The organism is Methylobacterium organophilum (assembly GCF_022179465.1).
In the GTDB taxonomy this organism is placed as follows: Bacteria; Pseudomonadota; Alphaproteobacteria; order Rhizobiales; family Beijerinckiaceae; genus Methylobacterium; species Methylobacterium organophilum.
This window is the reverse complement of record NZ_BPQV01000007.1, coordinates 110,589-167,711: the sequence shown is the minus strand read 5'-3', so window position 1 is coordinate 167,711 and position 57,123 is coordinate 110,589. Positions and strand designations below refer to the sequence as shown.

Here is a 57,123-nt window from a genome sequence, read left to right as displayed (position 1 = left end):
CGATCAGGTCGGCCTTCTTGCCGGCCTCGAGGGAGCCGATCTCGTGATCGAGCCCGAGCGCCTTCGCCCCGAGGATCGTGCCCATGCGCAGGGCCTGCCAGGAATCGAGGGCGGCGGCGTCGAGGCTCTTGAGCTTGCCGAGCAGCGAGGCGGTCTTCATCTCCTCGAACACGTCGAGGTTGTTGTTCTCCTTCTCGCCGTCGGTGCCGAGCCCGACCGCGACGCCGGCCTTCAGCATGGCTTCGATCGGGGCGATGCCGCTCGCGAGCTTCATGTTGCTCACCGGGTTATGCGCCACTGCGACGCCCCGCCCCGCGATCAGCGCCACCTCCGCCAGGTCGAGCCAGACCGCATGGGCGATCAGCGCCTTGGGCGCCTCGAAGAAGCCGAGCTTGTCGAGGGCGAACATCGCCCGGCAGCCATAGCGCCGCTCGAACTCGGCGACCTCGACCTCTGCCTCGCTGCAATGGGTGTGGAAGCCCGTGTTGTGCCGCTTCGCCATCTCGATGGCCCGGCGCTGGCCCGCCTCGTCGGCGTAGAACAGGTGTTCCAGCCCGACCCAGACCGAGATGCGTCCCTCCGCGCTGCCGTGGCGGGATTCGATCAGGGCCTCGTTGTCGTCGAGGCGGTCGAAGTAGTCGTAATCCGCGTGCTCGCCGACATAGGGCACGCAGACGAGGCGGTTGCCGATGCCCTCCGCCGCCTTGGCGCTGCCCTCCATGAAGCGCCACATGTCGAGGGTCGTCGTGGTGCCCGAGAGCACGCTCTCCGCGTAGCAGAGCCAGGAGGCCGCCTCGGCTTCCTGCGCGTTCAGGACCCGGTGCATCGGGTTGATGTGCAGCCGCAGCCAGTCCCAGACCGGCAGGTGCTCGGCGGTGCCGCGCAGGAAGCCGGAATGCATGTGCGCGTTCACGAGGCCCGGCATCAGCAGGCGGTCCGGCAGGCGCACGAGGGCGGCGGCGGGATGGGCCGCCACCAGCTCCTCCCGCTTGCCCACGGCGCCGATGCGGTTGCCCTGCACCAGCACGGCGCCGTCGGTGAGGACGCGGTTCTCCGCATCCATGGTGAGGACGAGGTCGGCGGCGAGGATGCGGTCGGTACTCATGACGATACTCTTCAGGCGGCGGCCGCGACGAGGTCGGCGGCGCGCTCGGCGATCATGACGACGGGGGCCTGCGTGTTGCAGGTCGGGATGAGCGGGATCACGGAGGCGTCGGCGATGCGGAGGCCCGTCGCCCCATGCAGGTTCAGGGCCGGATCGACCACGGCGGCCGGCCCGGTGCCCATCGCGCAGGTGCCGCAGGTGTGGAAGAAGGTGGAGCAGGTCCGCTCCACGAAGCGCCCGGCCTCCGCGCGCGTCAGCCGCCGCGGGGGCGAGAGCGGAACGGCGCCGAGCCGGCGGAACGGCGCCGTGTCGGCGAGCGCCAGCACCGTGTCGAGGGAAGCGATCAGGGCATCGCGGTCGGCCGCCTCGGCGAGGTAGTTCGGCTGGATCGTGACCGGCCCGTCGAGGGCGGCGCTCTCCATCCGCAGGAAGCCGACGCTGCGCGAGCCCATCAGCCCCGGCGAGACCGCGAAGACGTGGCCGGAAACGCCGTATTCGGCGGCGATCTCCGGGCCGGCATGGGGGCCCTGCACCACGAAGGCGTGGAGGTCCGGCACGGCGAGCCCGTCGCGGCTGCGCCAGTTGAGCTGCGCCCCGCCGCCATTGTCCCGCACCGGCCCGAGAGCCTTCTCGACGCGGAAATTCACGCCCATCAGCAGGGGATGGTCCTGCAGGTTCGCCCCGATGCCGGGCAGGGCCAGGCGCCGGGGCAGCCCGAGGCGGACGAGGTCCTCCGGATCGCCGATGCCGGAGCGCATGAGCAGGCGCGGCGTCTCGATGGCGCCCAGCGCCAGCACGACCTCCCGGCGCGCCCGCGTCTCGACGATGCGGCCGTCGAGGCTGTGGCGCAGGCCGGTGCAGGCCGAGCCCTCGAAGGTGAGCTCCAGGGCGGCGGAGCCGGTCAGCACCGTGAGGTTCGGATTGCCGGCGAGGGGGCGGATATAGCCGTCCACCACGCTCCAGCGCCGTCCGGCCCGCTGGTTCAGGTTGGCGAAGGCGGCCCCAGCGATGTCCGGCCCGTTGGCGTCGGCCAGGACGGGGAAGCCCAGCTCGGCCGCCCCTTCCACGAGCGCGCGGGCGACGGGATGGGGATCGCGCGCGGTCTCGATGCGCAGCGGCCCGCCGGCGCCGCGCAGGGCCGTCTCGCCGCCCTCCCAGTCCTCCGCCCGCTTGAAGAAGGGGAGGATGCTGTCGAAGTCCCAGCCCGTGGCGCCGGCGGCGGCCCAGGCGTCGTAATCGGCGCGGTGCCCGCGGTTCCACAGTATCGCGTTGATGCTGCTCGAACCGCCCAGCACCCGGCCGCGCGGGATCGGGACCACGCGGCCGCCAATCTGCGGCCCCGGCGCGTAGGCGAGCCCCCAATCCAGGGGGCCGCCGAGCAGACTCACCCAGGCGCCCGCATCCGCGACGGCGGGATGCGCCTCGTCCCGCGGGCCGGCCTCGACCAGCAGCACCTGGAGGCCGGCGGCGGCGAGCCGCCCGGCCACCACGCATCCGCCGGTGCCGGCGCCCACGACGATGATGTCGTAGGCGGCTTTCAGTCCCTCATCGGCGTCGGTGAGCATCAGTTGTGCTCGCTCGGGCCCATGATGACGATGCCTTCGGTCGCCTCGACATGGCGCACGAAGATGTACTTGTCCTCGCGCCCGTCGCTGTGCTTGCGCTTGATGCCCGCCCGCACGGTGCCGTCCACCTTGGCGACGACGATGTAGGGGCTGTCGGCGGCAAGGCCCTCGGCGCAATGCCGCTCGAAGGAGTCGAGGTCGCGGGCCGTGTAGGCGTGCTCGATGCCGGCGCCCCGGGCCATGCCGGCGAGATCGACCCGGCCCTTGGCGGTGTGGGTCGGCGGGCCGCCGATCGACTGGTAGCACTGGTTGTCCCAGACGACGACGAACAGGTTCTTCGGCTGCTCGTTGGCCAGCGTCGCCAGGATGCCGAGGTTGAAGAGCAGGCCGCCATCCGTGTCGAGGGAGACGATGCGGCGGTGGGGCAGGCCCGCGGCGAGTCCGAAGGCCTGGGGCGTCACGCAGCCGAGCTGCTGCTGGAACAGGCTCGCCGCGCGCATGTGCGGGGCGGCGTCGTACCACTCGTCCACGCTGCCCCCGAGGGAGAGGATGACAAGCTCGTCCTTCAGCCGGCGGCTGAGGAGCTTCATGCAGTCGTAGCGTGTCATCATCGCACGAGGCTCCCGCCGAGAACGATCGCGGTGTGGTAGTAGGAGGCGTAGGCCGAGGCGTAGGCGTCCTCGATGCTGCGCTCGACCTCCGCCTCTTCCCGCACCACGCGGTAGGGCACGCGCAGGGCCTGGAGCACCGGCTCCATGGTGATGCCGTGGGGGATCGCCCACCAATTGTTCTCGCCGAGTTCGCCCCGGTAGCTCATCAGCATCACCACCGGGATGCCGGCACCGAGCCCCATCCGGGCGAGGGGCTCGACCGAGGCGCGCAGGCCCGAATTCTCCATCACCAGTACGGCGCGCTTGCCCGAGAGGAAGACGCCGCCGCAGATCGCGGCGCCCTCGCCCTCGTTGGTCACGGGGATGGTGCGGATATCCGGATCGGCGTCGAGTGCCGGATAGAGCGGCTTGAACAGGGAATCCGGCAGGTAGCAGGCGACGGACACGCCCGCCTTCTTCAGTCCCCGCAGGACCGCGTCGACGGCACCCGGCGTCATGGGAACACTCTCATCGTCATGAAATCCTCAGTGGTAGTCCGGGATGCCGGGCATGGTGCGGAAGCCCGGCAGGGTGCGCACGGCGCGCATCCAGCGGCGAAGGGCCGGGTAGGCCTCGTGGTCGATGCCGTGGTCGCGGCTCAGCGCGAAGGCGGGGAACAGGGCGAGGTCGGCGATGGTCGCGCTCTCGCCGACGAACCAGCGTCTGCCGGCGATGCCGCGCAGGACCATGTGGTCCTCCATGGCATTGAAGGCGGCCCGCGACGCCTGTTCCAGGGAAGCGGCGTCGCCGGGCACGTCGAACATCGCGGTCCGGCGGGCGAGCGTCGCGGCCTGCAGGTCCCGGGCGGCGAAGACGAGCCAGGCCATGGTCTGCCCCAGCGCGCCCGGCTCCCCGGGGAGCCAGGTCCCGGCCGGATCGTGGCGGCGGGCGAGATAGACGAGGATCGCCTCCGCCTCCCGCAGCACCGTCTCCCCGTCCACGAGGATCGGCAGGGTGCCGAGCGGATTCCGCTCGATCAGCGGCGAGCGCGTCTGCTCGGCGCCGGGGAACATGTCGACGCCCACCGTCTCGTGGGCGACCCCGAGGGCGCCGAGCAGCAGTCGGACCTTGTAGCCGTTCTCGTCGAGTTCGTAGTCGTAGAGGATCGTGCTCATGACGCTGCCCGCATTTCGAGCGCGGAGCGGAGTGCTGCACAGGCATGCGCGGCCCGTGCACGGTCTGCGCTCGTAAAGGCATCGCTCGGACCGTCGAGCAGAATGTGGGCAGCGCTTTGCGCCGGCGCGAGCGGCTGCACCGCGAGCCGCACGGGAAGCCCGGCGAGGGTGCCCCGCAGAAGCCCGTCCGCCCCTTCCGTCACGGCGAAGGCGTCGGGGAGGCTCGCGGCCGGCACGTCGAGGGTCAGGCTGCGCAGGACGGTGAGCGACTCCGCCGCAGTCTCGGGCGGCGGATCGGATTCCGTCTCCCAGGCCACCCAGATCAGGCCGCTCCGCTCCACGCTCCGGTAGGTGCGCGTGCGGATCATCGGGCTGACCTCGAGATCCGGATGGGCCGGGATGTAGCGGCACTGGCCGGCGGTGTCGTATTGCCAGCCGTGATAGAGGCAGGCGATGTGGTCGCCGCGCACGAAGCCGAAGCTGAGGCGCATGCCGCGATGCGGGCAGCGGTCCTCCCAGATATGGGCCGCGCCGGCCTGATCGCGCCAGACGACGAGTTCGTTGCCGAACAGGCGCGTCCCGGTGGAGGTGCCCGGATCGAGGTCCGCGGAGAGGGCGAGGGCGTACCACCCCGGCGTCTCGTTCATGCCAGAAATCTCCTTGTATCCAAAGTGTTAGGACGCATCTGCGCGCTCGACCTCCAGGACGAGGCAATCGATCGGTCCGAGGCTGCAGGCCATCTCGAAGGCATCGACGAAGTCGCGCTGACCGGACACGGCGACCGTGATCCGCTCCGGGCCCGCCTCGACGAAGCGCGCGCCGAGATCGAGCAGATGGGCGCGGTGTTCGGCGAAGGCGCGAAAGCTCGCCGGCCGGAAGCGGCCGGTGAAAACGATGGTCGTGAAGGTTTGCACTGAGCCTCGACTCCGGCTTCCGTGCCCCGGGAGGGCGCGGCCGGGGGCGCATCGCAGGATTTGCACCAACGCGGCCGAGATGCGGGCCGGGCGGACTTCCCGTGGGGACCCGCTTCCCCGGAACAGGCACGCTTCTTGCCGCTCCGGTCCCTGCACAGGGCGCGAAACCAGCGCCCGCCACGGGGACTGCATCGATGGCAAAGATCTTGACGCCCGACCGGCGCCGCTTCCTTGGGCTCGGGGCCGCGGCCGGGGCCGGGCTTCTGCTCCCGCCCACCCTCAGGCAGGCACAGGCCGCCAGCTTCGCCCCCGTCGCCGAGAAGGATGCGGTCATCGCCTTCGGGCATGTCGGCCCCGTCAACGACGAGGGTTGGACCTGGAGCCACGACCAGGGCATGAAGGCCGTCCAGGCCGCCTTCCCGCAGGCCAAGACGCTCTTCGTCGAGTCGATCCCCTATTCCGCGGACGCGACCCGCACCTTCCGCCAGTTCGTCTCGCAGAAGGCGAACATCATCTTCGCCACCTCGCAATACGGCGACTTCCTCAAGGACGTGAGCAAGCGCGCCAAGGGCGTGGCGGTGATGGAGGCCAACGGCTCCACCGTCGACGAGAACCAGGGCTGGTACTACCTCGCGCACTGGTACCCGACCTACGTGATCGGCGTCGCCGCCGGCCTGATGAGCAAGACCGGCAAGCTCGGCTATGTCGCCTCCTTCCCCGTCGCCTCCTGCTACGCCTCCACCAACGCCTTCCTGATGGGGGCCCGCTCGGTGAAGCCTGAGGCCACGCTGCAGGTCGTCACCATCAATTCCTGGTTCGACCCCCAGGCCGCGACCCAGGCCGGCGTGGCGCTCGCCAACAACGGCTGCGACTTCCTCTTCGGCATCATGGACGAGGCCGGCTATCTGCAGGTCGCGGAGCAGCGCGGCATCAAGGCGGCCATGTGGAACACCGACATGCGCCGCTTCGGGCCGAAGGCCTATGTCAGCTCCGTCGTCTGCGACTGGAAGAAGTTCTACGTCGATCAGGTCGCCAAGCGCCTCGCCGGCACCTGGCAGCCGACGGGCACCATCCTGCCCTTGGGCGGGGGCATCGACCGCGACAAGTGGGGCGAGAGCGTGCCGGAGGCGGTGGCCAAGCAGGCCGACGCCGTGCGCGAGAAGATGCTCGCCGGCTACAACCCCTTCACCGGCGAGCTCAAGGACAACAAGGGCAAGGTCCGCGTCCCGGCCGGCAAGGCGATGACCGACATGGAGCTCTACAGCTGGGACTGGTCGATCGAAGGCGTGGCCGGTCTCGGAGCCTGATCCCGATGAATGCCCTCGCGCTCGCCCGGGCGGAAGCCCCGCTCCCCGCGATCGAGGCCGAGGACGGCAGGACCGGGTATCCGCCCGGCACGCCGCCCCTGGTCGAGCTGCAGGGCATCACCAAGACCTTCCCCGGCGTCCTCGCCAACGACTCCGTCGATCTCGACGTGATGCCGGGGGAGATCCATGCGCTGCTCGGCGAGAACGGCGCCGGCAAGTCCACGCTGATGAACGTGCTCACCGGCATCTACAAGCAGGATGCCGGGCGCATCATCATCGACGGCTACGCCCAGGACCTGCCGACCCCGCAGGCGGCGATCGCGGCGGGCATCGGCATGGTCCACCAGCATTTCAAGCTGGTGCCGGCCTTCACCGTGGCCGAGAACGTCCATCTCGGCTGGCCGGAGACGCCCTGGCGGGCCTCCGCCGCGGTGCTGGAGCAGCGCACCCGGGCGCTGGCGGAGCGCTTCAACCTCGCGGTGCGGCCGGATGCGCGGGTGGGCGACCTCTCCGCCGGCGAGCAGCAGCGGGTGGAGATCCTGCGGGTGCTGGCGCGCTCGGCCCGCATCCTGATCCTCGACGAGCCGACCGCCGTGCTGACGCCGCAGGAGGCGCAGGAGCTGTTCCGCGCCCTGCGGGCCTTCCGCGAGGGGGGCAACGGCGTGATCTTCATCAGCCACAAGCTCGACGAGGTGATCGAGATCGCCGACCGCATCAGCGTGCTGCGCGGCGGCCGCAAGGTGGCGACGCAGCCGGCCGCGGGCGCCACGGAGCGCAGCCTCGCGGCGCTGATGGTCGGGCACGAGATCACCCTGCGCAAGACGCGGGCGCGGCGGCCGGACCTGGCGGTCTCGCCCCGGCCCTTCGTTGAGCTGAAGGGCATCCACGCCCTGGACGATCGCGGCCTCCCGGCGCTCCACGACCTGTCCATCGGCCTGCATGGCGGCGAGATCCTCGGGATCGCGGGCGTCGCCGGCAACGGCCAGCGCGAGCTGAGCCAGGTCATCACCGGCATGCGCCCGATCACGGCCGGCACGGTGCTCGTCGACGGGAAGGCGGCGAAGGCGGGGGACGCGGCGGCCTTCGCCAAACTCGGCATCGGCCACATCCCGGAGGACCGCCTGCGCTCCGGCCTCGCGCCCTCCCTGAGCATCACGGACAATGCGGTCCTGCGGGAATACGGCAAACCGCCGATCGGGGGCTTCGGCCTGTTCCGGCCGCGGGCGGCGGGCCGGGTCGCCCGCGCCATGGCCAAGGCGGCCGAGGTCGCGATCCCGAGCTTCGAGATGCCGGTGCGCAACCTCTCCGGCGGCAACCAGCAGCGCCTGGTGGCCCGGCGCGAGGTGCGCATCGCCGATCGCGTCCTCGTGGCGGCCTATCCGAGCCGCGGCCTCGATGTCGGCGCCATCGACACCCTGCTTTCGCTGATCGCGGCCCTGCGCGACGAGGGCAAGGCGGTGCTGCTGTTCTCCGAGGAGCTGGAGGAACTGCTCGAACTCTCCGACCGCATCGCCGTGCTCTTCAACGGGCGGATCATGGGCACCGTGCCTGCGGCCGAGGCCGATATCGAGACGCTCGGCCTGATGATGGGCGGGCAGCGGCAGATGCAAGCGTAACGGCGGATCGACACGATGAACTGGCGCCTCCAACGCATGCCCTCGGCGACTGCCGCTGCGGCCCTGACGGGACGCATCCTCGCGATCCTGATCGCGCTCCTCTGCGTCGGCCTCGTGCTGGCGGTGGGCGGCCGGGCGCCCGTCGCCATGGGAGCCGACTTCCTGACGACGGCGACCGGCTCCATGGAGGGCCTGGAGGATGTGGGACTGTTGCTCACGCCCCTGATCCTCACCGGCATCGCCGTCGCGATCACCCAGCGGATCGGGCTGTGGAACATCGGCGGCGAGGGCCAGTTCAGCGTCGGCGCCCTGGCGGCGACCGCGGTCGGGCTTCACCTGGACGGGCCGGATTCCGCGATGCTCCCGGCCATGGCCGCCGCGGCCATGGTGGCCGGGGCGCTGTGGATCCTGCTGCCCACCCTGGCCCGGGCCTATGCCGGGGTGAACGAGCTGATCACGACCCTGCTCCTCAACTTCGTCGCGGCCCTGCTCGTGGCCTGGGTCGCGACCGGGCCCTGGCGGGACAAGACCGGCGCCGCACTCGCGGCGACGGCGCGGGTGCCCTACGAGATGCCGGCCCTGGGCGACGCTTTGCATTGGGGCCTGCCGATCGCGGTCGCCGTGGCGATCGGGGTGGCCCTGCTCCTCAGCTTCACCCGCTTCGGCTACGAGGTCCGCGTCGCCGGTGCCAATCCGGGCGCGGCGATCTATGCCGGCATCCCCGTGCGCCGCCGCATCATCGCGGTGATGCTGCTCTCCGGCGCCATCGCCGGGCTCGCCGGCATGATCGAGCTGTCGGGCACCGCCCACCGTCTCCAGGGCGGCATCTCCAACAATTACGGCTATCTCGGCATCATGGTCGCCGTGCTCGCCCGCGGCTCCTGCCTCGCGGTGCTCGCCACGGCGGCGCTGATGGCGACGCTCCTGAACGCCGGCATCATCCTGTCGGCCCAGGGCCTGAACACCAGCGCCGTGCTCGCGACCACGGGCCTGATCCTGTTCTTCACTGCGATCGGCGACGAGCTCGCCCATTACAAGCTCGTGCGCCAGCCGGCGCGGGCCGCCTGAGGGGATCGCCATGGAGATCATCACCGGCATTCTCGCCACCGCCGTGCTGGCGGGCGGCGTTCTGGCGCTCGCCGCCCTCGGCGAGGTTCTGGCCGAGCGGGTCGGCGTCGTGAATCTCGGCGTCGAGGGATTGATGGCGATGGGCGCGCTCACCGGCATCGCCACCGTCTCGGCGACGGCGAGCCCGACGCTCGGCTTCCTGGCGGCGCTCGCCGCCGGCTTCCTGTTCGGCTGCCTGTTCGCCCTGGCCACCGTCCTGATGCGGGCCAACCAGGTGCTGTGCGGCCTCGCCCTCACCCTGCTCGGCACCGGCCTCGCCGCGACCCTCGGGCGCCCCTATGCGGGCTCGCCGGCCAGGGCCGTGTTCGAGCGCGTGCCGATCCCGTATCTCAGCGACCTGCCGGTGGTCGGGCAGGCGCTGTTCTCGCAGAACCTGCTCGTCTACCTGATCTACGGTCTCCTGCCGGTGGCCATCCATTGGCTGATGTTCAAGACGCGCCACGGCCTCAACATGCGGGCGGTGGGCGAGAATCCCGCCGCCGCCGACGCCTCTGGCATCCCCGTCACCGCGATCCGGTTCTGGTACGTGGCTCTGGGCGCGGCCCTGGCCGGGGGGGCCGGCGCCTATCTCACCCTCGCCTTCGTGCCGTCCTGGTCGGAGGGCGTGGTGGCCGGCCGCGGCTGGATCGCGGTGGCGCTCGTGATCTTCGCGGGCTACCGGCCGCTCACGGCGGTGGGGGCGGCGCTGATCTTCGGCATCATCACGGCCCTGGGCTTCGTCGGCCAAGCCCGCGGCTGGCCGGTGGCGCCGGCCATCCTCTCGATGCTGCCCTATCTCGGCACTATCGCCTTCATCATCCTGCCCGTGGTCGCTTGGCAGCGGCTGAAGCCCTTCTTCGCCGAGCCCGCCGCCCTGGCCCGCCCCTATCACCGCGACGTGCGGTGAGGGGCGGGCGGCCTCTCCGCTCCCGAATTTCAGATCGAGTCTGCCGATGCCGCCCGTGCGCCACCTCCTGAAGAACTGCGCCGCCGTGGTGAGCGACGACGGCAGCGGACCCAAAGTGCTGCGCGACGTCGACATCCTGATCGAGGGCCCGGCGATCACGGCGATCGGCCAGGGGCTGGCCGATGGGCCGCTCGCCGAGGGCGTCGCGGTCACGAACGCGGAAGGGTGGTTCGTCTATCCGGGCCTCGTGAACACGCATCACCACTTCTTCCAGTGCTTCGTGCGCAACCGCGCCGAGCTCGACTGGACCAGGCTGTCGGTGCTCGAATGGCTCGACCGGATCTATCCGGTCTTCTCCCGGCTCGACGAGGATTGCTTCTACCATTCCTCGGTCACCGCCATGGCGGAGCTGATCAAGCATGGCTGCACCACGGCGCTCGACCATCAGTACTGCTTTCCGCGCCATGCCGGGAAGCGCCTGATCGACCGCCAGTTCGAGGCGGCGGAGCTGCTGGGCCTGCGCTTCCACGCGGGCCGCGGCGGCAACACCCTGCCGAAGTCGGAAGGCTCGACGATCCCCGACGCGATGCTGGAGACCACGGACGAGTTCATCGGCGACTGTGCGCGGCTGATCGACAGCTATCACGAGGCGGGGCGCTTCGGCATGCGCCGGGTCGTGGTGGCGCCCTGCCAGCCGGTGAACTGCTACCGCGAGACCTTCGTGGAATCCGTCGCCCTGGCGCGGGACCGCGGGGTGATGATGCACACGCATGTCGGCGAGGGCGAGAGCGCGGTGATCCAGGCGCGCCACGGGATGCGCACGGTCGATTACTGCGCGGAGCTCGGCTTTGCCGGGCCGGACGCCTTCTACGCCCATTGCTGGGAGCTGACCCACGACGAGCTGCGCACCCTCGCGCGCAGCGGCACCGGCGTCGCGCATTGCCCGGAGCCGGTCTACCTGGTGGGCGCCGAGGTCACCGACATCCCGGCCATGGCCGCTTTCGGCGTGAAGCTCGGCCTCGGCTGCGACGGCGCCGCCTCGAACGACAATTCCAATCTGATGCACTGCCTGCACTCGGCCTACATGCTGCAGTGCCTCGTCGCCGCGAAGCGCGCCCATCCCGTTCCGCCGGCGGCGGACTTCCTCGCCTACGCCACCGCCGGCGGCGCGCAGGTGCTCGGCCGCGACGATATCGGCCGGCTCGCGCCCGGCATGGCCGCCGATCTCTTCGCCATCGACACGCGCCGGATGGACTATGTCGGCACGCGCCACGATCCCCTGAGCCTGATCCCGCGGGTCGGGATCGGCGCGCCCGTCGACCTGACCATGATCAACGGCCGCATCGTCTGGCGGAAGGGCGAGCTGGTCGGCCTCGACGAAGGCAAGCTCTTCGCGCAGGCCGAGGCGGCGCTCGCGGCCTCGGGCGCGGCCCCGGGGAAGCCGCTGTGACGCCGCCGCGACCGCCCGTCGGCCGTGCCGTTCGAGACACCCGGGGCCCGAGGAGCACCGAGCGATGAAGACCACCGACCCCGTCGCCCTGAACGAGTGGTACGCCATCGAGACCGCGGCCGAGGTGACGGCGCGGCCCCGCGCCACGCGGCTTCTCGGCCAGGACATCGTCTCCGAGCGGCGCGAGGACGGCGCCTTCCTCGTGCGCGAGCGGGCCGCGGATGGCAGCCTCGGCCCCGCCCTGCCGGCCCGGGAGCGCTACGGCTGCCTCTGGACGACGCTGGGCCAGCCCAACCGCGACCTCCTCGTCATCGAGGAGGCCGCCGAGGCGGACCGTCGCTTCGTACCCTGCGGCTGGGTGAAGCTGCGCACCTCGGCGCCCCGCGTGGTCGAGAACTTCCTCGACATGGCCCATTTCCCCTTCGTCCACACGGACATCCTCGGGGCCGAGCCGCATACGGAGGTGCCGGCCTACGCCTCCGAGATCCGGCGGGACGTGGACGAGGTCTGGGCCACCAACTGCACCTTCTTCCAGCCCCGCATCGCGGCCACCGAGTCGAGCGGCGACTTCGTGCGGCTGACCTACCGGGTGCCCTCGCCCTTCGTGGTGATGCTCTACCGGGTCTGCCCGACCGCGCCGACGCGCCTCGACGCCATCGCCCTGTTTATCCAGCCGATGGAGGAGGAGCTATGCCGGGCGCAGGCGGTGATGTACCTCGTCGACGACGTCTCGACGCACACCGCGCTCCTGAACTTCGAGCAGGTCATCTTCCTGCAGGACCGCATCATCGTCGAGAACCAGCGACCCCTGCGCCTGCCGCTGGAGCCCCGGCACGAGATTCCGACCCGCGCCGACAAGTCCTCCGTGGTCTACCGGCGCTGGCTCAAGGAGAAGGGCCTGCGCTTCGGCACCACCGGTCAGCCGGGATGAGGACGGGGATGTACGACGAACGCTTCATGAAACGGGCGATCGCCCTGTCCGAGCGCGCCCTGACCGAGCCCGGCACCGAGCCTTTCGGCGCCGTGATCGTGCGCGACGGGGAGATCGTCGGCGAGGGGCTGAACCGCGCCCGGGCGCGGTTCGACCCGACCTCCCACGGCGAGGTCGAGGCGATCCGTGACGCCTGCTCGCGCCTGCAATGCCTCGATCTCAGGGGCTGCGAACTCTACACCTCCTGCGAGCCCTGCGCCCTCTGCGTGGCGACGATGAGCGTGGTCGGCATCTCCCGGCTCTACTACGCCGCCTCCATGGAGGATGCCGGCACCGCCTTCGCGGGGCTGACCCGGGCGCAACGCCATCCCGTCGACCCGGACGCCCTGCGGGCGGAGGCCGGCGCCCCGGTCGAGCAGCGGGCGCTGCCCGCCGAGCAGCATGGCGCGCCGCAGGCCGCCGCGATCCTCGACGCCTGGGGCGCGCGGCTGCGGGCCTCCTCCGGCCCGCAGGATGGGCAGGCATGACCGGCGGGACAACCGCTGCGCCTGCGGGGACGGTGACGTTCGATTTCCGCGTGCTCTCGCCCCGCGACCGCTACAAGCTGATGATCGGGGCGATCGTGCCGCGGCCCATCGCCCTGGTGACGACGGTCGATCCCGAGGGCCGGGTGAACGCGGCGCCGTTCTCGTTCTTCAACTGCCTGTCGCACGATCCGCCGATCCTGGCGCTGGGCGTCGAGAACCATCCCGACATGTCCTTCAAGGACACGGCCGGCAACATCCGGCTGACGGAGGTCTTCACCGTCAACATCGTCAGCCACGCCATCGCCGAGGCGATGCATGTCTGCGCCGTGGGCTTTCCCGCGGGCACCGACGAGCTCGCCGAAGCCGGGCTCACCGCCGTGCCCGGCACGGTGATCGCCGCGCCCTGGATCGCCGAGGCGCCCGCCGCCTTCGAGTGCCGGCGCCACACCACCCTGGAGATCGGCAAAGCGCGCCAGATCATCCTCGGCGAGATCGTCTACGCGCATTTCCAGGCCGAGGTGGTCGACGCGGAGCGCCTGCGGATCGACCCGTCCCGGCTCGACGCCATCGCCCGCCTCGGCGGCTCGACCTGCTCGACCATCCGCGACCGCTTCGAGATGCCGACGCCGACGCTCGAGGATTGGATGGCGCGCAAGGGCGGGACGGAGCCGGCCTAGCCGCGGGGCTCCGAGGCCGCACGCCCTGGCACGTCGCTTGCGGTCGAGCTTGCCGGAAACTCCGCGAAGGGCAGGCGCCGACGGCATGAGGATTCTGCAACCGCGCGACACGGACGAGGCGGTCGCGCTGCTCGCGCGATACGGGTCCGCCGCCCGGCCGGCGGGGGGTGCCACGGCGCTCCAGCTCGACTGGGCCGCGGGCGTGGAGCGGCCGGAGGTGCTGGTCGACCTGTCGCGGCTCGCCGGCCTGCGCGGCGTCACGACAGCCGGGGCGGAGGTGAGCATCGGGGCGGCGACGCCGCTCGCGGTGATCGAGGCCGATCCGGTGGTCGCGCGGGACCTGCCGCTCCTGCGCGAGGCGATCCGCGGCATCGCGGCTCCGGGCATCCGCACCTTCGCGACTCTCGGCGGCAACATCGCCGGCCGTGCCGGCTGCGCCCTTCCGGCTCTGCTCGCCCTCGACGCCGTGCTGGATCTGCGCAGGCCGGGCGGCCTCGAACGGCGCAGCCTCGCCGACTGGCTCGCCGCCCCACCCGCACCGGACAGCCTGATCCTCGCCGTCCGGTTGCGCGCCCAGGGCGCGCAGGATCGCTTCACCCAGCGCAAGACCGGGCTGCGCGCCGCCTTCACCCCGAGCATGATCGGAATAGCGGGGCTGCTGCGCCTCGCGGAGGGCCGCATCGTCGGCGCGCGCCTCGCGGTGGGCGGCGGCCGGGTTCCGCCGCGTCGGCTGAGCGGCGCCGAGGCGCAGCTCCTCGATCGCCCGCTCGCGGCCATCGACTGGGCGGGGCTGCACGCGGCCCTGCTCGCGGAGATCGAGGCGCCGGACGATGCCTTCCGCAGCGCCCGCTATCGCCGCTGCGTGGCCGCCAACGCCCTCGTCGCCGGGCTCGGCGGCCCGGGGGCTTTGCCTGCCCGCTCCGTCGCGGAAAGGCGGTCCCGCCGGCCCGCACCGAAGGCGCCGCCGCCGGGCGAGGTCGTCGTCTCCAAGGCGGCGGATCCGGAAGCCTGGCACATCCGCCCGGACATCCCCGACAAGGTGCACGGGCGGCTCGCCTATCTCACCGATGCCCGCCGGCCGGACATGCTGGTCGGGCGCATCCTGCGGGCGGGGCTGCCCCATGCCCGCATCCTCGCCATCGACACGCGCGAGGCCGAGGCGCTGCCGGGCGTCGTGGCCGTCGTCACCCACCGCGACGTGCCCGGCCTCAACGGCTACGGGATCATGGTGCAGGACCAGCCGGCCTTCTGCGACAGCCTCGTGCGCTACGCCGGCGATGCCGTCGCGGCCGTGGCGGCGGTGGACGCGGCGACGGCGCAGGCCGCCCTCGCCCGCATTCGCGTGACCTACGAGCCGCTGCCCGTCCTCGACACGCCGGAGGCCGCCCTCGCCCCGGACGCGCCGCAGCTCCACCCGGAGGGCAATCTGCGCCGGGAGATCCGCTTCTCCCGGGGCGATGCGGCGGCGGCGCTGGCGACCTGCGCCCATGTCGTCGAGGACACCTACGTCACCCCGCGCCAGATGCACGGCTTCATGGAGACCGAGGGCGGCTGGGCCATGGTCGAGCCCGACGGGTCCCTGACGGTGCGGGCCGGCGGCCAGCACGGCGCCCGCGACCGGCTCCAGCTCGCCCGCATCCTCGGCTGGCCGGAGGCGCGCATCCGCGTCGTCACGAGCCCGACCGGCGGTGCCTTCGGGGGCAAGGACGAGCTCACGGTCCAGCCGGCCCTCGCCCTGCTCGCCCTCAAGGCCGGCCGGCCGGTGCGGCTGCATCTCGACCGGGCGGAATCGGTCCTGGCCGGCTCGAAGCGCAACCCGACGCGCATCCGCATGCGCACCGGCTGCGACGCGGAAGGCCGCCTCGTCGCCGTCGCGGTCGATCTCGTGGCCGATGGGGGCGCTTATGCCTCCCTCAGCCCCGGCGTGGTCGAGACCGCGCTCGAACATTCCTGCGGCCCCTATGCCGTGCCCCATGTCGAGGCGCGGGGCCGCCTCGTGGCGACCAACAACGGCACCGGCGGCGCCTTCCGCGGCTTCGGCGCCAACGAGATGACCTTCGTCATCGAGAGCCAGGTCGGCCGCCTCGCCGAGAAGGTCGGGCTCGATCCCGTCGCCATGCGCCGGCTGAACCTGCGCGCGGTCGGCAGCCCCGGTTTCCTGGGCCAGCGCGTCGGCCCGAGCGAGCGGCTCGCCGAGATGCTCGACGCCGCGGCGGCGAGCCCGCTCTGGGACGCGCCGCGGGAGCAGACCGGCGAATGGATCGGCGTCGGCATGGCCCTGAACTACCAGGGCAACGGCCTCGGTTCCCTGCCGGAGGACCATGCCGAGGTGACCTTGCGGCTCGCCGAGGACGGCGCCATCGAAGCGCTCTACGGTCTCGACGAGATCGGCCAGGGGCTGCAGACGGCGATCCGCAGCGCCGTCGCCGCGAGCCTCGGCATCGCCCGGGAGGATATCCGGCCGGTCATCGGCGATACCGGCACGACGCCCGATTCCGGCTCCACCACCGCCTCCCGCGGCACCTTCGTGGTCTGGAAGGGCGCCGAGGCGACCGGTCCGGGTCTCCGGCGGGGGCTCCTCGCCGCCGCGGCGCGGTTGCTCGACCGCGCGCCGGAAGATCTCGCCCTCGGCCCCGGCGGCATCCGGGAGGCCCGCTCCAACAGCGGGACGCCGCTCCTGCCCTTCGCCGAACTCGCCGCGCGCCTGCCGGAAGCGGCGCGGCCCCGGGAATCCGCGTCCTTCGACTATCCCAAGACCGCGTACACCGCCGGCAATGCCCGCTATCTCTTCGCCTTCGGCGCCACCCTCGCCCGGGTCGCGATCGATCGGGTGACCGGCCTGGTGCGCGTGCTCGATCTGCACCAGCACACCGCCGCCGGGCCGGTGCTCGATGCGGCGGCCTATCTCGGCCAGATCGAGGGAGGCGGCGTGCAGGGCCTCGGCTTCACCCTGCACGAGGACGTGCGCCTGGAGGCCGGCTGGCCGCTGACGGCCAATCTCGACACCTACATGCTGCCGGGCATCGCCGATGCCCCGCTGGGCAGCCGCGTCCTCGCCCTTCCCGATCTCGATCCGGGCGATCCCTACGGCCCCCGCGGCGTCGGCGAGATGGGCATCGGCGCCGTTACCCCTGCTATCACGGCCGCCATCGCCGACGCGATCGGCCATTGGCCCGTCGTGACGCCGATCCCCCCCGAGACCCTGCTCGACGCCATGGCGGCCAAGGAGATCCGGGCATGACCACGCCGTGCTTTCGCCTGAACGGTCGCGAGCAGGCGCTCGCCGGGCCGCCCGATCAGCGCCTCCTCGACATCCTGCGCGAGGATCACAGGCTCACCGCCGCCAAGCCCGGCTGCGGCATCGGGCGCTGCGGCGCCTGCCTCGTCCTCGTCGACGGCGCGCCGGCCAATGCCTGCCTGGTGCCGGCCTACCGGCTCGACGGCGCCGAGGTGGTGACCGCCGAGGGGCTCGACGCCCTGCCGGAGGCCGAGATGGTGCGGGCCGCGCTCGTCGCGGAGAACGCCTTCCAGTGCGGCTATTGCGCCCCGGGCTTCACCATCGCCCTGGTGGCGCTGCTCCGGCGCGATCCGGAGGCCGACGAGGCGGCGCTCCGTGCGGCGCTCGCAGGCCATCTCTGCCGCTGCACCGGCTACGCCTCGATCCTGCGCGGTGCCCGCGCCGTGCAGGAGCGGTGGCGCACCGCACAGGCTGCCGAGGCGCCCGCGCCGGCCTGAGGATTCGGGAGCAAGAAACGGATCGCGCCTGCGCTTCGGCCGTGCTCCCGTGCGGAGAAGCGGGAGGGCTGGCCATGGCGCGGGCAGGTTCGATCGGGCTCGGCGGCGGCCTCGCCGTGATGCTGGCCGGGTCCGCGTTCGGCGAGCCGGGGACGCTGGACAGCGGCCTCTACGAGATCGCGGTGACGCTGGAGCTGCCCGCCCTGGACGACCGAACCGCCCGGAGGACCGCCCGGCTCTGCCTCGATGGGCAGGCGGGCGCGGAAAACCCCGGCTTCGCGGTGCTGAGCGACAACAACCCCCTCGCTCGCTGCCCCGTGGCGCCGGCGCGCCGCGCGGGAAACACGCTGACCTTCGACATCGCCTGCGAGGGCCGGAACGCTGCCCGGGCGACGGCGCGCTATGTCCTGGCGCCCGACAGCGTCCAAGGCCGCGTCGCCATGCAGATGGGCGGCAAGACCATGACCATGACCGAGATCCAGGTCGGCCGCCGCATCGGCGCCTGCGCGGCCGGCGGGCGCCCGGGGCTGTGAGCGCGGCCCGGCAGCCCAAGATACAGGGCATGGAACGATCCCCGGCTTCGACGCTGCGCATCCCCTTCACGCCGCCCTACGATTGGGAGGGCGTGCATGCCTATCTCGCCGCCCGCGCCATTCCCGGCGTCGAGGCGGCCGGCCCGGGCCGCTACGCCCGCACAATCGCCCTCGGCGGCCGGCCTGGGCTCCTCCAGGTCGTCCGCGGAGAGGACGCGTCCGTCCTCCTCTCCCTCGACCGGCCGGAGGCGATGCCCGAGGCAGCGGCGCGAATCGCGCGGGTCTTCGATCTCGCCGCCGATCCGGCTGCCATCGGCGCGGCCCTGTCCGCCGATCCCTTCATGGCCGGCCTCGTCGCGGCCCGGCCGGGAATCCGCGTGCCGGGGGCCTGGGACGGGTTCGAGCTCGCCGTGCGCGCCGTCCTCGGCCAGCAGGTCTCGGTGGCCGCCGCCACCCGGCTCGCCGGCAAGCTGGTCGCGGCCTTCGGCCAACCCCTCGCCCCCGAGGCACCGGCGCGGGGAGCCGGGCTGAGCCATGTGTTTCCGTCGCCCGAGGCCCTGGTCGAGGCCGATATCGCGCTCGCCCTCAACATGCCCCGCGCCCGCGGCGCCGCGATCCGGGCGCTCGCGGCCGCCGTGATCGCCGAGCCGGATCTGTTCGCCCCGGGCCAGGGCCTCGCCGCGTCCGTTGCCCGCCTCAAGGCCCTGCGCGGCATCGGCGACTGGACGGCGCAGTACATCGCCATGCGGGCGCTGCGGGCGGCGGATGCCCTTCCCACCGGCGATCTCGGCCTGCTGCGGGCGCTGGAGGATGCGGCCGGGCGCCCGAGCGCCAAGGCCCTGGAGGCGCGCTCGGCCGCCTGGAGTCCGTGGCGCGCCTATGCGGTCCTGCATCTCTGGGCGCATGATGCGGCCCGCCTCGCGGCCGATCCGGGGAAGGCCGCGACGAAGCGGATTGCGGAGCAAGCCGCGGGATGCGGGCCGGGTGGCGCGGGCGCAAAGGTGGCCCCATGAGCGGGCGCCGCGGGGCGCCCCGCCGCGAAGGAGGTTCCCCCATGCGGATCGCCGAACCGAAGACTGAGCCGACGATCGCCCTCGCGCTGCCGGCCGAGGACGCGGCACGCTGGGCGGCGCTCGCCGCCCGCGATCCGGCCGCCGATGGGCGCTTCGTCTATTCCGTCCGCACCACGGGCGTGTATTGCCGCCCGAGCTGCCCCTCGCGTCCGGCCCGGCGCGAGAACGTCGCCTTCCACGCGAGCTGCGCGGCGGCCGAGGCGGCGGGCTTCCGCCCCTGCCGGCGCTGCCGGCCGAACGAGGCTTCCCTGACCGAGCGCCAGACCGAGGCCGTGGCCCGCGCCTGCCGCCTGATCGATGCGGCGGAGACGATGCCGTCCCTCGACGTCCTCGCCAAGGCTGCGGGCCTCAGCTCCTTCCACTTCCACCGGGTGTTCCGTGCCGTCACCGGCATCACGCCGAAAGCCTATGCGCGGGCGCGCCTGGCAAGCCGGGTCGCCGAGAGCCTGCAGGTGGCCGGTTCCGTGACGCAGGCCGTCTACGAGGCCGGCTACAACGCGCCAAGCCGGTTCTATGCCGAGGCCTCCGAGCGGCTCGGCATGAGCCCCACCGCCTACCGCAAGGGCGGCCTCGGCGCGCGCATCCGCTTCGCGGTGGGCGCCTGCGCCCTCGGCGCCATTCTGGTCGCGGCCACGGAGAAGGGCCTCTGCGCGATCCTGCTCGGCGACGATCCCGACGCCCTGGTCCGCGACCTGCAGGACCGCTTCCCGAAGGCGGAGTTGACCGGCGGGGATGCGGATTTCGAGCGCTGGGTGGCGGAGGTGATCGGCTTCGTCGAGGCGCCGGGCCGGGGGCTCGACCTCCCCCTCGACATCGGCGGCACCGCCTTCCAGCAGCGGGTCTGGGCGGCCCTGCGCGCGATCCCCGTGGGCCGGACCGCGACCTATGCGGAGATCGCCCGCGCCATCGGCGAGCCCGCGGCGGTGCGGGCGGTGGCGATGGCCTGCGGCGCCAACACGCTGGCCGTGGCGATCCCCTGTCACCGGGTGGTGCGCTCGGACGGCGCCCTCTCCGGCTACCGCTGGGGCGTCGAGCGCAAGCGCGACCTCCTGGCCCGGGAAGGGGTGGCGCGATGAGCGCCGCCGCCGCGCCCGCCACGTCGTGAGGAGAGCGCCCGAAGCCAGCTTCGGTCCCGAGAGCAGCACGGCGAGATCCCCGGACGCCATCGAGGAGGCCCGTCGCGATCGCGCCCGTATTGTATTCCTCACGGTTTTTGCAATTCTTAGTTGAATCGCGGGGCGGACTCGGCGGAAGAAGCCTCGAAGGCGCCTGCCGACGCCATCGCTGCGACCCGACACGAACCCCGTCCCGGAAAGCCGCTCCTTCACCGGCTGCAGCGAAGCCGGCCCGTGCTGCCGCGCCGGATCGGACCGCCGCGCTATGTTCGAGGGGCCAGTGACCGCAGAGACATCCATCGTGGCACGCGAACCTGATCTGCTCCCCCCGTTGCGGAAGGTGAAGACCGGCATCGCCGGCTTCGACGAGATCACCTTCGGCGGCCTGCCGGCGGGGCGGCCGACCCTGATCTGCGGCGCGGCCGGATGCGGCAAGACGCTGTTCGCGACGACTTTCCTCGTCAACGGCGCCACGCAGTTCGACGAGCCGGGGGTGTTCGTGAGCTTCGAGGAGCGGGCGGAGGACCTCGCCGCCAACGTCGCCTCCCTCGGTTACGACCTCGACGGCCTGGTCGCGGAGGGCAGGCTCGCCATCGACCATGTCCGTGTCGAGCGCAGCGAGATCGAGGAGACCGGGGAATACGACCTCGACGGCCTCTTCATCCGCCTCGGCTTCGCCGTCGACTCGGTCAAGGCCAAGCGCGTGGTCCTCGACACCATCGAGACCCTGTTCTCCGGCTTCGGCAACGAGACCATCCTGCGCTCCGAGCTGCGCCGGCTGTTCGGCTGGATCAAGGATCGCGGCCTGACCGCCATCATCACGGGCGAGCGCGGCGACGGCGCGCTGACCCGCCAGGGTCTCGAGGAATACGTCTCGGATTGCGTGGTGCTCCTCGACAACCGCGTCGAGGAGCAGATCACCACGCGCCGCCTGCGGGTGGTGAAGTATCGCGGCTCCGCCCACGGCACGAACGAGTACCCGTTCCTGATCGACGCGGAGGGGATCAGCGTCCTGCCGGTCACCTCGGCGGATCTCAACTACACGCCCCCCGGCGGCATCGTCTCGACGGGCATCGCCGGCCTCGACCAGATGCTGGAGCCCGGCGGGTTCTATCGCGGGTCGAGCATCCTGATCTCGGGCGAGGCCGGCACCGGCAAGACCACGATCAGCGCCAGCATCGTTGATGCGGCCTGCCGTCGGGGCGAGCGCTGCATGTCCTTCGTCTTCGAGGAGAGCGGCGCGCAGATCTGCCGGAACGCCCGTTCGATCGGCCTCGACCTGAAGCGGCACGTCGAGGCGGGTCTCCTGCGTTTCGAGGCGGCACGGCCGGCCCTGTTCGGCCTCGAGATGCATCTCGCGCGCATGCACCGCGACATCGACCGCTTCCAGCCGAGCCTCGTCGCGATCGATCCGCTCTCGGCCCTGCGCGGGCCGCTGAACGAGATGCAGGCGACCATCCTGCGCATGGTCGATCTGCTCAAGAGCCGCGGCATCACGGCGGTGTTCACGAGCCTGCGCGACGACGGGGGCATGGACCAGACCGACGATTTGGGCGTTTCATCCCTGATGGATTCCTGGGTGAAGCTGCTCAACGTCGAGGCGAACGGCGAGCGCACGCGGACCCTCTATGTCATCAAGTCGCGCGGCATGAGCCACTCGCATCAGGTCCGCGAGTTCCTGATGTCCGGAGAAGGCGTGCAGCTGGTCGACGCCTATATCGGCCCGGCCGGCGTCCTCACCGGCACCGCCCGCGCGGCCCGGGAGGCCGAGGAGCGGGCCGCCGATCTCCGGCGCCAGCAGGAGAACGAGCGCCGGCAGCGGGACTTGGTGCGGCGCCGCCAATCCATCGAGCGCCAGATCGCCGAGCTTCATGCGGGGCTGGCGGCCGCGGAGGAAGAGGAAAGCCTCCTGCGCGCCGAGAGCGAGACCCGCGAGGTGCAACTCGAGACAGAGCGTCGCGACATGCGCGCGCGACGGAGTGCGGCCCGATGAGTGACGAGATGCCCGACGTGAACGACGCCGTGTCCGAGGCGGATCTCGATCCGGGGCACTATCACCTGCGCCTGTACGTTGCCGGACAGACCGCCAAGTCGCTCGCTGCCATGTCGAACCTGAAACGGTTCTGCGAGGAGCATCTGGCCGGCCGCTACGACATCGAGGTCATCGACCTGATGAAGACTCCCCAACTCGCCGCCGGGGATCAGATCCTCGCGATCCCTACGCTCGTGCGCCGCCTGCCCTCGCCGCTGAAGCGCATCATCGGCGATCTGTCCAACACGGAGAAGGTGCTCGTTGGCCTGGACATCCGGCCGAAGGCGGACCTGCCTTGAGCACCCCAGCCCCGTCCACCGAGACCGGGGGCCGCTACCTCCTGCGCCTGTTCATCGCCGGCACCTCGCTGCGGTCGCAGCAGGTGATCGAGGCGGTCCGCCAGGCCTGCGACGCGCGGCTGACCGGCGCCTACGACCTGGAGATCGTCGATATCTACCAGCAGCAGCAACTGGCCGAGGCGGATCGCGTCCTGGCCGCGCCGACCCTGGTGCGGATCCGCCCGGGGCCCGTGCGGCGTATCGCCGGCGACCTCTCCGACGTGCAGCGCATCCTGAAGGGGCTCGGTCTCGACGCTTCGCCGACGGACGATGCCGATGAGCGCTGAGACCCTCATCCCGCCGGACGGGCCGGATCCGGCCGCCTATCGGGCTCGTATCCGCGAGCTGGAGGGCCGCCTCGAGGAGAGCGAGGAGACTCTGGCAGCGATCCGGCGCGGCGATTTCGACGCCGTCGTGGTGGAAGGCGCCGGCGGCGAGCAGCTGGTCTACACCCTGGAGAATGCCGACCGGCCCTACCGCGTGCTGATCGAGCAGATTCAGGAGGGGGCCTTCACCCTCAACGCGGATGCCACGGTTCTCTACTGCAACCGGCGCTTCGCCGAGATCCTCGGCCTCCGTCAGGAGACCCTGATCGGCCGGTCGTTGCGCGCCTTCGTCGAGCCCGGCCACGAAGCGGCGCTCGCCAGCCTGCTCGCGGAGGCGGTGCGCGCCCCGGTTCGCGGCGAGATCGCGCTTCATAACGGCGCGGGCGCGCTGCGGCCGGTCTACCTCTCGCTCAACCGGCTGGAGCGGGACGGGGAGGGCACCCTGATCTGCGGCGTTCTCACCGATCTGAGCGAGGAGCGCAGCCGCATGTACGAGCTCGCCGAGGCCAATGCGCGCCTGCGGGCCGAGATCTCGGAGCGGGAGCGGATCGAGGACGCCCTGCGCCAATCCCAGAAGCTGGAGGCGGTGGGGCAGCTGACCGGCGGCGTGGCCCACGACTTCAACAACCTCCTGACGGTCATCAAGTCCTCGACCGACCTCCTGAAGCGGCGGGATCTGCCGGAGGAGCGCAGGAGCCGCTACGTCCAGGCGATCTCCGACACGGTCGACCGCGCGGCGAAGCTGACGGGCCAGCTCCTCGCCTTCGCCCGCCGGCAGGCGCTCAAGCCGGAGACCTTCGACGCCGGGGCGAGCGTCGCCGCGATCGGCGACATGGTCGCCACCCTCACCGGGGCGCGGATCCGCGTGGTGACCCGGCTGCCCGAACGGCCCTGCTGCATCCATGCCGATCCGAGCCAGTTCGACACCGCCATCGTCAACATCGCCGTCAACGCCCGCGACGCCATGGATGGCGAGGGCGAACTGGCGATCTCGGTGCGCTCGATGGACGGAATCCCGGCGACGCTGAGCCAGGCGGCGGTGCCGGGTACTTTCGTGGCCGTGGAAATCGGCGACACCGGCTCCGGCATCCCGCCCGCCATCCTGGAGCGGATCTTCGAGCCGTTCTTCACGACCAAGGGGATCGGCCAGGGCACGGGCCTCGGGCTGAGCCAGGTCTTCGGCTTCGCCAAGCAATCGGGCGGCGAGGTGCTGGTGCAGAGCGAGGTGGGACGCGGCACGACCTTCACGCTCTACCTGCCGCGTGCCGAGACACCGGACGTCCCGTCGAGGCCCGAGGAGGATCCGTCCCAGATTCCCGTCGACGGCCGTGGCATCTGCGTGCTGGTGGTCGAGGACAATGCGGAGGTCGGCAGCTTCGCGACGCACACGCTCCAGGAGCTCGGCTACGCGACGATCTGGGTCCGCGATGCCGAGGCCGCCCTCGACGAACTGGAGAAGATCCCCTTCCGCTTCGACGTGGTCTTCTCGGACGTGGTCATGCCCGGCCGGGACGGGGTCGATCTCGCCAACGAGATCCGCGGCCGGCTGCCGTCCCTGCCCATCGTCCTGACCAGCGGTTACAGCCACGTGCTGGCCCGGGACGGCACGCACGGCTTCGAGTTGCTGCACAAGCCCTATTCCGTCGAGCAGCTCGCCCGCGTCCTCGGCCGCGTCATCGCGGAGGGGCGGCGTGCCCGGACATGACGCGGCACTTCGAGCGCGCGACGGAACCGGGCCGCTCCGCCCGTGGGTTTGAGCCTTGTCGACCCGCTTCCATCCGCACGCGCGTGCGCGTGACCGTTCAGGCCTCCGGACTCCAACCGCTTGATACCCGCAGTGGATGATCGTGTGCTCCCCGGGCAAGATCCGGGTTTGCGTTTCCTGGCAGGCGGCGGCGAGCTGGGCGCGCTCATTCGTGCGCAGGACTGGGCCGCGACGCCCCTCGGACCCGCCCATGCCTGGCCCCAGAGCCTGAAGACCGCGGTCGGCATCATGCTCACCTCCCGCCAGCCCATCTGGATCGGCTGGGGGAGCGCGCTCACCTTCCTCTACAACGACGCCTATCAGTCGATCATCGGTGGCAAGCATCCCTGGGCGCTGGGCCGGCCCACGGCGGAGGTCTGGAGCGAGATCTGGAGCGAGATCGGCCCGCTCCTCGCCACGGCCATGGGCGGGATCGAGGGGACCTACGTCGAAGAGCAGCTCCTGGTCATGGAGCGCAACGGCTATCCGGAAGAGACCTACTACACGTTTTCCTACAGCCCGATCCCCGGCGACGACGGCGAGCCGGGCGGCATCATCTGCGCCAACAGCGAGGACACCCACCGGGTCATCGGCGACCGGCAGCTCGCGCTGCTGCGCGACCTCGCGGCCGAGACCGTGGTGGCGCGCTCCTGGCGGGAGGCCTGCGAGCGGAGCATGGGCGCGCTGGCCCGGGATCCGTACGACATTACCTTCGCGCTTCTCTACCTCCTGGAGCCCGGGCAGGAGATCGCCGAATGCGCGGGCACGATCGGGCTCGCGCCCGGATCGGCCCTCGCACCGGACCGGATCGGGCTCGGCGAGGACGACCCCTGGCCCATCGGCGCGGTCATGCGCGAAGGCGAAATCCGTCTGCTCGGGCGACGCGACGCGGACGGGCTCACGGATGCGGGCGGGGTCTGGGAGCGCCCGACGCGTCAGGCCGCCCTGCTGCCCCTGCCGGCGAGCAGCGATACCGGCCGCGGCGGCGTCCTGATCGTCGGCCTCAATCCCTATCGCCTGTTCGACGCGGATTACCGCTCCTTCCTCGGCCTCGTCACGGGGCAGATCGCGGCGGCCATCGCCAGCGCCGACGCCTACGAGGAGGAGCGCCGCCGCGCCGAGGCCCTGGCGGAGCTCGACCGCGCCAAGACGGCGTTCTTCTCCAATGTCAGCCACGAGTTCCGGACCCCGCTGACTCTGATGCTGGGGCCGCTCGAAGAGGTCCTGTCCGGGGAGCCCCTGCCGGAGACGGTCCGCACGCAGGTGGCGCTGGCCTATCGCAACGGCATCCGCCTGCTGCGCCTCGTGAACAGCCTGCTGGATTTCTCGCGGATCGAGGCGGGGCGGGTCCAGGCCGTCTACGAGCCGGTCGATCTCTGCCATTTCACCGGCGAGATCGCCTCGAGCTTCCGCTCGGCCCTCGAGCGGGCCGGCCTTTCCCTGGAGATCCGCTGCGATCCCGCCTCCCTGATCGCCTTCGTCGACCGGGAGATGTGGGAGAAGATCGTTCTCAACCTGCTCTCCAATGCCTTCAAGTTCACGATGACCGGAGGCATCACCGTGACCGTGCAGGCCGTGGCGGAGCCGCGGTGCGCCAGGGTCTTGGTCGCCGATACGGGGATCGGCATCCCCGCCACCGAGCTGCCGAAGCTGTTCGAGCGCTTCTACCGGGTCGCGGGTGCGCAGGGGCGCAGCTTCGAAGGGAGCGGGATCGGCCTCGCGCTGGTGCAGGAGCTCGTCCGGCTGCACGGGGCCGAGATCGCCGTCGAAAGCGAGGTCGGCCGGGGGACCACCTTCGCGATCACGCTGCCGCTCGGGCAGGCCCATCTCCCGGCCGCACAGGTTCGCGAAGCGGGCGACGGGACAAGGGCCGCGACCTGGGCGCAGGCCTATCTCGAAGAGGCCCTGCAATGGCTGCCGGAGGCGGCGTCCGGCCTCGAGGCCGCGGGCGAACTCGCCACGCCGGATCTCGGGGCGATGGCGGTCGACGGCACCGCGCGGACGGATGTCGGCAAACACATCCTCCTCGCCGACGACAATGCCGACATGCGGGCCTACGTGGCGCGGCTCCTCGAGAACCAGGGCTATCGCGTCACCGCCGTCGGCGACGGCGAGGCGGCGCTGGCGGCGGCCCGGCGGTCCCCGCCCGACATGCTGCTCACGGACGTGATGATGCCGAAGCTCGACGGCTTCGGCCTGCTCCGCGCCATCCGCCAGGATCCCGCCACCGCGGGCGTTCCGGTCATCATGCTCTCCGCCCGGGCGGGCGAGGAGGCCAAGGTCGAGGGCCTCGATGCCGGGGCCGACGATTATCTGGTGAAGCCCTTCGCCGCCCGCGAGCTGCTCGCCCGGATCAACGCCAACATCCGCATGGCCGATGTCCGCCGCGAGGCCAGCCGCGCCATCTGGGCCAGCGAGCAGCGCTTCCGCATCACGCAGGACCGGCTCTCGATCGCGCTGTCGACGGGGGGCGTCGGCGTGTTCGAATGGGAGATCGACGCCGACAAGGTCGCCGTGCTCGGACCCATCGCCGAGATCTACGGCGTCGACCGGCAGCGGGCCGAGGCCGCGGGCCTGCCCCTCGCCCCCTTCCTGGCGGGAATCCATGCGGAGGATCGCGACCGGGTGAAGGAGGCCATCGCCCAGGCCATCGCCGAGGGCACGCCCTATCGCGCGGAATACCGCGTCACCGGCAGCGGGCAGGAGCGCATCGTGCTCGCCCAGGGCAAGCCCTCCGAGATGCCGGGCGGGAGCAAGCGGCTGGCCGGCGTCATCATCGACGTCACGGGGCAGCGGCATGTCGAGCGGCAGCTCCAGGCCCTGAACGACCATCTGGAGCAGCGGGTCGCCGAGGAGGTGGCCGAGCGCGCCGTGGCCGAGGAAGCGCTGCGCCAGGCGCAGAAGATGGAGGCGGTGGGCCAGCTCACCGGCGGCGTGGCGCACGATTTCAACAACCTGCTCACCATCATCCGCTCCTCCGTCGAGTTCCTGCGGCGGCCGGACCTCGCCGAGGAGCGGCGCCGGCGCTACCTCGACGCGGTCTCCAACACGATCGACCGGGCGGCCAAGCTCACGGGCCAGCTCCTCGCCTTCGCCCGCCGCCAGGCCCTCAAGCCGGAGGTGTTCGATGTGGGCGACCGGCTCGACAGCATCTCCGACATGCTGGACTCGGTCACGGGAGCCCGCATCCGCGTGGTCACCGAGCTGCCGGAGGCGCCCTGCTTCGTGCGCGCCGATGCCAGCCAGTTCGAGACGGCGCTCGTGAACATGGCGGTGAACGCCCGCGACGCCATGGACGGGGAGGGCACCCTCACCCTGCGCCTCGAGGCCGGCGGCCCGATGCCGCCGATCCGCGGCCATGCGGGCGCGGCGGGCCCCTTCATCGCGGTCTCGGTGATCGACACGGGATCGGGCATCGCGCCGGGCAACCTCGCGCGCATCTTCGAGCCCTTCTTCACGACCAAGGAGGTCGGCAAGGGGACCGGCCTCGGCCTGAGCCAGGTGATCGGCTTCGCCAAGCGATCCGGCGGGGATGTCAGCGTGCAGAGCGCGGTGGGGGAGGGGACCGCCTTCACCCTCTATCTGCCCCAGGCGCCCGCGCCCGCCGCGGAAGCCGCGCCCCGCATCGAGGAGGCGGGGCCGGGCGAGGAAACCGGCCTGTGCATCCTGGTGGTGGAGGACAATCTGGAGGTCGGCCGCTTCTGCACGCAGATCCTGGAGGATCTCGGCCACACGCCGGTCTGGGCTGAGAACGCGGAAGCGGCGCTCGCGGAGTGGCAGAAGGACCTCGACCGGTTCGACGCGGTGTTCTCTGACGTGGTGATGCCCGGCATGGGGGGCATCGAGCTCGCCCGCTTCATTCGGGCGCGGCAGCCCGCCCTGCCGGTGGTGCTGACCTCGGGCTACAGCCACGTCCTGGCTCAGGACGACACCCACGGCTTCGAGCTCCTGCGCAAGCCCTACTCGGCCGAGGAGCTGGCCCGGGTGATCAGAACCACGGTCCGGAAGCGGCGCCAGCGCCGCGGCCGTCCCGCCTTCTGAGCCGGCGCCGGAGCCATGTCGTCGGCGCGGGAAAGCGTCTCTTGGGCCCCGATCGGAGGCTCCGTGCGCGCCCGATGCAGCTCAGGAAGAGGATAAACGAATAGGTGCCGCCGCTGTGCTTCCGCTAAGGGAGCGTTGCTGGCCGGGTTGCTGGACGCCGCCCGGGGACTTCACGGTCGAGGGCAGGAACAACGGATCGATGCGCCTCCTGCTCAGTCTCGTCCTGCAGGTGGCCGCCGCCGTGCTGCTCTGCCTGACGGTGGCCGCCGCCTGGGTGATGTTCGATTCCAAGCGGAGCATCGAGACCGAGGCGCGTCACTCGGCGCTGCGGGTCATCAAGCAGGTCAAGGCCTTGAGCTGGCGCGAGCTGACCTGGCGCGGCAGCGCCGGGCGCGACGCGAAATACGCCTTTCCCGACTGGCGCAGCGCCGACGTGCTGCGGGTGATCAGCCCCGGCTACTGCGTGAGCCTCGCCTGGGCCGAGGAGGCGCCCCAGCGCCTGTGCGGCCGCGGCGCCGATGCGGAGGCGGCGTCGCCCCGCTGGTTCGCCCGGCTCTATGACGGGGTGTTCGGCGCGGCGCCCCCGGTGGCGCAGGAGCTCACCCTGAACGGGCGCACCTTCGGCACGGTGACCGTCGAGGCCGATCCCGCCGCCGCGCTCCAGGCCGCGTGGCACCAGGTCAGCGTCGTCATCGGCGTCGCCGCGGCCATGGCGGCCGGGATCGGGCTGCTCGTGACGCTGGTGATCGGGAATGCCCTGCGCCCGGCCGGCGTCATCCTCAGGGGCTTGCGGCGTCTGGAACTCGGGGACCTGTCCGCGCGGCTTCCGCCCTTCTCGGCGCGGGAATTCAACCTGATCGGCCGGGCCTTCAACGATCTGAGCGAGCGCCTGGCCCGTACCACCGCCGAGCGGGCGAACCTGACGCGCCGCCTCTTCATGGTGCAGGAGGAGGAGCGGCGGGCGCTGGCCCGGGATCTCCACGACGAGTTCGGCCAATGCCTGACCGCCGCCGGCGCGCTCTCGGCGGCGATCGTCAAGGGAACGCATAAGGATCGCCCGGACATCGCCGAGGATGCCCGGGAGCTGGGGCTCCTCGCCAAGCGGATGATGGGCACGTTGCGCGGCGCGCTCTCCCGCCTGCGGCCGCCGGAATTCGACGAGCTGGGCCTCGAAGGCAGCCTGAACCAACTCGTCGCCTCCTGGAACGCGCGCACCCTGAGCCGGTCCGGCCAGGTCGCCGAAGAGACGCGCGCCCCGACGATCCGCCTCGACATCGCCGGGAGCCTCGTCGCCGTGCCGACGGCCGCCGCCCTGAGCATCTACCGCGTCACGCAGGAATGCCTGACCAACGTGGCCCGCCACACCGCCGCGACGGAGGTCCTCGTCCGGGTCGAGTGCGAGACGGATCCGGCGCGCATCCTCCGCCTCACCGTCGAGGATGACGGGGGCGGGGCGCCCGACCAGCTCAATTCCGTCTCCGGCCACGGCATCCTCGGCATCCGGGAGCGGATCACCGCGCTCGGCGGCAGCCTGGCGATCGGGCGCGCCCGGGCGGGCCTGCGCATCGCCGCGCTCATCCCCCTCGGGCCGAGCATCCCGGTCGCCTCGGCGGAGAGTCTGGCGTGAACGGCATCACCATCCTGCTCGTGGACGACCATCCGGTCGTGCGCGCCGGCTATCGCAAGCTCCTGGAGCGGCAGGGCCACTACACGATCACGGCCGAGGCGGAGAACGCGGCGGAGGCCTACCGCCTCTACCGCAAGGTCACCCCCGACATCGTCGTGATGGATCTGAGCCTGCCCGGCGCCAGCGGGATCGAGGCGATCCGTCTGATCCGCGGCTTCGACCGGAACGCCCGCATCCTCGTCTTCACGATGCACCAGAGCACGGCTTTCGCCTCGAAGGCCTTCGAGGCCGGCGCCTCCGGCTACGTGACCAAGAGCAGCGAGCCCGAGGAGCTGATCGCGGCGGTGGCCGCCGTCGCGCGCGGGGAGCGGGCGCTGAGCGACGACATCGCCCGCGAGCTCGGGGCCGAGCGCCTGTCCGGGCGCCGCTCCCCGGTCGAGGATCTGGGGCCGCGCGAGCTGGAGATCCTCCGGCTCATCGCCTCGGGGCGCACCTCGGAGGCGATCGCGCAGTCGCTCTCGCTCAGCCTCAAGACGGTCCAGAACTACCACTCGGCGATCAAGTCCAAGCTGAGCGTGCACACGGACGCCGATCTCGTCTGGATCGCGGTCGCGGCGGGCCTGCTTCAGCGCCAGCCCTTCGAATGAGGCTGTGCACGGCGGATATCTCGGGAAATCTTCCCAGTCGTTTTCGGGAAGTCCTCCCTACGCCGCGAATGTCCTAAGAACTTAATGAGATCCCGGGGCAAGCATCGATACGGCTCGGTTCAACGGCCGAGGGCGACGATGGACATCCCGGGAGGAAAGATGAAGCACGCTTCACTGCTGGCTGTCGGCCTCGGCGCCGGCCTGCTGCTGGACACGGCGGCATTCGCCAATGAGGACGTTCTCAAGCACACGGCCAATCCGGCGGAGCAGGTGCTCCAGACCGTCGACTACGCCAACACCCGCTATTCCAAGCTCGACCAGATCAATGCCGGCAATGTGAAGAAGCTCCAGGTCGCCTGGACCTTCTCCACCGGCGTGCTGCGCGGCCACGAGGGCTCCCCGCTCGTCGTCGGCAACATCATGTACGTCCACACCCCCTTCCCGAACATCGTCTACGCCCTCGACCTCGACAACGAGGCGCGGATCATCTGGAAGTACGAGCCGAAGCAGGATCCGTCCGTGATCCCGGTCATGTGCTGCGACACGGTCAATCGCGGCCTGGCCTATGCCGACGGCGCCATCCTGCTGCACCAGGCGGACACCACCCTGGTCTCGCTCGACGCCAAGACCGGCAAGGTCAACTGGTCGGTCAAGAACGGCGACCCGTCCAAGGGCGAGACCAACACCGCCACCGTCATGCCGGTGAAGGACAAGGTCATCGTCGGTATCGCGGGCGGCGAATACGGCGTGCAGTGCCACGTCACCGCCTACAGCCTCAAGGACGGCAAGCGCATCTGGCGCGGCTATTCGGTTGGTCCCGACGACCAGCTCCTCGTCGATCCCGAGAAGACGACGCAGCTCGGCAAGCCGATCGGCAAGGACTCTTCGCTGAAGACCTGGGAAGGCGATCAGTGGAAGACCGGCGGCGGCTGCACCTGGGGCTGGTTCTCCTACGATCCGAAGCTCGACCTGTTCTACTACGGCTCGGGCAACCCCTCGACCTGGAACCCGGCCCAGCGCCCGGGCGACAACAAGTGGTCGATGACGGTGTGGGCGCGTAACCCGGATACGGGTGTGGCCAAGTGGGTCTACCAGATGACCCCCCACGACGAGTGGGATTACGACGGCATCAACGAGATGATCCTCACGGATCAGAAGATCGACGGCAAGGAGCGTCCGCTCCTGACCCACTTCGACCGCAACGGCTTCGGCTACACCCTCGATCGCGCCACCGGCGAGCTGCTCGTCGCCGAGAAGTACGACCCGGCGGTGAACTGGGCCACCAAGATCGATCAGGACAAGGGCTCCAAGACCTACGGCCGTCCGCTGGTCGTGTCGAAGTACTCGACCGAGCAGAACGGCGAGGACACCAACACCAAGGGCATCTGCCCGACCGCCCTCGGCACCAAGGACCAGCAGCCGGCCTCGTATTCGCCGCGGACGCAGCTGTTCTACGTGCCGACGAACCACGTCTGCATGGACTACGAGCCCTTCCGGGTGAGCTACACCCCGGGTCAGCCCTATGTCGGCGCCACCCTGTCGATGTATCCCGCGCCGAACAGCCATGGCGGCATGGGCAACTTCATCGCCTGGGACGGCGTGAACGGGAAGATCAAGTGGTCGAACCCGGAGGCCTTCTCGGTGTGGTCGGGTGCGCTCGCCACCGCCGGTGACGTGGTCTTCTACGGCACCCTCGAAGGTTACCTGAAGGCCGTCGACGCCAAGACGGGCAAGGAACTCTACAAGTTCAAGACCCCGTCGGGCATCATCGGCAACGTGATGACCTACGAGCACAAGGGCAAGCAGTACATCGCCCTTCTGTCGGGTGTCGGCGGCTGGGCGGGCATCGGCCTCGCGGCCGGCCTGACCGACCCGAATGCCGGCCTCGGCGCGGTGGGCGGCTATGCCGGCCTCTCCCAGTACACCAATCTCGGCGGCCAGGTGACGGCCTTCGCGCTGCCGAACTGATCTCGCGCTCCACGGAGCCGAGTGACGAGGAAGCGGCCGGCGCTCCGGTGCCGGTCGTGATGTGACCCAGGGATTTCGTCTCAACACGAAAACCCGGCGTGCCCTCCGGTGCGCCTCCAGAGCTTGAGGGGATGTTTGCGACAGACTGTTCCGTAACCCTTCTCCGGTGCCATTCCTCCGCCCCTCGTTTATCGGAGAACACGGACACGGCGAGTTCCTCGTGAACTCGCCGCTTTTTTTTGCCCGCGCCGCCGGTGCGGACGCCGGAGGCCGTCCGGGAAGGACGCGCCGCCGGACCTGACGGGAACGCCCGGCGCCGAGGGCGGCCCGCATGCGGCGCAGAGCGCCACGATGCCCGGCCTGTTCGGCCTCGGCCGCGCGGCCCTCCTGCTGTACCGGCACGGCCCCTGAGCCGGCCCCCGCACAAGCCGATTGCAAGATAATAGATAGAAGCCTATCTAACGGCCGTTCACGGCGCTCCGCCCGATCCGGATCCCGTGCGGAGAGCCGAATGTCCGTGGATCCGGTCCTGCTTCGCCAGACCTACACGCACGCCCTGCTGCTCGCCGGGCGGCAATGGCGGCGCGTGGCCGACAGCGCGGTGCAGCCGCACGGGATCTCCGACGCAACGGCGCTGCCGCTGCTGCTGATTGGCCGCATGGCGGGCGAGCCCCGCCAGAACGCCCTCGCCGAGGCCGTGGGCATCGAGGGGCCCTCCCTGGTGCGCCTGCTCGACCAGCTCTGCGCGGCCGGGCTGGTCCTGCGCAAGGAGGACCCGACCGACCGTCGGGCCAAGGTGCTCAGCCTCACCCCGGCCGGGCGCCGGGTGGTCGCGACGATGGAGGCCGATCTCGCCCGTTTGCGCGCGGCGGTCTTCGCCGGGGTGAGCGAGGCGGATCTCGAGGCGAGCCTGCGGGTGTTCCGGGCCGTCCAGCGCTACGCCCGGGAGACCGGCCTGTCCCGCGGGGAGGGGGCCGAATGACCCTTCCCGGCGGTCGCGACTGGATCTTCGCCCTCAAGACCTTCGGGGCGGCGATGCTGGCCCTCTACCTGGCGATGTGGATCGACCTGCCGCGGCCCTACTGGGCCCTCGGCACGGTCTACATCACCAGCCAGGTCCTGGCGGGGGCGACCCGCTCCAAGGCGCTCTACCGCGTCTGCGGCACGCTGCTCGGCGCGGGGGTGAGCGTCGTGCTGGTGCCCAACCTCGTCGACGCGCCGGAGCTCCTGACCCTCGCCATCGCCCTCTGGGTGGCGATCTGCCTCTACTTCTCCCTGCTCGACCGGACGCCGCGCAGCTACCTGATGATGCTCGGCGGCTACACGGCGGCGCTGATCGGCTTCCCGGCGGTGGGCGAGCCCGGCACCATGTTCGACACGGCGGTGGCCCGGGCGGAGGAGATCACCCTCGGGATCCTCTGCGCCAGCCTGGTCAACACGGTGGTGCTGCCCCGCTCCGTCGCCCCCGCGATCGCCGCGCGGCTCGATCTCTGGCTGCGCGAGGCCCGGGCCTGGGTCGCCGAGGTGTTCGGCCGGGCCGGCGCCGGCGGGGACACGATGGCCAGGCGCCTGCGCCTCGCCTCCGACGCCGTCGCCCTCGACGCGCTGGCCACGCCGCTGCGCTACGACCGGACCGGCGCCGAGCGCTCGGCCGAGGCCATGGCGACCCTGCGCCAGCACATGTTGATGTTCCTGCCCATCGTCTCCGCGGTGGCGGACCGCATCGCGGCCCTGGAGCAGGCCCGGGCGCTGCCGCCGCGCCTGCGCGCCCTCCTCGACGATATGGCCGCCTGGCTCGCCTCGGGCAGCACGGAGCCGGCTGTGGCGGCGCGCCTGCGCGCGGCGGCGGAGGCCGCTTCGCCCGCCTTGCAAGAGTCCCCGTCCTGGACGGATCTCGTCGTGGCGAGCCTCGTCACCCGCCTGAAGGACTTCATCGATCTGCGCCAGGACGCCCGGCTGCTGCAGCGGCACGTCGCCGAGGGGAGCCCGGTCACCGAGGCGCTGGCCTTCCGCTACACGGCGCAGGCGCGCACCATCCGCCACCGCGACCATGGCATGGCGCTGATGTCGGCCATCGGCGTGTTCGCCTCGATCGTGATCACCTGCGCGATCTGGATCGCGACCGGCTGGCCGGACGGCGCGGGCGCGCCGATGATGGCGGCGGTCGGCTGCTGCTTCTTCGCCGCCCAGGACGACCCGGCCCCCTTCATCGTCGATTTCGCGAATTCCGCCCTGGTCGGCGGCGTCGCGGCCGGCCTCTACCTGTTCGGCGTGCTGCCGCTGGCGACGAATTTCGAGATGCTGGCCCTCGCCCTGGCGCCCGGCCTCATCCTGTGCGGCGTCTTCATGACCCAGCCCCGGACGGCGCCCCTGGCGCTGGGCGCGGCGGTCAACGGCTCGGCCATGATCGCGCTCCAGGGCAGCTACACGGGCGATTTCGCCGCCTTCACCAATTCCGCCGTCGCGGTGGTGGCGGGGATGTGGATCGCGGCCCTCGTCACCCGCCTCGTCCGGTCGGTCGGGGCCGGATGGACCGCCCGCCGCCTGCGCGCCGTGAACCGCCGCAGCCTCGCCCGGGCGGCCGAGCGGCAGGGGGCGCAGAACGGGCTCGAACTCGCGGCGATCATGCTCGACCGGGTCGGGCTGATCGCGCCGCGCCTCGCGGCCCTGCCGGCGGAGGATGCGGAATGGACCGCCGACCTCGTTGCCGAGGTGCGGGTCGGCATCAACGTCGTGGAGCTGCGCCGGGACCGCCGCAACCTCGCCCCGGAGGCGCGTGCGGCGGTCGAGCGCCTGCTGGCCGCCCTGGCCCGGCATTTCCACGGCACCGCCGCCCGGCCGCCGGAGGACCTGCTCGCCACCATCGACGGGGCGATCGACGCGGCGGCTGCCGCCCCGCGCGAGGCTGCCCATCGCGCGGCGCTGCTGGGGCTCGTCGGCATCCGCCGCGGGCTGTTTCCCGAAGCGCCGCCCTACCGGCCGAGCGCCTCCTTCACCGAACCGGGGCTCGCGGCATGACGGGCGAACTCGACCTCTACGGCGTCTTCGTCCCGAGCCTCGCGGCCTGGATGCTGATCGCCTTCCTGGCGAGCCTGCTCCTGCGGCGGCGGCTGGCCCGGCTCGGCTTCTACCGGCTGGTCTGGCACCGGCCGCTCTTCGATCTCGCCCTCTCCGTCGTGCTGCTCGGCGGCGGCGTCGCCCTCGCCCGCCCGCTGCTCCCGTGAGCCCCGCACCCGCCCGTCCCGGCTTTCCCCGTCCTACGCCGTCCCGGTCCCTCCCATCCCGGCGCCTCCCATGACACGGTTTCTCGCCCTCGCGTCCCGCCTCCTCGTCACCCTGGCGATGGTCGCCTTCGCCCTCGTGGTCGGACTCGGCCTGTGGGACTACTACATGGAGGCGCCCTGGACCCGGGACGGGCGGGTGCGGGCGGACGTGGTCGCGGTGGCGCCCGACGTCTCGGGCCTCGTCACCCAGGTTCTGGTCGAGGACAACCAACTGGTGACGCGCGGCGACGTGCTGTTCCGGATCGACCCGGAACGCTTCACCCTGGCCCTGCGTCAGGCGGAGGCGACGGTCGAGGGCCGGCGCGCCAGCGCGGAGCAGGCCGCCGCCGACTATGCCCGCTACAGCAAGCTGAGCGACGCCGCCGTGTCCCAGCAGAAGGTCGAGGCGGCCCGCGCCGCGGATCTGGAGGCGAAGGCCGCCTATGACCAGGCCCTGGCTGACCGCGACCTCGCCAAGCTCAATCTCGAACGCTCGGCGGTGAAGGCTTCCGTCGACGGCCGCATCACCAACATGGAGCTGCGGCCGGGCACCTACGTCACCACCGGGCGGGGCGTGATGGCGCTGATCGACGGGGACACCCTGCGGGTCGAGGGCTATTTCGAGGAGACCAAGCTGCCGCGCATCCATGTCGGCGACCGGGTCCGCATCCGGCTGATGGGCGAGGACGCCCTCCTGACCGGGCGGGTCGAGAGCATCGCCGGCGGCATCGAGGACCGAGAGCGCACGGCGGGTTCCAATCTGCTCGCCAACGTGAACCCGACCTTCGCCTGGGTGCGCCTCGCCCAGCGCGTGCCGGTGCGGATCGCCCTGGATCCCCTGCCCGAGGGCCTGCGCCTCGTCGCCGGCCGCACGGCGACCGTCGCGGTCGAGGCCGGCGGCCGGGACCGCGCCTTCGACCCGCTCGCGCTCTGGCGGAGGACGGCCGCGGATCGCTAGAGCCCGCGCCGCCGCACGCGGATCCGCGCCGTCGTGGATCCGGCCCGCAAGAATCGACGTGCGGCTGTGCTCCCGGGTCGGCCCGCGCGAAGCTTGCCCCTCGCCGGGATCGCGCGCCAGGAGCTGCGCCGCCGGACCAGCTGAGGGCGCGACCCGGCGTCCCACGAAGAGGAACACCCATCTCCCCCTCCGGTTTCGCCTACGACCGCCCGGGTCGGCGAGGCCGTTCATGACCAACCGCGACATCATCGTGATCGGGGGATCGAGCGGAGCGCTCGCGCCGCTGCGCGCCATCCTGGGCAGCCTGCCGGCCGACCTGCCGGCGGCCGTCCTCGTCGTCGTCCACATGCCGACGCTGGGCAGCGGCATGCTGGCCTCTCTGGCGACCGGCACCTGCGCCCTGCCGATCCGGCAGGCGGAGGAGGGCATGCCCGTCGAGCCCGGGACGGTCTATGTCGCCGCGCCGGACACCCATCTCCTCCTCCATGACGGCCATCTCCGGCTCGGGCGCGGCCCGCGCGAGAACCTGTCGCGTCCGGCCATCGATCCCCTGTTCCGCTCCGCCGCGGTGCATTACGGGCCCCGCGTCATCGGCATCGTCCTGAGCGGCCTCCTCTCCGACGGCGCCGCGGGCCTGAACGCCGTCCGCCGCTGCGGCGGTTTCACCGTGGTGCAGGATCCCCAAGAGGCGACGGCGGACGAGATGCCCCGGCGCGCCATGGAGGCGACCACAGTCGATCTCTGCGTGCCGAGCGCCAAGATCGGCCCCACCGTCGTCGATCTCGTGCACGAGAGCGCCGGGGCGCAGGTCCCCGTGCCGGACGAGCTGCGCATGGAGATCGACATCGCCACCGGGGGGCGCATCGACACGGCGCGGCTGGCGCGGATCGCGGACCCCGCCGCCCTCACCTGCCCCGATTGCGGCGGGGTGCTCTCGCAGGTCAAGGTGGGCGAGCCGCTCCGCTTCCGCTGCCAGGTCGGCCACGCCTTCACGGCCGAAGCGCTCGCCTATGAGAAGGAGGATCGCGTGGACGAAGCCCTGCGCGTCGCTCTGCGGATCATCGAGGAGCGGGCGGAATTGGTTCAACGCATGGCCGAGGACGGCCGTCGGACCGGCCGGCGCGCAGTGGCGGAGATGTACGAGGCCCGCGCCAGCGAGTATCGCGATTATGCCGAGACGCTTCGCCGTGCCGTTCTGCATTCGTTGCGGCCCGCGGGCACCGCCGACGAAGCCTCGTGACGCGGCGCCGGCCCGGTGCTTTCACGGCCGAAGCGGGCGAGGGGATGGAGACACGATGACAGGGATGCCGCCCACGGAGAATGTCCGCCTGGACGGGGCCACGGTCTTCATCGCCCTCTGCGCCTCCGGCGCGAGCACCCGCTCGCTCGAGACGCTGCTGACCCTGCTGCCGCCCCAGGAGGATGCGGCCGTCGCCATCATCCTCCAGCATCGCGAGGCCCTGGACGAGGAGCGCTTCGCCCGCGTCGCGCAGGAGAGCGGCCGCACGCTGACCCCGATCGCGGACGGCACGCCGATCGAGCACGGCCGCACCTACCTGCCGGAGGCCAACGTCATCGTGACGCTGCGGGACGGTCTGTTCCGCACGAGGCCCGCCCAGCAGCAGGTCGGGGAGCGGGGCACCATCGACAGCTTCCTGACCTCGCTCGCGGAGGTCGAGGAGGCGCAAAGCCTCGCCGTCATCTTCGCGGGCACCGCCTCCGAGGGAACGCTCGGCGCCAAGGCGATCAAGAATGCGGGCGGCCTCGCCCTGGCGGAGGAGACGGAGGACAGCCGGACGCATCATCTCGCCGTCAGCACCGACCCGGCCGCCCTCGCCGACATGGTGCTCACCGTCGAAGGGCTCGCCGAGCGCATCACGGCCTATGTCGCCGATCTCGCCCGCGGCGGCGTGAGCTCGTTGCACCCGGCCGCCGACCACGACGTCGCCTCGGCGCTGTCGTCCATCGCCGCGATCCTGCGCAACCGCACCGGCCACGACTTCCACGGATACAAGCCGGGCACCTTCATCCGCCGCGTGCAGCGCCGGATGCAGGTCGTCCAGGTCGACGACGTGCATGTCTATCTGGAGGTGCTGCGCACCAAGGCGGAGGAGGTGCAGCAGCTCTTCAACGACCTGCTGATCGGCGTCACCCGCTTCTTCCGCGATCCGGAGGAATTCGCGCTTCTGGAACGGGAGGTCATCCCGAAGCTGTTCGCCGGCAAGGGGCGGGGCGACCAGCTGCGCGTCTGGGTGATCGGCTGCTCCACGGGGGAGGAGGCCTATTCCCTCGGCATCCTCCTGCGCGAGCACATGGCGAGCCTGGAGGTGGTGCCGCAGATCCAGATCTTCGCCACCGACCTCGACGGGCGGGCGCTCGCCGCCTCGCGGGCCGCGCGCTACCCGGAGAGCATCGCCCAGGACCTGACGCCGGAGCGGCTCGCCCGCTGGTTCGTGCGCGAGGGGAACACCTACTGCGTGGTCAAGGAGCTGCGGGAGATGTGCATCTTCTCGCAGCATTCCATCGTGAAGGACGCGCCCTTCTCCCGGATCGACCTCGTCTCCTGCCGCAACCTGCTGATCTATCTCGATGCCGAGCTTCAAAGCCAGGTCATTCCGCTCCTGCACTTCGCCTTGAAGCCGCAGGGTTACCTCTTCCTCGGAAGTTCCGAGAATGTCTCGCGCCACCCGAAGCTTTTCGCCCCCGTCGGCCACCGCTCCCGCATCTTCCGCCGCCAGGAAAGCGCGACGCGGACGCTGCCGAATTTTCCGTTTCCGACCGCCGGCCAGCTCCCGCCCAGCGTTCCCAGCGCAGGGTCCGAACCGCCGCTCGTCGCCGGCGCATCCCTGACGCGGCGGGCCGAACGTTTCGCGGAGCGCTATGCGCCGGCCTACGTCATCGTCGACGAGGGCTATAACGTCCTCCACTTCTCCGGCCGCCTGGGACGCTTCATCGATCCCGCCGGCGGCGCGGCAAGCCTGAATGTCCTGCAACTCGCGCATCCGGACCTGCGGCTCGAGCTGCGCACCGCCCTCGCCAAGGCGGCGGGGGAGGGGGGCACCGTGCATGTCGAAGACCTGCGCGTGGGCCAGAACGGGGGGAGCCTCATCGTCGATCTTGTGGTCGAGGCGGTGCAGGAAGGACCGGGCTCGCCGCGGGGCTTCTTCGTGCTGTTCCGGGACGGCCCGCGCCTCTTGCAGGCCGGGATCGGCGCCAACGCTTCGGCGGAACAGGCCGACCACACCCAGCGGCTCGAGGCGGAGCTACGCACCACCAAGGACAGGCTGCAGGCGACCAACGAGGAGCTCGAGACCACCAACGAGGAGCTGAAGGCCTCCAACGAGGAATACCAAGCGCTCAACGAGGAGCTCCAGGCCGCCAACGAGGAGCTGCAGACCTCCAAGGAGGAACTGCAATCGATCAACGAGGAACTAACGACCGTCAACGGCGAGCTGGGGCACCGGGTGCACGAGCTTTCGCGGGCCAACAGCGATCTGAAGAACCTGATCGAGAGCACCCAGATCGCGAGTGTCTTTCTCGACAACGATCTGAAGATCGCGAGCTTCACCCCGGCGGCTGCCGAGATCTTCCACTTGATCGGCTCCGACGAGGGCCGGCCGATCAGCCACATCAAGGCGCGCGTGACCTACGAGGAGTTGTTGGAGGACGCCCGGCGCGTCCTGCGCACGCTCAACCTGGTCGAGCGCGAGGTCGGCAACCCGGAGACCGACGCGCGCTACATGGTACGGGTGCTGCCCTATCGCAGCATCGACAACTACATCGCCGGCGTCGTGATGACCTTCGTCGACGTGACCGCTTGGAAGCGTGCCGAGGAAGCGCTGCGGGAGAGCGAGACGCGTCTGCGCGCCCTGATCGAAGGGGTGCCACAGCTCATCTGGCGGGCGAACGGGGAGGGCCACTGGACCTGGACGAGCCCGCAATGGAACGCCTTCACCGGCCAGGCGGCCGAGGAGAGCCGGGGGATGGGCTGGCTCAAGGCCCTCCATCCGGACGATCGCGAAGCCGCCCTGGCCTTCTGGTCGACCGCCGAAAAGACGGGGCGACTGGAGATGGAAGGCCGCATCCGCCACGCGGAGGAGGATCGCTACCGCTGGTTCCAGACACGCGCCATGCCGCTGCGCGACGAAGCGGGGCGCATCCTCGAATGGTTGGGCACCTCGACCGACATCGACGACCTGCGCCGGTTGCGAGAGCGGCAGGAGGTGATGGTGGCCGAGCTGCAGCATCGCACCCGCAACCTGATCGCGGTGGTGCGCTCGATCGCGCGGCAGACCCGAGCGTCCAGCACTGACCTGGAAGGCTTTCACGAAGCCTTCAACGAGCGCCTGGAAGCGCTGTCCCGCGTGCAGGGGCTCCTCTCGCGGGCCGATGAAGAGCGCATCACCATCAGCAGTCTCCTGCGTTCGGAACTGGAGGCCCTGGGCGCCCACGCGATGGGTGACCGCATTCGCCTCGAAGGGCCCGAGGCACGGCTGCGGAACTCCACAGTGCAGACCCTGGCACTCGCCATCCACGAACTCGCGACGAATGCGCGGAAATACGGCGCGCTCGGTGCGGAGCAGGGGCGGCTCGACGTCACCTGGACGGTGCGCGAGGAGGAGGATGGCCAACGGCTCAGGCTGGAATGGCTGGAGACCGGCCTCGAACAGCTTCCGGACCGGCAGGCGCCCCTGGCGCATGGCGGTTATGGGCGCGAACTGATCGAGCAGGCGCTGCCCTACGCCCTCGGTGCCAAGACCAGCTTTGAGCTGGATGCGTCCCGCTTGCGCTGCGTGGTCGATCTGCCCCTCGGCCGGCGTGGGGGCGGTGGGCAGGTTTAGCGGGCTACGCCCGCTAAGACAGGAGCCAGAAGGCCAGCCCCAGGACGATCGCGATGGCCAGGATGATGCCGACATAGGCGAGAAGGACGCCCCGGTTGCGGCCGTAGCCCGTCTGCATCCGCGCGACACGTCGGCGCCGCGGGCTGCTCTCCTCCTCCCGTGCCAGGGCGACGCGGGACGGGCTCGGCGGCGCACCGGCCGCCTCGTCGTCGGTTCCGAGCGGCGACAATCCCGGATCGTGGGCCGGAATCTTGTCCCCGGTACGTCCCGCATCGATCGCCTCCTTCAACTGCGCGGCGGTCGGGCGCTCGGAGGGAGGCGGGGCTTCCGGAATACGGTTGGCCGGCGGGGGCGGCGTCTCGGAGCGCAATGACATCGGGAAGCTCCTCCGCGGCGCGGCGTCAGCGGCTGCTGCCGCCGGTACCGCCTCCTCCACTGCCCTGTGGGATCGCCCGCTCGGGCTGTCCGGCATTGCCGCCGGCTGCCGAGTTGGTGGTGATCGTGTCGGCGCCTGTCGCGCCGGGGGCAATGACGTAGTCGACGCTGTTGCCCGTAGTGTTGGTCTGGCGCTGGATAATGGTGCCCGGCGGATAGGGTCTGCCCGGGATGCCCGGCGGCGGCGTCTGGGCGCTCGCCGCGCCCGAGAGCAGGCAACCGAGGGCGGTGACGCTGAGAACCACGCGGTGCATAGACCTATCTTTCCTGGCGAATGTTCTTCGGCTGATCCTGAAATCAGACCGGCATGTGCGATGCTGAATCAATTCCGTGTGCTGCCGCCAAGTTTCTCTGATGCGGCCCCTTGTCCGCTGTCCTCCCGACGCATCAGGCGATGCCGAGGCTCGCGCTTTGGCCTGACCAAACCTTGCCTATCCTCGTGGCTTCCTGTGGAAAGCCACGAGGATGGATCAAGGCGCATGCGAATATCCGGATTTGAAGCGGGGATCGACAAGACGATGCCGGATCACGTGTCCTTCTCGATCACGGATGATCGCAGGCTGATCCCCTGCCGGATCGGCTTCGACGCCATTCATGCCCTCGCCGACGATCCGAGTGGGAACGTTATGACGCTCTTCGCTGCCCATCAGGAGCAGATCGTGGATGCGGCCATCGCCCAGTACCGGCGCGAGGGAGCGCCCGACGGAACGGTCACACGCTCGGGCGGCGCGCCCCGGCGCTGAATCCTCCCGCTCGGCCTCGCGCCACGAGCAGAGAGGCGGACACGGCGAGGTTTCCGCCTCACGGATCCCGTGCGGTAACGGCTCCGGGCGGCTGGCGGGGCGCGACGAGCTCGCCGCGTCGGGTCGCGGCGCCCATTTCCAGGCTGCTGGCGATGCGGTGCGCGCGCTCGATGAAGTGGTTCGCGGCGACCTCCGGGCACACCTCCCGCGCGGCTTGTGAGAACAGGTTCAGCCAGCGGTCGAAGGCTTCCGGGGTGAGCGGCAGGGGCATGTGCGTCGTCATGGGCGTGCCCTGATAGCGCCCCGTCATCAGCGCGACCGATGACCAGAAGTCGCAGAGCTTGGCGATATGGGCCTCCCAGTCTGCGACGTGGCGATCGAAGATTGGGCCGAGGAGCGGGTCCTTTGCTGCCCGGCCGTAGAAGGCGCGCACGAGCCTCTCGATCAGAACGTCGTCGATGCCCGTACGCGCGGCAATCTCGGCGGAAATCTCCGGCCGGCGTTCCGGGCTGCTCCCGGTCACCCTCAATTTTCTGGAAGACATGGCTTTCCGTCGCTCGTGGTCCGACGCGGACGCAAATCAGAGGTCCGCGCCGCGCGTGGACGCGCTTTCCGTGCTGGGTGCGATCCGATCCTGCATGTCGGTGGTGCGGTTGAGCGGGACAAGCGCGCCCAAGCCTCCAGCCTGACACCTTCGGATCGGATCGTGCGGGTCCCTGCGGGCTGGATCATGAGCCGCCGGCCACGGCGCCGGTGATGACCATGATGAGTGCATCGAGATCGATGCGCCGGTCGCCGGTGAGGAAGCCGGGCTCTACGGCCCCGACGGAAAGCGCCTATCCGTCGATCTCGGCCTGACGCTTCAGCTCGGCCGTGATCGCGTTCCGAAGCATGTTCTGAACGTCCATGTCGTGCCTCCGCTCGACGTGACGACGCTTCCGGCGGTGTATCGGCCTCCGCGCCTCTCGCAGGGAATGCTGGCTTCCACCGCGACCGTTCCGGTGGAGCGGCGATTTCGCGGCGGCCTGCTCCGGGCTCGGATGATGCGCCGAGGAGAGGCGCGGGCAGGACGTCGCGGGCAGGAACTCGGGCTTCGCCATCGGCCTTCCCACCCTGCGTGTCGCGTGGTCCGGGAGATTGAGATGCCGAAGGTCGGATTGTTCGGAATGGGCTTCGCGGCGGCGATCCTGTCCGTGAGCCCGGCGGCGGCTCAGGGCAAGCCGGACACGCCGCCCGCCAGCGCATCCATGCCGTCCGTGGACCTGACGATCAGCGACAAGGATGGGAAGGCGGTCTGCGCGCCGGCCGAGTTGCGCCTGCCGGCAGACACGAACGTCACGATCAACATCTCGAGCCACGCCAAGTCGCCGGTGATCATCACATCGCCGAACCAATTCAAGAACGATCAGGTGCTCCACCACGATGGCGATCTCGCCCACGTCGCCAGCGGTGACGGCTACACCGTCAAGCAGAACGGCAAGGGGGTGCTGCGCCTGCGGACCTTGAAGGCGGGGGAGCAGGACTATGGCTGCGCGGGCATCAACGATCAGAAAGACGTTTTTCGCGGCAGGCTGATCCTCACGCCGCCCTCCGGCTGAAGGCCGCACTGCCAGTCCCATCTTCTGCCGGGTGAATACGGGCACCCGACATGGCTCTGTGCGCCATGTCACATCCCGAAGGACAAATGGCTGGTCCTGCGCACGGCCTTCGGGCCGCGCCGGACAACCGGCGTATGACCGCGGCGGGAAATCAATCCGCGACACGCGCTGCCCCTAGGGAGGGCGCGCAAACGGGTGCTTCGCGCCAGAAGGGATCGGATCGGACGTCCCGGCCGGTGTCGCCCCGCTTCTGAGGTCTACGGCGCCAAATGGGCCGCTGCCCCCATGAAACCGGGCCCGCTTCCCTCGCCGTCACGCCTGCTCGTCCCTATACCTTAGGCGCGGCATCCGTGGTCCGACCCGGGCGTCGCTCCGTCCGAAGCGCTTCCGCACCCATTGGACATCGGTCCCGCCCGAGGAAGGCGTTGTCCATGTCCCCCTGTCCATGCCCGCCCGCCGCCGTTCTCGCCGGATTTGATGCCGCCTCAGCTGCTCCTCGCCACTGCTGCGATCCTGCCCTTCCTCGGCAGCCTCGTCGCGATCTGCCTGCCGCGACAGGCGCGCAACGTTGCCGCGAGCGTCGCGGGAGGCGTGACGCTGGTGAGCCTCGCCTGCATCGGGCTGCTCTATCCCGCGATTGCCCACGGCGGTCCCGTCACCTGGGTGGTCGAATGGTTGCCGACATTGGGCGTGCGCTTCGTCCTGCGCCTCGACGGGCTGTCCTGGCTCTTCGCGATGCTGGTGCTTGGGATCGGCGCGCTCGTGGTGCTCTATGCCCGCTACTACATGGCCGCGGCGGATCCGGTGCCGCGGCTGTTCTGCTACTTCCTCGCCTTCGTCGGCGCGATGCTCGGCATCGTGCTCTCCGGCAACCTGATCCAGCTCGTGGTGTTCTGGGAGCTGACCAGCATCGTCTCGTTCCTGCTGATCGGCTACTGGTCCGACAACGCCTCCGCCCGGGACGGCGCGCGGATGTCGCTCACCATCACCGCGGCCGGCGGCCTCTGCCTGCTCGTCGGCGCGGTATTCCTCGGTCGCATCGCCGGCAGCTACGACCTCGACGCCGTGCTGGCTGCGGGCGATGCGATCCGCGCGAGCCCACTCTATACGCCGGCTCTGATCCTGATCCTCGCCGGGGCGCTGACCAAGTCGGCGCAGTTCCCGTTCCACATCTGGCTGCCGCGGGCCATGGCGGCGCCGACGCCGATCAGCGCCTACCTGCATTCGGCCACCATGGTGAAGGCCGGCATCTTCCTGGTGATCCGGCTTTTCCCGGTGCTCTCGGGCACCGACGAATGGTACTGGATCGTCGGCAGCGCCGGCATGGCGACGATGCTGGTGGGCGCCTGGAGCGCGATCTTCCAGCACGATCTGAAGGGGCTTCTCGCCTACTCGACCATCAGCCATCTCGGGCTGATCACCCTGCTGCTCGGCCTCGACACGCCGCTGGCCGTCGTGGCGGCGATCTTCCACACGGTGAACCACGCGACCTTCAAGGCGTCGCTGTTCATGGCGGCCGGGATCATCGACCACGAGACCGGGACGCGGGACATGCGCCGCCTCAGTGGCCTGTGGCGGGCGATGCCCTACACCGGCACCCTGGCCATGGTTGCCGCTGCGGCCATGGCGGGCGTGCCCCTCCTCAACGGGTTCCTGTCCAAGGAGATGTTCCTGGCGGAGGCGGCGGACAATGCGGGTGGGCACCAGCTCAACCTCGCCCTGCCGTTCCTGGCGACGCTGGCCTCCGCCTTCACGGTGCTCTACTCCCTGCGCTTCATCCGCCAGACCTTCTTCGGGCCGGCCCCGCACGATCTGCCGCACGCGCCCCACGAGCCGGTGCGCTGGATGCGCATCCCGATCGAGCTGCTCGTCCTGGCCTGCATCGCCATCGGCCTCGTTCCGAACCTCACGATCGGGCCGGTGCTCGCCGGCGCGGCGCGCACGGTGCTCGGCGCCCGGATGCCGGACTACGATCTCGCGATCTGGCACGGCTTCAACGCGCCGCTCGTCATGAGCATCTTGGCTTTGGTCGGCGGGGTCGCCCTCTATGGGATGTTCGGGCGGCGCATCAACACCAATCCCCGCGGCGGGCCCTGGCTGATGGACCGGCTTGACGGCGGGTGGCTGTTCGAGCGGGGCATGACCGGCCTCGTCAGGGCGGCCCGTGCTCTGGAGGCCCAGTTCGGCGCGGAGCGCCTGCAGCCGCAACTGCGCATCCTGTTCCTCGCCGCCCTGCTGGCGGCGATCGCGGCGGGCGTCGCGCGCGGGCTGGACCTGTTCGCCCCTGGCCGGGTCACCGATTTCGATCCCGCCTTCGCCCTCATGTGGTTGGTTGGCGCGGCCTGCGCGGTCGGTGCTGCGGAACGGGCGAAATACCACCGGCTGTCCGCGGCCATCTTCGTCGGCGGGGCGGGCCTCGTGAGCAGCCTCACCTTCCTGTGGCTCTCGGCGCCCGATCTCGCGGTAACGCAGATCCTCGTCGAGATCGTCACAACGGTGCTGCTGCTGCTCGGTCTGCGTTGGCTGCCCAAGCGCGACGAGGCCATTCCCGCCCCGGCTTCCGAGAAAGCGCGGGCGCGCCGCCGTCGCCTCGTCGACCTCGGCATCGCGATTTTTGCCGGCTTCGGCCTCGCTGGCCTCGCTTACGCGGTCATGACCCGGCCGGCGGTGGACGGCATCAGCCGCTGGTTCGTGGAGGAGGCCTATCCGCAGGCGGGCGGGCGCAACGTCGTCAACGTGCTTTTGGTGGATTTCCGGGCCTTCGACACGATGGGCGAGATCTGTGTGCTCGGTATCGTCGGCCTAACCGTCTTCGCGCTGCTGCGCCGGTTCCGCCCGGCCCCCGACAGCCTGGAGCGGCCGGCCCAGCAACTGCGCCATGACGCCTACGATCGTGCTCGGGAGGGCCGCGAGCCGGGCCACACCACCGCCGATGCCCTCCTGGTGCCGCGGATGGTGATGACGTGGCTGTTCCCCTTCATCGTCCTGCTCGCGCTGCACCTGTTCCTGCGCGGGCACGACCTGCCCGGCGGCGGCTTCGCGGCGGGCATCGCGCTCACCGTCGCCTTCATCCTGCAATACATGGCCTGCGGTGCGCAGTGGGTGGAGGAGCGCCTGCGCATCCAGCCGATCGCCTGGATCGGTGTCGGCCTGCTGGTCGCGGTATTGGCGGGTGCGGCCTCCTGGCTGTTCGGGCGCCCCTTCCTCACCGCCTACTTCGCCTACTGGGAGTTGCCGCTGATCGGCAAGGTGCCGGTGGCGAGCGCCCTGCTGTTCGATCTCGGCATCATGGTGCTGGTGGTGGGGGCGAGCGCGCTGATGCTGGTGGCGCTCGCCCACCAGTCCCTGCGCCGCACCCGCGCCACGGAAGCCGAGATGGAGCGGGCTGCCAGCAAGGAGCACGCCTGATGGAACTCGTGCTGTCCCTCGGCATCGGCGTCTTCGCCGCCGCCGGCGTCTGGCTGATGCTGCGCCCACGCACCTTCCAGGTCGTGCTCGGGCTCTCGCTGCTGAGCTACGCCGTCAACCTCTTCATCTTCGCCATGGGCCGGCTGACGGTCGGTGCGCCGCCGGTACTCGGCGCCGGCGCCGACATCGTTTCCGTCGACGATCCGGTGCCGCAGGCCCTGGTCCTCACCGCGCTGGTGATCGGCTTTGCGCTGACCGCACTGTTCCTCGTCGTCCTGCTCGCCGCCCGCGGCGTCACCGGCAGCGATCATGTGGATGGCCGCGAGCCGCACCAGGCGGAGCCGCATCCCGGGAATCCGCATCCATGAACGCCTCCGCGATGAACGCGGCCGTCGTGAGCCATTGGTCGGAGCACCTCGTCGTCCTGCCGATCGTGCTGCCGATCGCGGTCGCCGGGGCGATGTTCCTGCTGGACGAGCGCCGGCATCGCCTGAAAGCGGGCCTGAGCCTCGCCACGGTCCTGGTCCTGCTCGGCGTCGCCCTCGTCCTAGTCGGCCGGGCGGGCCACGCGCCGGAGGTCTACCGCCTCGGCAACTGGGCCGCGCCCTACGGCATCGTGCTGGTGGCGGACCGGCTCTCGGCGGTGATGCTGGCGCTTGCCGCGACCCTCGGGCTCTTTGCCCTCGTCTTCTCCTTCGCCCGCTGGGGCCGGGCGGGGCCGCGCTTCCACGGCCTGTTCCTGTTGCTGCTGATGGGAGTGAACGGCGCCTTCCTCACCGGCGACCTGTTCAACCTGTTCGTGTTCTTCGAGGTGATGCTGGCGGCTTCCTACGGCCTCGTCCTGCACGGCTCGGGCGAGACGCGGATCCGGGCGGGGCTCGGCTACATCGCGGTCAACCTCGTCGCCTCGCTGTTCTTCCTGATCGGCGTCAGCCTGATCTACGGGACCCTCGGCACCCTCAACATGGCTGACCTCGCCCGGCGGCTCACGGCACCGTCCGCGGGCGACCTCGCATTGTTCGAAGTTGGCTGCGGGATTCTGGGTATCGCCTTCCTGATCAAGGGCAGCGCCTGGCCCCTCGGCTTCTGGCTGCCGACCACCTACGCGGCGGCGAGCGCACCGGCGGCGGCGGTGCTGGCGATCCTGAGCAAGGTCGGCGTCTACGTCGTGCTGCGTCTGAGCCTGCTCCTGTTCGGGACGGGCCTGTCCGAGGGCTTCGGGCTAAGCTGGATCCTCGCCGCCGGGCTCGCCACCATCGCCTACGGCACCATCGGCATCCTCGCCGCGCGGGACCTCACCCGAGCGGCGGGCTATGGGGTGATGATCTCCTCGGGAACGGTGCTCGCGGCCCTGGGCACCGGCAGCGGTGGGGCGCTTTCGGGGGCCCTGTACTATCTCGTCGGCTCGACGCTTGCCGCCGGCGCCTTGTTTCTGCTCGCCGAGGTCCTTCAGCGGGGCCGCGACCCGGCGGAGGCCGTCCAGCCCGTCTTCGCCGACGAGTACCGCGACCCCTTCGACGATGCCGGCGCCACCGAGATCGGCCGCGCCATTCCCGCCGCGGTGGCGATCCTCGGCGTGAGCTTCCTGCTCTGCACGCTGATGCTTGCCGGGGTTCCGCCGCTCGCGGGCTTCGTCGGCAAGCTGGCGATATTTTCAGGCCTTGCCACCGGAACCATGACCGCCTCGGCCTGGGTGCTGATCGTAGCCCTCACCTTGTCCAGCTTGGGCACGCTGATGCCCCTGGTGCGGCTGGGCATCTTCAGCCTCTGGGTGCCGAGCGACGACCCGCCGCCGTTACTGCGCGCGCCTGAATTCATCGCCCTGGCCGGGCTGCTCGGCGCTTGCGTGGCGCTCGCCCTGTGGGGCGGCCCGGCCCTGGCCTATGCCGACGAGACCGTGCGCTGGCTTACCCAGCCGGGGGACTATGTCCGTGCCGTCCTCGGCGGCCCGGAGGGAGGCGGATCATGAGCCGCATCCTGCCCTATCCGTTCCTGTCGGCCGGGCTCGCCCTGACCTGGCTGCTGCTGAACGCCCCGCCCACACGCGGCGGCGTGCTGCTCGCGCTCCTCGTCGGCCTCGCCGTCCCCGCGGTGATGCGGGCGCTGCGCCCCCGAACCGCGCGGCTGCGCGCGCCGGGCACGGCGGTGAGGCTGCTGGTGACCGTCCTCTACGACATGGTCCGCTCCAATATCGACGTCGCCCGGATCATCCTCGGCTTGCGCCGCGGCGAGCGGCGCACCGGCTTCGTCACCATCCCTCTCGACATGCGCGAGCCCTTCGGCCTCACGGCGCTGGCGATCATCCTGACCGCCACGCCCGGCACGCTCTGGGTCCAGTACGATTCCGACACCGGGTGCCTGCTCATGCACGTGCTCGACGATACCGACAAAGACCAATGGGTCCGCCGGGTGAAGGACCGCTACGAGCGTCCCCTGATGGCGATCTTCGCAGGAGTTCTGGCATGAGCGCCGCGACCGTGCTCGACTGGGGCCTCGCCCTCGCTCAGGGGATGCTGGTCCTGGCGATGGCTCTCGCCGCCTGGCGGATGCTGCGCGGCCCCCGCGCCCAGGACCGCATCCTCGGCCTCGACACCTTCTACCTCAACGGCATGCTCGCGATCGTGGTCCACGGCATGCGCACCGGCAGCAGCCTCTATTTCGAGGCGGCTTTGATCATCGGCATGATCGGCTTCACCGCCACCGTGGCGCTGGCCAAGTTCCTGATGCAGGGCGAGGTGATCCAGTGAGCGGTGCCGAACTGCCTGCCTGGGCCGCCTGGCTCGTGGTCCTGCTTGCGCTCACTGGCGCCGGCTTCTCGCTGACGGGGGCCTTCGGCCTCATCCGCCTGAAGACATTCTACGAGCGCGTCCATGCCCCGACGCTCGGGGCGACGTTGGGCATGGCCCTGATCCTGTGCGCCTCGATGCTGCTCCTGTCGCTGATCGAGGGGCGCATCGTTCTGCGCGATGCCCTGATCGGCGTGTTCCTCACGGTCACGACGCCGGTCACCCTGCTGCTGCTCGCCCGCGCCGCCGCACATCGGGATCGGCACGAGGGCAATGCCGGCGCCCCGCCGGAGGTGTGAGGCCCATTCCGCCGACGGTTTCGGTTTCAGCTCTGCGATGACGGTGCGATGCTCTCGCCATCCGATTGAGGGGAGGCCGACTGGAGGCCCTGCGGCGCAGGCACGCCCGGTATCAGCGATTTCAATTAGATGGATCCGCCAATTCTTTTGCGATCTCTCCGGTGTTGCTGGTTTCGAGGCTATATTCTTTATTTCGTTTGCGATCACAGATTTGTGATGGATCGTTCGGGAACGAGGCCGGCGGCCGCAACTTGAGCCGCGGCTGCGCATCGCAGCGCTGCGTCCCGGCAGGGCCGGGGCAATCAACGACGGAGCCTGCGAGATGGAAAAGCGGAGCCCCTGTCCGGCCTCCGGCAGCCTGTTCGTGTGCACCGTCGTGAGCTCGGGTGCCTGAGATGGCCACCGCGAGCCCGAAGGCGAAAGCGAAAGGACGCGATCCCTTCGTCGCCCTGCATGTCGGCGACCTTCACCTGACGGGCCGCAATCAGGCCAATGCCCGTGACCTCGCTGCCATCCTCGACCAGATCGCGGGGATCGCGCCCCGCGACGCCTTCGACTTCGTCTATTTTCCCGGCGACATCGCGGAAGACGGGCGGGCTGGCCAATACGCGGTTCTACAGGCGGCCCTGAGGAGTCATCCGGCTCTGCCCATCCGGTTGATTCCGGGCGATCACGACCGCCAGCACGGTTCGATGAGCGCGTTTCACGAGCTGTTCCTGGCCGTCGCGGGAAGCCGACAGGGCGGCCGGCACGATCCGGTCACCAACGTCCTCCCCCAGCCTGAGGTCGAGCAGGACGTTTCGCAATACTACTATGCCGAGACATTCTCGGGCGTGCACTGCCTGTTCCTGGACATGGTCAGCGCCGGCTTCGGCCGTAAAGGCATCGGCCTCGACTTCCGCCTCGGCTGCCCGCAAACCGACTGGCTCTCGGACGAGATCACGGCCGCGGCCGATCGTGGGCAGCCCTGCGCCGTGTTCATGCACGCCTATCCTGACGACCTGCGCGTGCTGGGGGATCGACTGGACGTTGCCGGGCTGATCTGGGAGGGCCGGGTGCGCCTCGTGGAGATGGGCCACACCCATTACAACGAGTTGGCGCATGACGGGCGCACCCTTTACGCGGCGGCCCGCTCCGTCGGCCAGAATGAGGACGGCTCGGTCGGCTACGGGGTCCTGGCCATCGACGGCCCCGTGACGAGCTGGCGCTTCCGGGCGCTGGACCGGACGCTGCCCTTCGTCCTGATCACCAGCCCCGCCGACCGCCGGCTCGCGACCCGGCCGGCCACGCCGCTGAGCAGTGGAATGACCCGTGATGCACGGGGACGCATCCGCGTGCGTGCTCTCGTGCTCTCCGACCGGGAGCTGCTCGTCTGCCGCTGCCGTGTCGACAGGGGGGCATGGACGCCGATGAAGCGCGTCTCGGCCCGCAGCTTCGAGGCCCGGATCCCCTGGCCTCCGGGCGCGAGAAGCCTCCAGGTCGAGGCGGCGGACGCGCGCTGGTCGGGACACGGGCCGGATTTCGTCGACACCGACGTGATCGAGCCGCCCGACATGGCCGCATGTCCCCTGGGTGAGCCGCCCATCCCCGACCGGCCGGGCAGCGACGTTTTCCGGATCCGGGCGTGGCTTCAGAAGGGCGTGCGCGGCGACCAGCTCGGCCCCAACCGGGCCGGACGCCAATGGTAAGCGGCACGCTCCGAGACACCCGCGCCGGCCATGCGCCGGCCACTCACCCTTCCCGATGATGAGAGACGACGATCGTGGCTGCCGCTTGGGGGCTTCCCCTCCACCTGACGACCTGGATCATCGCCGCACTGGCGACCCTCGGCGTGATCTTGCGCCCCTTTTCCTGGCCCGAGGCGATCTGGGCGGCCTTGGGCGCCCTCCTGCTCGTCGTCCTCGGCCTGATGCCCTGGCAGGTGGCCCTGCAGGGCGTCGCCAAGGGTACCGACGTCTACCTGTTCCTCGTCGGCATGATGCTGCTCTCGGAGATCGCCCGGAAGGAGGGGCTGTTCGACTGGCTCGCCGCCCATGCTGTGCGGGCCGCTAAGGGCTCGGCGACCCGGCTGTTCCTGCTCGTCTACGCCGTCGGCACGGTGGTGACGGTGTTCCTGTCGAACGACGCTTGCGCCGTGGTGCTGACGCCCGCCGTCTTCGCCGCCACCAAGGCGGCCGGGGTCAAGGAGCCGCTGCCCTACCTGTTCGTCTGCGCCTTCATCGCGAACGCCGCCAGCTTCGTGCTGCCGATCTCCAACCCCGCCAACCTCGTCGTGTTCGCGGAACACATGCCCCCTCTCGGGCGCTGGCTCGCGACCTTCACCCTTCCCTCCGTGCTGGCCATCGTGGCGACCTATGTCGCCCTGCGCCTCACCCAGAACGCGCGGCTCAAGGGCGAGACGGTCGCCACCGACGTCGAGACACCCCGCCTCGTGCTCGGCGGCAAGGTCGCCGCCTTCGGCATCGTCGCCACCGGCGCGGCGCTGATCGGCGCCTCCGCGGCGGGTCTCGAGCTCGGCCTGCCGACCTTCATTGCCGGCCTCGCCACCAGCCTCGTCGTCCTCCTGATCAACCGCGGCGGCCTGGTGGAGGTCGTGAAGGACGTGTCCTGGAGCGTGCTGCCGCTGGTGGCGGGTCTGTTCGTGCTCGTCGAGGCGCTGGAGAAGACCGGCGTCCTCAAAATGCTTGCCGACCTGTTGCAGCGGGCCGCGCAGGGCGATCCCGACGCGACCGCCTGGGCCGGCGGGGCCATCGTCGCCTTCGGCTCCAACCTCGTGAACAACCTGCCGGCGGGCCTCCTGGCGGGTGCGGCGGTTCAGGCGGCCCATGTGCAGGAAAAGGTCGCCGGGGCGATCCTGATCGGCGTCGATCTCGGGCCGAACCTCTCGGTCACCGGCTCCCTGGCGACCATCCTCTGGCTCACCGCGATCCGGCGCGAGGGCGAGGACGTGTCGGCCTTCGCCTTCCTGAAGCTCGGATTCCTCATAATGCCGCCGGCCCTCGCCCTGGCACTCGCCGCCCTGATCCTCGTCTGATCCCGCCCCGGAGAGTGCCCGCGTGACCGCCGCCCTGCTCTATCCCTTCATCATCGTGGCGGGCGCCCTCCAGGCGCTCGGCAATTCCATGAACGCGCAGCTGCGTGGGCGCCTGGTCAACCCGTTCCTGGCGGCCTCCGTCTCCTTCCTGCCCATCGTCTTCGTCTTCGCGACGCTGTTCCTGCTGATGCCGACGCCGCTGCCGAGCCTCAACAGCCTCGCGGCCATGCCGTGGTACGCGCCGCTCGGCGGCGTGGCGGGCGCGGTGGCGGTGTTCGGCGGCCTCGCCTTCGTCGACAAGGTCGGCGCCGGCCCCTTCAACGGCCTGACGCTGACCGCCAACATCCTGACCTCGCTGGCGATGGATTCCCTCGGCCTCTTCGGTCTGCAGGGCGGCGGCTTCAAGCTCATGCCCTGGCTCGGAGGCCTGCTCATGGCTGTGGGCGTGACCTTCATCGCCCGGGTCACCCCCGACAAGGGCGCTGCGAAGGAGGCCGGCCATGGCCTGAACCCGAGGCTGCTCTACCCCTTCATCGTCGTCGCGGGCGCGCTCCAGGCCATCGGCGTCGTCTGGAACGCGCAGCTGCGCGGTGCCCTGGTGAACCCGTGGCTCGCGGCGCTCGTCTCGTTCCTGCCCGTGGTGTTCGTCTTCGTGCTGGTCTTCCTGCTGCGCCCGAAGCCGCTGCCGCAGCGAAGCGACATCGAGGGTGTGCGCTGGTGGATGCCGCTCGCCGGTCTCACCGGCGCGGTGGCGGTGTTCGCCGGCCTGCTCTTCGTCGACAAGGTCGGCGCCGGCGCCTTCAACGGCCTCCTGATCACCGCCAACCTCCTGACCTCGGTGGCGCTCGACCATTTCGGCTGGGTCGGCATGAAGCAGGTGCGGGCCGGCCCGTCGCGGCTCGGCGGCGCCGCGCTGATGGTGGCCGGTATCGTCCTCATTTCGCTCTTCTGACGAGCCGGAGGCGATGCGGATCGGCCCGTATCCCGAAGGCCGTGACGGGCTCGGGGGCTCATGTCATCGAGGGGGAATGACGTCGCGATGGGAAGAAGATCTGGCGGAGGGAGCGGGATTCGAACCCGCGATACCGTTGCCGGTATACACACTTTCCAGGCGTGCGCCTTCAACCACTCGGCCACCCCTCCTGATCCGAAGGCCGGTCGGGGGCTGGCGGCCTTTTGGGGCTGAGCCTCGCTGCGAACCGGGCGGCGGATCCGGTGCGTCTACAGGCGGGCGGCGCCGCTTGCAAGCCGTGATCGGCCTTCCGAATGGGATTGCGTAAGCGCTTCCGGCAGACCGACGCGCTCAGGCGCTCGCCTGAAGCTGCAGGCGGGGCAGGCCGGCTCGGGGGGCGAGGCCATAATCCTGCAGGCCGACGATCTCGACCCGCTCGTCCTTGCGGGCGATCAGCACGCTGTTGCCCGGCACGGGGACCCAGGTGGCGTGGTCCTGGTCGAGGGGCTCGGAGGCCACCACCACGCCATCCTCGGACTGGCGGTAATACAGGCTGTTGGCGGGTTCGTTGGCGGCGTAGCGGAAGGCGTATAGGTCGCGGCCGTCGGCGAGCGCCGCGGTGAAGCGGAAGGGCAGGCCGCCATCGCTGCCGCCCACCAATTCCGTCAGGGCGGAGAGCATCCGCGCGGTGGCCTCGACGGGGTCGCGGTAGGGCTCCGGCCCCATCAGCCCGCTGCCGAGCAGAGCGAGGAACATCGCCTCCGAATCCGTGGAGCCGGCACGGGCCGGATAGAGCTCGTCCGGGATCAGCGTCTCGATTGGCCGTCGCAGACGGGCCCAGTCGGCGATGTAGCCGTTATGCATGAACAGCCAGGGCCCGCAGGCGAAGGGATGGCAGTTCGGCCGGGTGATCGGCGTGCCGGTGGCCGCCCGCACATGGGCGAAGAACAGGTGCGAATGCAGGTGGCGGCACAGGGAGCGCAGGTTGTCGTCCGACCAGGCCGGCTGCACCTCGCGATAGCGGCCCGGCTCCGAATGGTCGCCGTACCAGCCCAGCCCGAAGCCGTCGCCGTTGGTCGCCGCCGTCGATTCGAGCGCCTTGATGCTCTGCGAGACGAGGGAATGGGCCGGCTCGGTGACGTAATGCTCCAGCGGGATGGTGCGGCCCCGATAGGCGATCCAGCGGCACATGCGGGTCGATTCCCTCGTCGTCCGGCCTCAGGCCGCCGCCCTTCGGCGACGATCGTGGAGAAACCGCGTCAGCTTGAGCGCGGGCGATTTCCCCGGGCGGCCTGCCTGCCGGGGCAACGCGGTCGGTGCAGGATCAGATGCCGTGGCTCTGCAGCCAGGCCTCCAGCAGCGCGACCTGCCAGAGCTTGGAATTGCCCTTCGGTGTCAGGGTCCCGTCCGGGTCGGCCAGCAGGTGGTCGACATAGGCGCGGTTGAACAGCCCCCGATGCCGGGCCGCCGGCTCGTCGAGCACGTCGCGCACGTAGTCCAGGAACGGGCCGCGGATGTGCTTGAGGGCGGGAACGGGAAAATAGCCCTTCTTCCGGTCGATCACCTCTGCGGGCACCACCGTCCGGGCCGCTTCCTTCAGGATGTGCTTGCCCTCGCCCTTCACCTTCAGCTCCGCCGGGATTCGGGCCGCGAGTTCCACCAGCTCGTGGTCGAGAAAGGGCACCCGCGCCTCGAGCCCGCAGGCCATGGTCATGTTGTCGACCCGCTTGACCGGATCGTCGACGAGCATGATGCG

General features: G+C 70.7%; 50 protein-coding genes and 1 tRNA gene (2 of these 51 running past the window's edge). 38 read left to right on the top strand and 13 right to left on the bottom strand.

Annotation, left to right across the window (positions count from 1 at the left end):
• The 7 genes in view from MFF21_RS13545 to MFF21_RS13515 are tightly spaced (at most 27 nt apart) and all read right to left on the bottom strand, a layout consistent with a single transcriptional unit that may run on beyond the window.
• Nucleotides 1–1,105, bottom strand: partial view of an amidohydrolase family protein gene (locus MFF21_RS13545; RefSeq protein ID WP_238311649.1) — the 5' portion only. 278 nt of this gene lie to the left of the window's left edge; only the first 1,105 of its 1,383 coding nucleotides appear in the window; the start codon lies at nucleotides 1,103–1,105; the stop codon falls past the left edge of the window.
• A gap of 11 nt (nucleotides 1,106–1,116) precedes the next feature.
• On the bottom strand, nucleotides 1,117–2,670 hold the full coding sequence (locus tag MFF21_RS13540; RefSeq protein ID WP_238311648.1) for a GMC family oxidoreductase: 1,554 nt from the start codon (nucleotides 2,668–2,670) through the stop codon (nucleotides 1,117–1,119).
• A complete protein-coding gene (locus MFF21_RS13535; protein ID WP_238311647.1) occupies nucleotides 2,670–3,281 on the bottom strand; it encodes a thiamine pyrophosphate-dependent enzyme in 612 nt (203 codons plus the stop codon). Before MFF21_RS13535 ends, MFF21_RS13540 begins: the two co-directional genes overlap by 1 nt.
• On the bottom strand, nucleotides 3,278–3,778 hold the full coding sequence (locus tag MFF21_RS13530) for a thiamine pyrophosphate-binding protein (protein ID WP_238311646.1): 501 nt from the start codon (nucleotides 3,776–3,778) through the stop codon (nucleotides 3,278–3,280). The genes MFF21_RS13535 and MFF21_RS13530 overlap by 4 nt, the downstream gene beginning before the upstream one ends.
• A gap of 27 nt (nucleotides 3,779–3,805) precedes the next feature.
• Entirely contained in the window at nucleotides 3,806–4,435 is a 630-nt protein-coding gene (locus MFF21_RS13525) for a glutathione S-transferase family protein (RefSeq protein ID WP_238311645.1), read from the bottom strand.
• Nucleotides 4,432–5,082, bottom strand: coding sequence for a Rieske 2Fe-2S domain-containing protein (locus MFF21_RS13520; RefSeq protein WP_238311644.1), 651 nt, complete (start codon nucleotides 5,080–5,082; stop codon nucleotides 4,432–4,434). The genes MFF21_RS13525 and MFF21_RS13520 overlap by 4 nt, the downstream gene beginning before the upstream one ends.
• Before the next feature lie 27 nt (nucleotides 5,083–5,109).
• Nucleotides 5,110–5,349, bottom strand: coding sequence for a hypothetical protein (locus tag MFF21_RS13515; RefSeq protein ID WP_238311643.1), 240 nt, complete (start codon nucleotides 5,347–5,349; stop codon nucleotides 5,110–5,112).
• Between the two features lie 194 nt (nucleotides 5,350–5,543).
• On the opposite strand from MFF21_RS13515, the gene MFF21_RS13510 reads away from it, so the two are divergent.
• The 27 genes from MFF21_RS13510 (at nucleotide 5,544) to MFF21_RS13380 (ending at nucleotide 42,112) form a co-directional block, all read left to right on the top strand.
• Entirely contained in the window at nucleotides 5,544–6,656 is a 1,113-nt protein-coding gene (locus MFF21_RS13510) for a BMP family ABC transporter substrate-binding protein (protein ID WP_238311642.1), read from the top strand.
• A 5-nt stretch (nucleotides 6,657–6,661) separates the two neighbouring features.
• Entirely contained in the window at nucleotides 6,662–8,272 is a 1,611-nt protein-coding gene (locus MFF21_RS13505) for an ABC transporter ATP-binding protein (RefSeq protein WP_238311641.1), read from the top strand.
• A gap of 15 nt (nucleotides 8,273–8,287) precedes the next feature.
• Nucleotides 8,288–9,340, top strand: a complete 1,053-nt coding sequence (locus tag MFF21_RS13500) for an ABC transporter permease (RefSeq protein ID WP_238311640.1) — start codon at nucleotides 8,288–8,290, stop codon at nucleotides 9,338–9,340.
• 10 nt (nucleotides 9,341–9,350) lie between these two features.
• Nucleotides 9,351–10,286 (top strand): ABC transporter permease, encoded by a 936-nt coding sequence (locus tag MFF21_RS13495; RefSeq protein ID WP_238311639.1) that lies wholly within the window; start codon nucleotides 9,351–9,353, stop codon nucleotides 10,284–10,286.
• Between the two features lie 46 nt (nucleotides 10,287–10,332).
• Nucleotides 10,333–11,736: an amidohydrolase gene (locus MFF21_RS13490; RefSeq protein ID WP_238311638.1), complete on the top strand. Its 1,404-nt coding sequence runs from the start codon at nucleotides 10,333–10,335 to the stop codon at nucleotides 11,734–11,736.
• A gap of 64 nt (nucleotides 11,737–11,800) precedes the next feature.
• Nucleotides 11,801–12,667, top strand: a complete 867-nt coding sequence (locus MFF21_RS13485) for an aromatic ring-hydroxylating dioxygenase subunit alpha (RefSeq protein WP_238311637.1) — start codon at nucleotides 11,801–11,803, stop codon at nucleotides 12,665–12,667.
• Between the two features lie 8 nt (nucleotides 12,668–12,675).
• Nucleotides 12,676–13,194, top strand: a complete 519-nt coding sequence (locus MFF21_RS13480; protein ID WP_238311636.1) for a nucleoside deaminase — start codon at nucleotides 12,676–12,678, stop codon at nucleotides 13,192–13,194.
• Nucleotides 13,191–13,871, top strand: a complete 681-nt coding sequence (locus tag MFF21_RS13475) for a flavin reductase family protein (protein ID WP_238311635.1) — start codon at nucleotides 13,191–13,193, stop codon at nucleotides 13,869–13,871. Before MFF21_RS13480 ends, MFF21_RS13475 begins: the two co-directional genes overlap by 4 nt.
• Nucleotides 13,872–13,956: 85 nt before the next feature.
• Complete coding sequence (locus MFF21_RS13470) at nucleotides 13,957–17,112, top strand: molybdopterin cofactor-binding domain-containing protein (protein ID WP_238311634.1); 3,156 nt, start codon at nucleotides 13,957–13,959, stop codon at nucleotides 17,110–17,112.
• Complete coding sequence (locus MFF21_RS13465) at nucleotides 17,109–17,606, top strand: (2Fe-2S)-binding protein (protein WP_238311633.1); 498 nt, start codon at nucleotides 17,109–17,111, stop codon at nucleotides 17,604–17,606. Before MFF21_RS13470 ends, MFF21_RS13465 begins: the two co-directional genes overlap by 4 nt.
• 74 nt (nucleotides 17,607–17,680) lie before the next feature.
• A complete protein-coding gene (locus tag MFF21_RS13460) occupies nucleotides 17,681–18,139 on the top strand; it encodes a DUF3617 domain-containing protein (RefSeq protein WP_238311632.1) in 459 nt (152 codons plus the stop codon).
• 29 nt (nucleotides 18,140–18,168) lie between these two features.
• The gene (locus MFF21_RS13455; RefSeq protein WP_238311631.1) at nucleotides 18,169–19,152 is read left to right on the top strand and encodes a DNA-3-methyladenine glycosylase family protein; all 984 of its coding nucleotides are present in this window, start codon (nucleotides 18,169–18,171) and stop codon (nucleotides 19,150–19,152) included.
• A 41-nt stretch (nucleotides 19,153–19,193) separates the two neighbouring features.
• Nucleotides 19,194–20,288: a bifunctional DNA-binding transcriptional regulator/O6-methylguanine-DNA methyltransferase Ada gene (gene ada / locus MFF21_RS13450; protein WP_238311630.1), complete on the top strand. Its 1,095-nt coding sequence runs from the start codon at nucleotides 19,194–19,196 to the stop codon at nucleotides 20,286–20,288.
• A gap of 304 nt (nucleotides 20,289–20,592) precedes the next feature.
• Nucleotides 20,593–22,320 (top strand): circadian clock protein KaiC, encoded by a 1,728-nt coding sequence (gene kaiC, locus MFF21_RS13445; protein WP_238311629.1) that lies wholly within the window; start codon nucleotides 20,593–20,595, stop codon nucleotides 22,318–22,320.
• Between the two features lie 8 nt (nucleotides 22,321–22,328).
• On the top strand, nucleotides 22,329–22,658 hold the full coding sequence (locus MFF21_RS13440; protein WP_238311628.1) for a circadian clock KaiB family protein: 330 nt from the start codon (nucleotides 22,329–22,331) through the stop codon (nucleotides 22,656–22,658).
• The gene (locus MFF21_RS13435) at nucleotides 22,655–22,984 is read left to right on the top strand and encodes a circadian clock KaiB family protein (RefSeq protein WP_238311627.1); all 330 of its coding nucleotides are present in this window, start codon (nucleotides 22,655–22,657) and stop codon (nucleotides 22,982–22,984) included. Before MFF21_RS13440 ends, MFF21_RS13435 begins: the two co-directional genes overlap by 4 nt.
• Complete coding sequence (locus MFF21_RS13430; RefSeq protein WP_238311626.1) at nucleotides 22,974–24,728, top strand: ATP-binding protein; 1,755 nt, start codon at nucleotides 22,974–22,976, stop codon at nucleotides 24,726–24,728. Before MFF21_RS13435 ends, MFF21_RS13430 begins: the two co-directional genes overlap by 11 nt.
• Nucleotides 24,729–24,896: 168 nt before the next feature.
• Nucleotides 24,897–28,808, top strand: coding sequence for an ATP-binding protein (locus MFF21_RS13425; protein WP_238311625.1), 3,912 nt, complete (start codon nucleotides 24,897–24,899; stop codon nucleotides 28,806–28,808).
• 199 nt (nucleotides 28,809–29,007) lie between these two features.
• Nucleotides 29,008–30,435 (top strand): sensor histidine kinase, encoded by a 1,428-nt coding sequence (locus MFF21_RS13420; RefSeq protein ID WP_238311624.1) that lies wholly within the window; start codon nucleotides 29,008–29,010, stop codon nucleotides 30,433–30,435.
• On the top strand, nucleotides 30,432–31,082 hold the full coding sequence (locus tag MFF21_RS13415; protein WP_238311623.1) for a response regulator: 651 nt from the start codon (nucleotides 30,432–30,434) through the stop codon (nucleotides 31,080–31,082). Before MFF21_RS13420 ends, MFF21_RS13415 begins: the two co-directional genes overlap by 4 nt.
• 159 nt (nucleotides 31,083–31,241) lie before the next feature.
• Nucleotides 31,242–33,050, top strand: coding sequence for a lanthanide-dependent methanol dehydrogenase XoxF5 (xoxF5, locus tag MFF21_RS13410; protein ID WP_238311622.1), 1,809 nt, complete (start codon nucleotides 31,242–31,244; stop codon nucleotides 33,048–33,050).
• A gap of 511 nt (nucleotides 33,051–33,561) precedes the next feature.
• Complete coding sequence (locus MFF21_RS13405) at nucleotides 33,562–34,032, top strand: MarR family winged helix-turn-helix transcriptional regulator (protein WP_238311621.1); 471 nt, start codon at nucleotides 33,562–33,564, stop codon at nucleotides 34,030–34,032.
• Complete coding sequence (locus MFF21_RS13400) at nucleotides 34,029–36,068, top strand: FUSC family protein (protein ID WP_238311620.1); 2,040 nt, start codon at nucleotides 34,029–34,031, stop codon at nucleotides 36,066–36,068. The genes MFF21_RS13405 and MFF21_RS13400 overlap by 4 nt, the downstream gene beginning before the upstream one ends.
• Nucleotides 36,065–36,274, top strand: coding sequence for a DUF1656 domain-containing protein (locus MFF21_RS13395; protein WP_238311619.1), 210 nt, complete (start codon nucleotides 36,065–36,067; stop codon nucleotides 36,272–36,274). Before MFF21_RS13400 ends, MFF21_RS13395 begins: the two co-directional genes overlap by 4 nt.
• 70 nt (nucleotides 36,275–36,344) lie before the next feature.
• Complete coding sequence (locus MFF21_RS13390; protein WP_238311618.1) at nucleotides 36,345–37,271, top strand: efflux RND transporter periplasmic adaptor subunit; 927 nt, start codon at nucleotides 36,345–36,347, stop codon at nucleotides 37,269–37,271.
• A gap of 229 nt (nucleotides 37,272–37,500) precedes the next feature.
• Nucleotides 37,501–38,511 (top strand): chemotaxis protein CheB, encoded by a 1,011-nt coding sequence (locus MFF21_RS13385; protein WP_238311617.1) that lies wholly within the window; start codon nucleotides 37,501–37,503, stop codon nucleotides 38,509–38,511.
• A 64-nt stretch (nucleotides 38,512–38,575) separates the two neighbouring features.
• Nucleotides 38,576–42,112, top strand: coding sequence for a CheR family methyltransferase (locus MFF21_RS13380; RefSeq protein ID WP_238311616.1), 3,537 nt, complete (start codon nucleotides 38,576–38,578; stop codon nucleotides 42,110–42,112).
• 13 nt (nucleotides 42,113–42,125) lie between these two features.
• On the opposite strand, the gene MFF21_RS13375 is transcribed toward MFF21_RS13380, so the two are convergent.
• Entirely contained in the window at nucleotides 42,126–42,488 is a 363-nt protein-coding gene (locus MFF21_RS13375) for a hypothetical protein (protein WP_238311615.1), read from the bottom strand.
• A 25-nt stretch (nucleotides 42,489–42,513) separates the two neighbouring features.
• The gene (locus tag MFF21_RS13370) at nucleotides 42,514–42,801 is read right to left on the bottom strand and encodes a hypothetical protein (RefSeq protein WP_238311614.1); all 288 of its coding nucleotides are present in this window, start codon (nucleotides 42,799–42,801) and stop codon (nucleotides 42,514–42,516) included.
• 60 nt (nucleotides 42,802–42,861) lie between these two features.
• On the opposite strand from MFF21_RS13370, the gene MFF21_RS13365 reads away from it, so the two are divergent.
• Entirely contained in the window at nucleotides 42,862–43,290 is a 429-nt protein-coding gene (locus tag MFF21_RS13365; protein WP_238311613.1) for a DUF1488 family protein, read from the top strand.
• A gap of 58 nt (nucleotides 43,291–43,348) precedes the next feature.
• Here MFF21_RS13365 and MFF21_RS13360 read toward each other — a convergent pair whose 3' ends face one another.
• The gene (locus MFF21_RS13360; protein ID WP_238311612.1) at nucleotides 43,349–43,834 is read right to left on the bottom strand and encodes a group III truncated hemoglobin; all 486 of its coding nucleotides are present in this window, start codon (nucleotides 43,832–43,834) and stop codon (nucleotides 43,349–43,351) included.
• 622 nt (nucleotides 43,835–44,456) lie between these two features.
• Between MFF21_RS13360 and MFF21_RS13355 the strand changes: the two genes are divergently transcribed.
• From MFF21_RS13355 to MFF21_RS13310, 10 genes are all read left to right on the top strand, one after another.
• Nucleotides 44,457–44,888, top strand: a complete 432-nt coding sequence (locus MFF21_RS13355) for a cupredoxin domain-containing protein (RefSeq protein ID WP_238311611.1) — start codon at nucleotides 44,457–44,459, stop codon at nucleotides 44,886–44,888.
• A gap of 477 nt (nucleotides 44,889–45,365) precedes the next feature.
• Entirely contained in the window at nucleotides 45,366–48,296 is a 2,931-nt protein-coding gene (locus tag MFF21_RS13350) for a monovalent cation/H+ antiporter subunit A (protein WP_238311610.1), read from the top strand.
• Nucleotides 48,296–48,664, top strand: a complete 369-nt coding sequence (locus MFF21_RS13345; protein ID WP_238311609.1) for a Na+/H+ antiporter subunit C — start codon at nucleotides 48,296–48,298, stop codon at nucleotides 48,662–48,664. Before MFF21_RS13350 ends, MFF21_RS13345 begins: the two co-directional genes overlap by 1 nt.
• Nucleotides 48,661–50,265, top strand: a complete 1,605-nt coding sequence (locus MFF21_RS13340; RefSeq protein WP_238311608.1) for a monovalent cation/H+ antiporter subunit D — start codon at nucleotides 48,661–48,663, stop codon at nucleotides 50,263–50,265. The genes MFF21_RS13345 and MFF21_RS13340 overlap by 4 nt, the downstream gene beginning before the upstream one ends.
• A complete protein-coding gene (locus MFF21_RS13335; RefSeq protein ID WP_238311607.1) occupies nucleotides 50,262–50,762 on the top strand; it encodes a Na+/H+ antiporter subunit E in 501 nt (166 codons plus the stop codon). The genes MFF21_RS13340 and MFF21_RS13335 overlap by 4 nt, the downstream gene beginning before the upstream one ends.
• The gene (locus MFF21_RS13330) at nucleotides 50,759–51,043 is read left to right on the top strand and encodes a K+/H+ antiporter subunit F (RefSeq protein ID WP_238311606.1); all 285 of its coding nucleotides are present in this window, start codon (nucleotides 50,759–50,761) and stop codon (nucleotides 51,041–51,043) included. Before MFF21_RS13335 ends, MFF21_RS13330 begins: the two co-directional genes overlap by 4 nt.
• Entirely contained in the window at nucleotides 51,040–51,381 is a 342-nt protein-coding gene (gene mnhG / locus MFF21_RS13325; RefSeq protein WP_238311605.1) for a monovalent cation/H(+) antiporter subunit G, read from the top strand. Before MFF21_RS13330 ends, mnhG begins: the two co-directional genes overlap by 4 nt.
• Nucleotides 51,382–51,776: 395 nt before the next feature.
• Nucleotides 51,777–53,069 carry a metallophosphoesterase family protein gene (locus MFF21_RS13320; protein WP_238311604.1) on the top strand — a complete coding sequence of 431 codons (1,293 nt, stop codon included), beginning with the start codon at nucleotides 51,777–51,779 and terminating at the stop codon, nucleotides 53,067–53,069.
• 74 nt (nucleotides 53,070–53,143) lie between these two features.
• The gene (locus MFF21_RS13315) at nucleotides 53,144–54,415 is read left to right on the top strand and encodes an arsenic transporter (protein ID WP_238311603.1); all 1,272 of its coding nucleotides are present in this window, start codon (nucleotides 53,144–53,146) and stop codon (nucleotides 54,413–54,415) included.
• 22 nt (nucleotides 54,416–54,437) lie between these two features.
• Entirely contained in the window at nucleotides 54,438–55,367 is a 930-nt protein-coding gene (locus MFF21_RS13310) for a DMT family transporter (RefSeq protein ID WP_238311602.1), read from the top strand.
• 101 nt (nucleotides 55,368–55,468) lie between these two features.
• Here MFF21_RS13310 and MFF21_RS13305 read toward each other — a convergent pair.
• The 3 genes from MFF21_RS13305 to MFF21_RS13295 form a co-directional block, all read right to left on the bottom strand.
• Nucleotides 55,469–55,558: transfer RNA gene (locus MFF21_RS13305), tRNA-Ser, on the bottom strand.
• Between the two features lie 160 nt (nucleotides 55,559–55,718).
• Entirely contained in the window at nucleotides 55,719–56,558 is an 840-nt protein-coding gene (locus MFF21_RS13300; RefSeq protein WP_238311601.1) for a class II glutamine amidotransferase, read from the bottom strand.
• A 133-nt stretch (nucleotides 56,559–56,691) separates the two neighbouring features.
• Nucleotides 56,692–57,123 carry the 3' end of an N-acetylglutaminylglutamine amidotransferase gene (locus MFF21_RS13295; RefSeq protein WP_238311600.1) on the bottom strand. The gene runs 1,338 nt beyond the window's last position, so only the last 432 of its 1,770 coding nucleotides appear in the window; its start codon lies beyond the right edge, outside the window; its stop codon occupies nucleotides 56,692–56,694.

Coding starts and splice junctions, on each gene's coding strand:
- MFF21_RS13475 (WP_238311635.1), top strand. CDS start 13,191: ATGACCGGCGGGACAACCGCTGCGCCTGCGGGGACGGTGACGTTCGAT.
- MFF21_RS13510 (WP_238311642.1), top strand. CDS start 5,544: ATGGCAAAGATCTTGACGCCCGACCGGCGCCGCTTCCTTGGGCTCGGG.
- MFF21_RS13500 (WP_238311640.1), top strand. CDS start 8,288: ATGAACTGGCGCCTCCAACGCATGCCCTCGGCGACTGCCGCTGCGGCC.
- MFF21_RS13430 (WP_238311626.1), top strand. CDS start 22,974: ATGAGCGCTGAGACCCTCATCCCGCCGGACGGGCCGGATCCGGCCGCC.
- MFF21_RS13370 (WP_238311614.1), bottom strand. CDS start 42,801: ATGCACCGCGTGGTTCTCAGCGTCACCGCCCTCGGTTGCCTGCTCTCG.
- MFF21_RS13420 (WP_238311624.1), top strand. CDS start 29,008: ATGCGCCTCCTGCTCAGTCTCGTCCTGCAGGTGGCCGCCGCCGTGCTG.
- MFF21_RS13540 (WP_238311648.1), bottom strand. CDS start 2,670: ATGCTCACCGACGCCGATGAGGGACTGAAAGCCGCCTACGACATCATC.
- MFF21_RS13330 (WP_238311606.1), top strand. CDS start 50,759: ATGAGCGCCGCGACCGTGCTCGACTGGGGCCTCGCCCTCGCTCAGGGG.
- MFF21_RS13405 (WP_238311621.1), top strand. CDS start 33,562: ATGTCCGTGGATCCGGTCCTGCTTCGCCAGACCTACACGCACGCCCTG.
- MFF21_RS13380 (WP_238311616.1), top strand. CDS start 38,576: ATGCCGCCCACGGAGAATGTCCGCCTGGACGGGGCCACGGTCTTCATC.
- MFF21_RS13300 (WP_238311601.1), bottom strand. CDS start 56,558: ATGTGCCGCTGGATCGCCTATCGGGGCCGCACCATCCCGCTGGAGCAT.
- kaiC (WP_238311629.1), top strand. CDS start 20,593: ATGTTCGAGGGGCCAGTGACCGCAGAGACATCCATCGTGGCACGCGAA.
- MFF21_RS13365 (WP_238311613.1), top strand. CDS start 42,862: ATGCTGAATCAATTCCGTGTGCTGCCGCCAAGTTTCTCTGATGCGGCC.
- MFF21_RS13530 (WP_238311646.1), bottom strand. CDS start 3,778: ATGACGCCGGGTGCCGTCGACGCGGTCCTGCGGGGACTGAAGAAGGCG.
- MFF21_RS13465 (WP_238311633.1), top strand. CDS start 17,109: ATGACCACGCCGTGCTTTCGCCTGAACGGTCGCGAGCAGGCGCTCGCC.
- MFF21_RS13440 (WP_238311628.1), top strand. CDS start 22,329: ATGCCCGACGTGAACGACGCCGTGTCCGAGGCGGATCTCGATCCGGGG.
- MFF21_RS13320 (WP_238311604.1), top strand. CDS start 51,777: ATGGCCACCGCGAGCCCGAAGGCGAAAGCGAAAGGACGCGATCCCTTC.
- MFF21_RS13460 (WP_238311632.1), top strand. CDS start 17,681: ATGGCGCGGGCAGGTTCGATCGGGCTCGGCGGCGGCCTCGCCGTGATG.
- MFF21_RS13385 (WP_238311617.1), top strand. CDS start 37,501: ATGACCAACCGCGACATCATCGTGATCGGGGGATCGAGCGGAGCGCTC.
- MFF21_RS13335 (WP_238311607.1), top strand. CDS start 50,262: ATGAGCCGCATCCTGCCCTATCCGTTCCTGTCGGCCGGGCTCGCCCTG.
- MFF21_RS13470 (WP_238311634.1), top strand. CDS start 13,957: ATGAGGATTCTGCAACCGCGCGACACGGACGAGGCGGTCGCGCTGCTC.
- MFF21_RS13350 (WP_238311610.1), top strand. CDS start 45,366: ATGCCGCCTCAGCTGCTCCTCGCCACTGCTGCGATCCTGCCCTTCCTC.
- MFF21_RS13505 (WP_238311641.1), top strand. CDS start 6,662: ATGAATGCCCTCGCGCTCGCCCGGGCGGAAGCCCCGCTCCCCGCGATC.
- MFF21_RS13495 (WP_238311639.1), top strand. CDS start 9,351: ATGGAGATCATCACCGGCATTCTCGCCACCGCCGTGCTGGCGGGCGGC.
- MFF21_RS13525 (WP_238311645.1), bottom strand. CDS start 4,435: ATGAGCACGATCCTCTACGACTACGAACTCGACGAGAACGGCTACAAG.
- MFF21_RS13400 (WP_238311620.1), top strand. CDS start 34,029: ATGACCCTTCCCGGCGGTCGCGACTGGATCTTCGCCCTCAAGACCTTC.
- MFF21_RS13375 (WP_238311615.1), bottom strand. CDS start 42,488: ATGTCATTGCGCTCCGAGACGCCGCCCCCGCCGGCCAACCGTATTCCG.
- MFF21_RS13355 (WP_238311611.1), top strand. CDS start 44,457: ATGGGCTTCGCGGCGGCGATCCTGTCCGTGAGCCCGGCGGCGGCTCAG.
- ada (WP_238311630.1), top strand. CDS start 19,194: ATGCGGATCGCCGAACCGAAGACTGAGCCGACGATCGCCCTCGCGCTG.
- MFF21_RS13480 (WP_238311636.1), top strand. CDS start 12,676: ATGTACGACGAACGCTTCATGAAACGGGCGATCGCCCTGTCCGAGCGC.
- MFF21_RS13395 (WP_238311619.1), top strand. CDS start 36,065: ATGACGGGCGAACTCGACCTCTACGGCGTCTTCGTCCCGAGCCTCGCG.
- MFF21_RS13490 (WP_238311638.1), top strand. CDS start 10,333: ATGCCGCCCGTGCGCCACCTCCTGAAGAACTGCGCCGCCGTGGTGAGC.
- MFF21_RS13485 (WP_238311637.1), top strand. CDS start 11,801: ATGAAGACCACCGACCCCGTCGCCCTGAACGAGTGGTACGCCATCGAG.
- MFF21_RS13455 (WP_238311631.1), top strand. CDS start 18,169: ATGGAACGATCCCCGGCTTCGACGCTGCGCATCCCCTTCACGCCGCCC.
- MFF21_RS13520 (WP_238311644.1), bottom strand. CDS start 5,082: ATGAACGAGACGCCGGGGTGGTACGCCCTCGCCCTCTCCGCGGACCTC.
- MFF21_RS13345 (WP_238311609.1), top strand. CDS start 48,296: ATGGAACTCGTGCTGTCCCTCGGCATCGGCGTCTTCGCCGCCGCCGGC.
- MFF21_RS13360 (WP_238311612.1), bottom strand. CDS start 43,834: ATGTCTTCCAGAAAATTGAGGGTGACCGGGAGCAGCCCGGAACGCCGG.
- MFF21_RS13340 (WP_238311608.1), top strand. CDS start 48,661: ATGAACGCCTCCGCGATGAACGCGGCCGTCGTGAGCCATTGGTCGGAG.
- MFF21_RS13535 (WP_238311647.1), bottom strand. CDS start 3,281: ATGATGACACGCTACGACTGCATGAAGCTCCTCAGCCGCCGGCTGAAG.
- MFF21_RS13390 (WP_238311618.1), top strand. CDS start 36,345: ATGACACGGTTTCTCGCCCTCGCGTCCCGCCTCCTCGTCACCCTGGCG.
- xoxF5 (WP_238311622.1), top strand. CDS start 31,242: ATGAAGCACGCTTCACTGCTGGCTGTCGGCCTCGGCGCCGGCCTGCTG.